The sequence below is a fragment of the Streptomyces sp. CB01249 genome (genome assembly GCF_001905735.1).
Taxonomy (GTDB): Bacteria; Actinomycetota; Actinomycetes; order Streptomycetales; family Streptomycetaceae; genus Streptomyces.
The window spans coordinates 275,755-332,142 of the sequence record NZ_LISW01000002.1 but is presented as its reverse complement, the minus strand read 5'-3'; the positions used below and the strand labels follow the sequence as shown (position 1 = coordinate 332,142).

Annotated in this window: 54 protein-coding genes (2 of these 54 cut by a window edge); 21 read left to right on the top strand and 33 right to left on the bottom strand. The window is 73.9% G+C overall.

Translation table 11 applies throughout. The annotated features are described in order from the left end of the window. Positions 1 to 225: the final stretch of a hypothetical protein gene (locus AMK18_RS09915; protein WP_073862541.1), read on the top strand. The gene continues 372 nt to the left of window position 1, outside the view; 225 of the gene's 597 nt are visible here — the last part of the coding sequence; its start codon lies off the left edge, out of view; its stop codon occupies positions 223 to 225. A 99-nt stretch (positions 226 to 324) separates the two neighbouring features. On the opposite strand, the gene AMK18_RS09910 is transcribed toward AMK18_RS09915, so the two are convergent. Continuing rightward, positions 325 to 2,709, bottom strand: a complete 2,385-nt coding sequence (locus AMK18_RS09910; protein WP_073862540.1) for an outer membrane protein assembly factor BamB family protein — start codon at positions 2,707 to 2,709, stop codon at positions 325 to 327. A gap of 174 nt (positions 2,710 to 2,883) precedes the next feature. After that, complete coding sequence (locus AMK18_RS09905) at positions 2,884 to 3,684, bottom strand: VOC family protein (RefSeq protein ID WP_073862539.1); 801 nt, start codon at positions 3,682 to 3,684, stop codon at positions 2,884 to 2,886. A 240-nt stretch (positions 3,685 to 3,924) separates the two neighbouring features. On the opposite strand from AMK18_RS09905, the gene AMK18_RS09900 reads away from it, so the two are divergent. Continuing rightward, positions 3,925 to 4,572 carry a TetR family transcriptional regulator gene (locus AMK18_RS09900; protein ID WP_026171292.1) on the top strand — a complete coding sequence of 216 codons (648 nt, stop codon included), beginning with the start codon at positions 3,925 to 3,927 and terminating at the stop codon, positions 4,570 to 4,572. Between the two features lie 94 nt (positions 4,573 to 4,666). On the opposite strand, the gene AMK18_RS09895 is transcribed toward AMK18_RS09900, so the two are convergent. Genes AMK18_RS09895 through AMK18_RS09880 form a run of 4 tightly spaced genes read right to left on the bottom strand, consistent with a single transcriptional unit; the run spans position 4,667 to position 6,820 of the window. Beyond that, complete coding sequence (locus AMK18_RS09895; RefSeq protein WP_073863215.1) at positions 4,667 to 5,071, bottom strand: type II toxin-antitoxin system VapC family toxin; 405 nt, start codon at positions 5,069 to 5,071, stop codon at positions 4,667 to 4,669. Continuing rightward, a complete protein-coding gene (locus AMK18_RS09890) occupies positions 5,064 to 5,342 on the bottom strand; it encodes a type II toxin-antitoxin system Phd/YefM family antitoxin (protein WP_073862538.1) in 279 nt (92 codons plus the stop codon). The genes AMK18_RS09895 and AMK18_RS09890 overlap by 8 nt, the downstream gene beginning before the upstream one ends. 57 nt (positions 5,343 to 5,399) lie before the next feature. Next, positions 5,400 to 5,579, bottom strand: coding sequence for a ferredoxin (locus AMK18_RS09885; protein WP_073862537.1), 180 nt, complete (start codon positions 5,577 to 5,579; stop codon positions 5,400 to 5,402). A 14-nt stretch (positions 5,580 to 5,593) separates the two neighbouring features. After that, entirely contained in the window at positions 5,594 to 6,820 is a 1,227-nt protein-coding gene (locus AMK18_RS09880; protein WP_018101371.1) for a cytochrome P450, read from the bottom strand. Positions 6,821 to 6,993: 173 nt separating this feature from the next. On the opposite strand from AMK18_RS09880, the gene htpX reads away from it, so the two are divergent. From htpX to AMK18_RS09850, 6 genes are all read left to right on the top strand, one after another. Further along, positions 6,994 to 7,905 (top strand): zinc metalloprotease HtpX, encoded by a 912-nt coding sequence (gene htpX, locus AMK18_RS09875; RefSeq protein ID WP_018101372.1) that lies wholly within the window; start codon positions 6,994 to 6,996, stop codon positions 7,903 to 7,905. 43 nt (positions 7,906 to 7,948) lie between these two features. Beyond that, entirely contained in the window at positions 7,949 to 8,533 is a 585-nt protein-coding gene (pspAB, locus tag AMK18_RS09870) for a PspA-associated protein PspAB (RefSeq protein ID WP_073862536.1), read from the top strand. A gap of 108 nt (positions 8,534 to 8,641) precedes the next feature. Then, positions 8,642 to 9,079 carry a hypothetical protein gene (locus AMK18_RS09865; protein ID WP_073862535.1) on the top strand — a complete coding sequence of 146 codons (438 nt, stop codon included), beginning with the start codon at positions 8,642 to 8,644 and terminating at the stop codon, positions 9,077 to 9,079. Positions 9,080 to 9,138: 59 nt separating this feature from the next. After that, positions 9,139 to 9,492, top strand: a complete 354-nt coding sequence (locus tag AMK18_RS09860; RefSeq protein ID WP_241836526.1) for a hypothetical protein — start codon at positions 9,139 to 9,141, stop codon at positions 9,490 to 9,492. Further along, positions 9,476 to 11,896, top strand: coding sequence for a tetratricopeptide repeat protein (locus tag AMK18_RS09855; protein WP_241836525.1), 2,421 nt, complete (start codon positions 9,476 to 9,478; stop codon positions 11,894 to 11,896). The genes AMK18_RS09860 and AMK18_RS09855 overlap by 17 nt, the downstream gene beginning before the upstream one ends. Before the next feature lie 10 nt (positions 11,897 to 11,906). Continuing rightward, positions 11,907 to 12,317: a GNAT family N-acetyltransferase gene (locus AMK18_RS09850; RefSeq protein WP_073862533.1), complete on the top strand. Its 411-nt coding sequence runs from the start codon at positions 11,907 to 11,909 to the stop codon at positions 12,315 to 12,317. An 11-nt stretch (positions 12,318 to 12,328) separates the two neighbouring features. Here AMK18_RS09850 and AMK18_RS09845 read toward each other — a convergent pair whose 3' ends face one another. After that, positions 12,329 to 13,192 (bottom strand): hypothetical protein, encoded by an 864-nt coding sequence (locus AMK18_RS09845; protein ID WP_018101380.1) that lies wholly within the window; start codon positions 13,190 to 13,192, stop codon positions 12,329 to 12,331. Between the two features lie 62 nt (positions 13,193 to 13,254). Between AMK18_RS09845 and glsA the strand changes: the two genes are divergently transcribed. Together glsA and AMK18_RS09835 are read left to right on the top strand one after the other, a co-directional pair. After that, positions 13,255 to 14,283, top strand: coding sequence for a glutaminase A (glsA, locus tag AMK18_RS09840; protein WP_073862532.1), 1,029 nt, complete (start codon positions 13,255 to 13,257; stop codon positions 14,281 to 14,283). 85 nt (positions 14,284 to 14,368) lie between these two features. Next, positions 14,369 to 15,631, top strand: coding sequence for an ankyrin repeat domain-containing protein (locus AMK18_RS09835; RefSeq protein ID WP_241836524.1), 1,263 nt, complete (start codon positions 14,369 to 14,371; stop codon positions 15,629 to 15,631). Here AMK18_RS09835 and AMK18_RS09830 read toward each other — a convergent pair. The 14 genes from AMK18_RS09830 to AMK18_RS09765 all read right to left on the bottom strand — a co-directional run bounded on the left by AMK18_RS09830 (position 15,618) and on the right by AMK18_RS09765 (position 30,471). After that, positions 15,618 to 16,712 carry a zinc ribbon domain-containing protein gene (locus AMK18_RS09830; protein ID WP_073862531.1) on the bottom strand — a complete coding sequence of 365 codons (1,095 nt, stop codon included), beginning with the start codon at positions 16,710 to 16,712 and terminating at the stop codon, positions 15,618 to 15,620. The genes AMK18_RS09835 and AMK18_RS09830 overlap by 14 nt on opposite strands. Next, positions 16,709 to 17,251: a phage tail protein I gene (locus AMK18_RS09825; RefSeq protein WP_073862530.1), complete on the bottom strand. Its 543-nt coding sequence runs from the start codon at positions 17,249 to 17,251 to the stop codon at positions 16,709 to 16,711. Before AMK18_RS09825 ends, AMK18_RS09830 begins: the two co-directional genes overlap by 4 nt. Next, the gene (locus AMK18_RS09820; RefSeq protein ID WP_073862529.1) at positions 17,248 to 19,203 is read right to left on the bottom strand and encodes a putative baseplate assembly protein; all 1,956 of its coding nucleotides are present in this window, start codon (positions 19,201 to 19,203) and stop codon (positions 17,248 to 17,250) included. Before AMK18_RS09820 ends, AMK18_RS09825 begins: the two co-directional genes overlap by 4 nt. Then, positions 19,203 to 19,610, bottom strand: a complete 408-nt coding sequence (locus AMK18_RS09815) for a GPW/gp25 family protein (protein ID WP_018101386.1) — start codon at positions 19,608 to 19,610, stop codon at positions 19,203 to 19,205. The genes AMK18_RS09820 and AMK18_RS09815 overlap by 1 nt, the downstream gene beginning before the upstream one ends. Further along, positions 19,607 to 19,924 (bottom strand): PAAR domain-containing protein, encoded by a 318-nt coding sequence (locus tag AMK18_RS09810; RefSeq protein WP_018101387.1) that lies wholly within the window; start codon positions 19,922 to 19,924, stop codon positions 19,607 to 19,609. The genes AMK18_RS09815 and AMK18_RS09810 overlap by 4 nt, the downstream gene beginning before the upstream one ends. Before the next feature lie 27 nt (positions 19,925 to 19,951). After that, the gene (locus AMK18_RS09805) at positions 19,952 to 21,721 is read right to left on the bottom strand and encodes a VgrG-related protein (RefSeq protein ID WP_073862528.1); all 1,770 of its coding nucleotides are present in this window, start codon (positions 21,719 to 21,721) and stop codon (positions 19,952 to 19,954) included. After that, positions 21,718 to 22,407 carry a CIS tube protein gene (locus tag AMK18_RS09800; RefSeq protein ID WP_073862527.1) on the bottom strand — a complete coding sequence of 230 codons (690 nt, stop codon included), beginning with the start codon at positions 22,405 to 22,407 and terminating at the stop codon, positions 21,718 to 21,720. The genes AMK18_RS09805 and AMK18_RS09800 overlap by 4 nt, the downstream gene beginning before the upstream one ends. Before the next feature lie 85 nt (positions 22,408 to 22,492). Further along, positions 22,493 to 22,918, bottom strand: a complete 426-nt coding sequence (locus AMK18_RS09795; protein ID WP_018101390.1) for a phage tail protein — start codon at positions 22,916 to 22,918, stop codon at positions 22,493 to 22,495. 15 nt (positions 22,919 to 22,933) lie between these two features. After that, a complete protein-coding gene (locus tag AMK18_RS34625; protein WP_143202261.1) occupies positions 22,934 to 25,981 on the bottom strand; it encodes a hypothetical protein in 3,048 nt (1,015 codons plus the stop codon). A gap of 40 nt (positions 25,982 to 26,021) precedes the next feature. Next, positions 26,022 to 26,180, bottom strand: a complete 159-nt coding sequence (locus AMK18_RS34865; protein WP_018101391.1) for a DUF6760 family protein — start codon at positions 26,178 to 26,180, stop codon at positions 26,022 to 26,024. Further along, positions 26,177 to 26,665, bottom strand: coding sequence for a hypothetical protein (locus tag AMK18_RS09780; protein ID WP_073862524.1), 489 nt, complete (start codon positions 26,663 to 26,665; stop codon positions 26,177 to 26,179). Before AMK18_RS09780 ends, AMK18_RS34865 begins: the two co-directional genes overlap by 4 nt. After that, positions 26,662 to 27,102 carry a phage tail protein gene (locus AMK18_RS09775; protein ID WP_018101393.1) on the bottom strand — a complete coding sequence of 147 codons (441 nt, stop codon included), beginning with the start codon at positions 27,100 to 27,102 and terminating at the stop codon, positions 26,662 to 26,664. The genes AMK18_RS09780 and AMK18_RS09775 overlap by 4 nt, the downstream gene beginning before the upstream one ends. Positions 27,103 to 27,168: 66 nt before the next feature. Continuing rightward, positions 27,169 to 28,695 carry a phage tail sheath family protein gene (locus AMK18_RS09770; RefSeq protein WP_073862523.1) on the bottom strand — a complete coding sequence of 509 codons (1,527 nt, stop codon included), beginning with the start codon at positions 28,693 to 28,695 and terminating at the stop codon, positions 27,169 to 27,171. Between the two features lie 468 nt (positions 28,696 to 29,163). After that, complete coding sequence (locus tag AMK18_RS09765; protein ID WP_018101395.1) at positions 29,164 to 30,471, bottom strand: COG1470 family protein; 1,308 nt, start codon at positions 30,469 to 30,471, stop codon at positions 29,164 to 29,166. A 224-nt stretch (positions 30,472 to 30,695) separates the two neighbouring features. On the opposite strand from AMK18_RS09765, the gene AMK18_RS09760 reads away from it, so the two are divergent. The 6 genes from AMK18_RS09760 (at position 30,696) to AMK18_RS09735 (ending at position 39,680) form a co-directional block, all read left to right on the top strand. Further along, complete coding sequence (locus tag AMK18_RS09760; protein WP_073862522.1) at positions 30,696 to 31,415, top strand: helix-turn-helix transcriptional regulator; 720 nt, start codon at positions 30,696 to 30,698, stop codon at positions 31,413 to 31,415. Positions 31,416 to 31,577: 162 nt separating this feature from the next. After that, entirely contained in the window at positions 31,578 to 32,966 is a 1,389-nt protein-coding gene (locus AMK18_RS35175; protein ID WP_079199256.1) for an eCIS core domain-containing protein, read from the top strand. Positions 32,967 to 33,151: 185 nt separating this feature from the next. Next, positions 33,152 to 36,274, top strand: coding sequence for a DUF11 domain-containing protein (locus AMK18_RS09750; RefSeq protein WP_079199255.1), 3,123 nt, complete (start codon positions 33,152 to 33,154; stop codon positions 36,272 to 36,274). After that, complete coding sequence (locus AMK18_RS09745; RefSeq protein ID WP_073862520.1) at positions 36,271 to 36,978, top strand: DUF4255 domain-containing protein; 708 nt, start codon at positions 36,271 to 36,273, stop codon at positions 36,976 to 36,978. Before AMK18_RS09750 ends, AMK18_RS09745 begins: the two co-directional genes overlap by 4 nt. Then, complete coding sequence (locus tag AMK18_RS09740) at positions 36,975 to 39,071, top strand: ATP-binding protein (RefSeq protein ID WP_073862519.1); 2,097 nt, start codon at positions 36,975 to 36,977, stop codon at positions 39,069 to 39,071. Before AMK18_RS09745 ends, AMK18_RS09740 begins: the two co-directional genes overlap by 4 nt. Before the next feature lie 30 nt (positions 39,072 to 39,101). Further along, entirely contained in the window at positions 39,102 to 39,680 is a 579-nt protein-coding gene (locus AMK18_RS09735; protein ID WP_073862518.1) for a DUF1707 SHOCT-like domain-containing protein, read from the top strand. Positions 39,681 to 39,698: 18 nt separating this feature from the next. On the opposite strand, the gene AMK18_RS09730 is transcribed toward AMK18_RS09735, so the two are convergent. Then, complete coding sequence (locus AMK18_RS09730) at positions 39,699 to 40,091, bottom strand: DUF6193 family natural product biosynthesis protein (RefSeq protein WP_241836523.1); 393 nt, start codon at positions 40,089 to 40,091, stop codon at positions 39,699 to 39,701. A gap of 31 nt (positions 40,092 to 40,122) precedes the next feature. Beyond that, a complete protein-coding gene (locus AMK18_RS09725) occupies positions 40,123 to 40,905 on the bottom strand; it encodes a thioesterase family protein (RefSeq protein WP_073862516.1) in 783 nt (260 codons plus the stop codon). Positions 40,906 to 41,080: 175 nt separating this feature from the next. Between AMK18_RS09725 and AMK18_RS09720 the strand changes: the two genes are divergently transcribed. Beyond that, positions 41,081 to 42,271 (top strand): flavin-containing monooxygenase, encoded by a 1,191-nt coding sequence (locus AMK18_RS09720; protein ID WP_073862515.1) that lies wholly within the window; start codon positions 41,081 to 41,083, stop codon positions 42,269 to 42,271. Positions 42,272 to 42,274: 3 nt separating this feature from the next. Here AMK18_RS09720 and AMK18_RS09715 read toward each other — a convergent pair whose 3' ends face one another. From AMK18_RS09715 to AMK18_RS09705, 3 genes are all read right to left on the bottom strand, one after another. Continuing rightward, positions 42,275 to 43,156: a hypothetical protein gene (locus AMK18_RS09715; protein WP_241836522.1), complete on the bottom strand. Its 882-nt coding sequence runs from the start codon at positions 43,154 to 43,156 to the stop codon at positions 42,275 to 42,277. A gap of 27 nt (positions 43,157 to 43,183) precedes the next feature. After that, complete coding sequence (locus tag AMK18_RS09710) at positions 43,184 to 44,503, bottom strand: MFS transporter (protein ID WP_073862513.1); 1,320 nt, start codon at positions 44,501 to 44,503, stop codon at positions 43,184 to 43,186. Between the two features lie 271 nt (positions 44,504 to 44,774). Beyond that, positions 44,775 to 46,055 carry an MFS transporter gene (locus AMK18_RS09705; protein ID WP_073862512.1) on the bottom strand — a complete coding sequence of 427 codons (1,281 nt, stop codon included), beginning with the start codon at positions 46,053 to 46,055 and terminating at the stop codon, positions 44,775 to 44,777. Between the two features lie 103 nt (positions 46,056 to 46,158). Between AMK18_RS09705 and AMK18_RS09700 the strand changes: the two genes are divergently transcribed. Then, positions 46,159 to 47,151 (top strand): GlxA family transcriptional regulator, encoded by a 993-nt coding sequence (locus tag AMK18_RS09700; protein WP_073862511.1) that lies wholly within the window; start codon positions 46,159 to 46,161, stop codon positions 47,149 to 47,151. On the opposite strand, the gene AMK18_RS09695 is transcribed toward AMK18_RS09700, so the two are convergent. The 3 genes from AMK18_RS09695 to AMK18_RS09685 form a co-directional block, all read right to left on the bottom strand. Further along, positions 47,148 to 47,618: an ATP-binding protein gene (locus AMK18_RS09695; protein ID WP_026171298.1), complete on the bottom strand. Its 471-nt coding sequence runs from the start codon at positions 47,616 to 47,618 to the stop codon at positions 47,148 to 47,150. The two genes, AMK18_RS09700 and AMK18_RS09695, sit on opposite strands and share 4 nt — an antisense overlap. Positions 47,619 to 48,002: 384 nt before the next feature. Further along, positions 48,003 to 48,524: an EF-hand domain-containing protein gene (locus tag AMK18_RS09690; RefSeq protein ID WP_018101409.1), complete on the bottom strand. Its 522-nt coding sequence runs from the start codon at positions 48,522 to 48,524 to the stop codon at positions 48,003 to 48,005. Positions 48,525 to 48,617: 93 nt separating this feature from the next. Then, complete coding sequence (locus AMK18_RS09685; protein WP_018101410.1) at positions 48,618 to 48,992, bottom strand: STAS domain-containing protein; 375 nt, start codon at positions 48,990 to 48,992, stop codon at positions 48,618 to 48,620. A 400-nt stretch (positions 48,993 to 49,392) separates the two neighbouring features. On the opposite strand from AMK18_RS09685, the gene AMK18_RS09675 reads away from it, so the two are divergent. After that, the gene (locus AMK18_RS09675; protein WP_073862510.1) at positions 49,393 to 49,965 is read left to right on the top strand and encodes an RNA polymerase sigma factor; all 573 of its coding nucleotides are present in this window, start codon (positions 49,393 to 49,395) and stop codon (positions 49,963 to 49,965) included. Further along, on the top strand, positions 49,962 to 51,254 hold the full coding sequence (locus tag AMK18_RS09670) for a zf-HC2 domain-containing protein (protein ID WP_073862509.1): 1,293 nt from the start codon (positions 49,962 to 49,964) through the stop codon (positions 51,252 to 51,254). Before AMK18_RS09675 ends, AMK18_RS09670 begins: the two co-directional genes overlap by 4 nt. A gap of 21 nt (positions 51,255 to 51,275) precedes the next feature. On the opposite strand, the gene purU is transcribed toward AMK18_RS09670, so the two are convergent. Both purU and AMK18_RS09660 read right to left on the bottom strand, forming a co-directional pair. Further along, entirely contained in the window at positions 51,276 to 52,145 is an 870-nt protein-coding gene (gene purU / locus AMK18_RS09665; protein ID WP_018101413.1) for a formyltetrahydrofolate deformylase, read from the bottom strand. Between the two features lie 28 nt (positions 52,146 to 52,173). Further along, positions 52,174 to 52,620: an SCO4402 family protein gene (locus AMK18_RS09660; RefSeq protein ID WP_018101414.1), complete on the bottom strand. Its 447-nt coding sequence runs from the start codon at positions 52,618 to 52,620 to the stop codon at positions 52,174 to 52,176. A gap of 174 nt (positions 52,621 to 52,794) precedes the next feature. Here AMK18_RS09660 and AMK18_RS09655 point away from each other — a divergent pair, with 174 nt between their 5' ends. After that, positions 52,795 to 54,075: an ABC transporter substrate-binding protein gene (locus tag AMK18_RS09655; protein WP_073862508.1), complete on the top strand. Its 1,281-nt coding sequence runs from the start codon at positions 52,795 to 52,797 to the stop codon at positions 54,073 to 54,075. 37 nt (positions 54,076 to 54,112) lie between these two features. On the opposite strand, the gene AMK18_RS09650 is transcribed toward AMK18_RS09655, so the two are convergent. Together AMK18_RS09650 and AMK18_RS09645 are read right to left on the bottom strand one after the other, a co-directional pair. Further along, positions 54,113 to 55,486: a hypothetical protein gene (locus tag AMK18_RS09650; protein WP_073862507.1), complete on the bottom strand. Its 1,374-nt coding sequence runs from the start codon at positions 55,484 to 55,486 to the stop codon at positions 54,113 to 54,115. A 224-nt stretch (positions 55,487 to 55,710) separates the two neighbouring features. Then, on the bottom strand, positions 55,711 to 56,388 hold the 3' portion of the coding sequence (locus tag AMK18_RS09645) for a transcriptional regulator (protein WP_073862506.1). The gene runs 705 nt beyond the window's last position; 678 of the gene's 1,383 nt are visible here — the last part of the coding sequence; the start codon falls outside the window, past its right edge; its stop codon occupies positions 55,711 to 55,713.

Genomic DNA, 56,388 nt, shown 5'->3' with positions numbered 1-56,388 from the left:
GGTGGGGCGCTGATGCTTCTGGGCTCCGCCACGATGTCGGGCCGCCACCGCCCTCCGCGGTACGCCGCACCGGACTCGTCCGCCCCCGACACGTGGCCCCCGACCCGGGAGCCGGGCCCCTCGGTCCAGACGAGCCCCTGGCCGGAGCCGGAGGGGGACAACCCTTACGTGGGCCCTGACAACCCAGGCCCACACCGCAGACCTCCCAGCCCGCCCAGCGGCTGACCCAACCCGCCTGGCGGACCTCCCAGCCCGTCCGGCGATTGAGGACGGAACCGTTGCCCTGGTGGGCGGTGCGCGGACGGGGTCTCCGGGGCGGCAGCCCTACGCTCGCGCGCGGGCGCCAGTCCCCGTGCCCTTCAGGGCGTCCAGCGCGTACACGCAGCGGTCCTTGCTGCACGCGTACACCACGCCGTTCCGGACCACGGGCGAGCCCGTGATCTCTCCGCCGGTGGCGAGCTTCCAGCGGAGCTGGCCGCCCGCCGCGTCGAGGGTGTACAGGACGTGGTCCGCCGAGCCGAAGTGGACGCGGCCGTCCGCGACGACCGGGGCGCCCACCACCTCGCCGCCCGCCGCGAACCGCCACTTCGGGGTGCCGGTGACCGCGTCGAGGGTGTAGAGCGCGCTGCCGCTGCCCACATGGACGTTGCCGGCGACGACGAGCACCGGTTCCGCCGACTGCCTGGCCTCCGTGGCGATGCGCCAGCGGTCCTTGCCGGTCGCGGCATCCAGGGCGTACACCGTACCGAGGTAGTCCGCGAGGTAGACCCCGCCTCCGGTGACGGCCGGGCCGGGGGCGAAGGCGGGCGGGGACAGGAAGACCGCCGGGCACTCGAAGTGCCAGCGGACGTGCCCGGCCGCGATGTCCACCGCGAGGACCCGCGTCCCGGCGGCGACGTACACGTAACCGTCCGGCGCGGGGGTCACCCGGACCGGCACACCGCCGCAGGAGGCCGCGTCGCCGATGGGGTACGACCAGCGCTCGACGCCGGTCCGGGCGTCGAGGGCCTTGAGGCGCGCGTCCTGCCAGACGTACACCGTGCCGTCGTGGATGACCGGCCCGCCCTCCGGCGTCTCGAAGTCCGTCTGCGCGCCGCTCAGGTCCCACAGCTTCTCGCCGGTCGCCGCCTCCCACGCCTGGACGCCGCCGCCCCGGGTGGCCGTGACGACCGTGCCCCGGTCGGCCTTGAGCGCGTACACCCAGGCGTCGGCGCCCACCCGCCACCGCTCGGCGCCGCTGGTGGCGTCCAGGGCGTAGAGGGAGGGGCCGTCCGAGGCGTGGATGCGGCCGCCGTCGACGGCCATCGCCCAGGCGACGTCCCGGGTCTTGAACTGGCGCCGCCCGTTGCCGGTGTCCAGCGCGTGGACCTCGAAGGACGTGACGTACAGCAGGTCGCCGACGACGACCGGCGTGCCCCACACGTCGTTGGACATCCGGAACCGCCAGGGCCGCCACCGGGCGGGCCCGGACTGCGCGGAATCGGGGGCCTGCGCCGGAGGGGGCACGGGGACGGGCGGGGGCGTGCCGTTGACCCCGCCGGGCGGGCGGACCCAGCCGGTCGCGGGGCCCGCGTCGGCGCCGGAGGCCGAGGCGCGGACGTCCTGCACCCGGGGCCCGGGCCCGATCGGCACCTGGACGCCGGTCAGCCGCACCGGGCCCCCGGCGTCGGGCACCGGCGGGGCGGTCGGGCGGGCGGGGGCGCCGCTGTGCCAGGGGCCGTCCCAGTCCGTGCCGGGCGGCGGGTGCGGCGCGGTCTCGGCGGGCTGCGGCGGCGCGACGGGCGGCGCGGGCGGGGCGGCCGGCGCCCGGCCACCGCCCCGGCGCCGCTCGATCAGCGCGGTCGCAGCGGCCGGCAGCCACGCGGAAGCCGTACCGCCGTCGTCGTCACCGCCGCCGGAGGCGAAGAGGTGCGGGGCGAGCTGGGCCTGAAGGTCGGCCGGGGTGGGCCGCAGGGCCGGGTCCGTCTGCATGCACGAGTCGATCAGCGGCCGCAGATCGTCCGGCAGGCCCGACAGGTCGGGGCTCTCGCGCAGCAGCATGAACACCGTCTCGACCGGGTTGGCCCCCCGGTACGGGGCGTGCCCGGTCGCGGCGAAGACCAGCGTGGAGCCCAGCGAGAAGATGTCACTGGCCCCCGTCACGCTCCGCGAGTCCCGGGCCTGCTCCGGTGACATGTACGCGGGCGTGCCGACGGCCACGTTGGTCATGGTGAGCCGGGTGTTGGAGACCCCGGACGCGATGCCGAAGTCGATGACCCGGGGGCCGTCCTCCACGACGAGCACGTTCGACGGCTTCATGTCGCGGTGGACGAGCTGCGCCCCGTGGATGGACTGGAGGGCCTCCGCGATGCCCGCCGCGAGCCAGCGCACCGCCTGGGTCGGCATGGGCCCGCACTCGTTGACGATCTCTTCGAGCGAGGGGGCGGGTACGTACGCGGTGGCGAGCCACGGCACGGCGGCGCGCGGGTCGGCGTCCACGACGGCGGCCGTGTAGAAGCCGCTGACGGCCCGCGCGGCCTCCACCTCGCGCGTGAAGCGCACCCGGAACAGCTGGTCCTCGGCCAGTTCCGTACGGACGGTCTTGATCGCCACCCGGCGGCCCGACGCGGACCGGGCCAGATAGACCAGCCCCATGCCGCCGGCCCCGAGCCGTCCCAGCACCTCGAAGGGGCCGATCCGCCTCGGGTCGTGCTGCGTCAGCTGCTCCACTACTTGCCACCTCCCCGTACGGGCCTCTGTTCCCTGAGGCCCGCGAAAATCCCGCCGTGTGCAGCGTCTCATCCGTGGACGCGGCCCGGCGGTGCGCACCCCGATTGTTCCTGGCCGGGGCCCCGGTTGCGAACCCGGGGGCGGATCGGGGTGTCCTGTGCCACTCCGCCCGTATCAGGACACAGGCTCCTGAAGTACGGCGAACTCGGCTCCCTGGTCATCCTGGAGGACCGCCATCCTGCCGTACGGGATGTCCAGCGGGGGTTCGGTGACCCGGCCGCCGAGCCGCTGGACGGTACGGGCGGTGTCGTCGCAGTCTGCGACGTTGAAGTAGCTCAGGAAGTGGCTGGGCAGCTCGGCCGGGAACGCGGCCGTGATGACGCTCCGCCCGCCGACCGCCGTCTCGGGCCCCGGTTCGGTGCCGGGCGGGGACCACGTGCGGAAGTCCACGCGGTGCTCGTCGGTGTCGGGGACATCCAGGGGCGAGTCGTCCACGTCCGCGCAGCGGAAGCCGAAGACCTCCTCGTAGAAGGGGTCGACGCGCTCCTTGGACCGGGTGTGGACCTCGGTCCAGCAGAAGGAGCCGGGCTCGTTCTGCTTCTGGAAGCCCTCGCGGTCGCCGGCCTGCCAGAGGCCGAAGACCGCGCCGCCCGGGTCGGCGGCCTGGGCGAGCACGCCGTGGCGCCCGGCCGGGACGGGTTCGGTGATCACCTGGCCGCCGGCCGCGCGGACGCGGGTGACCGAGGCCTCGATGTCGTCGGTGGCGAAGTAGACGCCCCAGGCGGTCGGCATGCGGCCGTCCTTCTTCGCGGCCAGCGCGGCGACGAGCTTTCCGTCGCTCAGGGCGTCGGTGCGGCGGTCGCCGTCCGGGCGGAAGGTCCAGCCGAACAGCTCGCCGTAGAAGCGCTTGCCCGCTTCCAGGTCGGGGAGCTGCACATCCACCCAGCACGGTGCGGACTGCGCGAACGCGGCCATGGGCCCGGATCCTTCCGTCGTGGGGGTGACGCCCGTCACAGTCACGGTAGCTTTACGGTGCGTGCGGCGCGCCCCGGAAGCCCTGCGGCCGAACACGGGTTCGAAAGTTATCCACCGAAGTTATCCACAGGCTGTTAATAACATTCATCGCACTGTGGGCAACGAGGGGCCCGAGCGGGCCCCGTTCCCCATTTGCTTCGGCCGAATCGCGCTCCGATCACCCGTCGGTAAGCTGACGGCATGACAGGACAAGTACGCACCGTCGACGGCCGCGTGGCCGGTCGACGCGGTCAGGCGACGCGGCAGAAGCTGCTCGACTGCCTCAGCGAGATGCTCAGCTCCTCGCCGTACCGGGACGTCAAAGTCATCGACGTCGCCCGGAAGGCGGGGACTTCACCAGCGACCTTCTACCAGTACTTCCCCGACGTCGAGGGCGCCGTCCTCGAACTCGCCGAGGACGTCGCCAGGGAGGGCGCCGGACTGACCGAACTGGTCGCCGGACGCTCCTGGGTCGGCAAGGCGGGCTGGCAGACCTCCGAACAACTCGTGGAGGGCTTCCTCGACTTCTGGCGGCGCAACGACGCGATCCTGCGCGTGATCGACCTCGGCGCGGCGGAGGGCGACAAGCGGTTCAACAAGATCCGCATGAAGGTCCTGAACTCCGTGACCGGCTCCCTGACGGAGTCCGTGAAGGAGCTCCAGTCGAAGGGCAAGGTCGACAAGGACATCAGCGCCGCCGCGATGGCGGGCTCCCTGGTCGTCATGCTGGCCGGCGTCGCCTCGCACCAGAAGGGCTTCACGGCCTGGGGCGTCAAGCAGGCCGAACTCAAGCCGAATCTGGCGCAGTTGGTGCACCTCGGCATCACGGGCAAGAAGCCGGCGAAGTAACGAACCCCCGCTGGGGCGACCCCGGCGCCCCCAGGTCCTGTCTCACCGACGGCGGACCACACCTGTGGTCCGCCGTCGGCGTATCCGGACGGGGTCACACGGGGACGACCGTCAGCACCCCTTCGAGCCCCTTGAAATCGCCCGCGTTACGCGTGAACAACGGCAGCTCACCGACCGAGGCAATCGCGGCGATCATCAGGTCCAAGCGTCGGGGCCGGGGGTCGCGGCCTACGGCAAGAGTCAGGGAGACCAGGCTCCCGTAGCGCGCGGCCGCCTCCCCGTTGAACGGAAGCGGCTCGAAATCGGCCACAGCGGCCCCGAGCTTCTCCATTCGCGCAGCCCGCCCGGCGGCGTCCTTGGCCATCGCCACGCCCTGCTGCAGCTCGGCCATGGTCACAGCGGTGAGCAGAGGGAAGGCGGGAAGGTCCTCCGCCCGCAGCAGGTCGAGGTCGATGTACGTGCAGGTGTCGAGTACACCCACCCGGTGACGCTCAGCCACGGGCCCGCTCCCAGGGGTCGTCGTCCCCGGCACGGTCCTCGTCGCCGAAGAACTCGTCCGCTTCCTGCCGCATGAGGGCGCTGTCCACGCGTGGCAGACGCCTGTGTCTCGCCACCAGTTCTTCGGCACTCAGGCGCCGCTTCCGCGCGAGCGGGCGGAGCTCCGCAACCTCTATGCCGTTGCGGGTGATGTGGAAGACCTCACCCGCCTCCACCGCGTCCATGACGTCGGCGGAGCTGTTCCGGAACTCCCGCTGCGAAATCGTCCTCATACAACCAGCGTAGCGCGCCGCGCTACGCCGTGCTACGGCGTAGCGCGGCGAAACCCTTCATCGCGCCCTGATCGCCCCCACCGGGCACGCCCGGACCGCCTCCGCCACCATCGGGCCCGGCGCCGCCTCCGGCAGGAGTTCGCTGAGGCCGTCCTCGTCCTGGGTGAAGACCTTCGGGGCGGCCAGGGCGCACTGGCCCGCGCCGATGCACACGTCCTTGTCGATGTCGATCCGCATGGGGCTCTCCTCCGTCACCAGGTCACCGGCAGTTCCAGCAGGCCCTGCACCGTGTCGCCCGGTTTGAACGGGACCTCCTCCGGGTCCACCGCGAGCCGGAGACCCGGCAGGCGGCGGAAGAGCGCGGGCAGGGCGATCTCCAGTTCGGCGCGGGCCAGGTTCTGGCCCAGGCACTGGTGGATGCCGAAGCCGAAGGCGACATGGCCCCGCGCGCCTCGCCCGAGGTCCAGCTCGTCCGGCGTCTCGAAGACCGACGCGTCCCGGTTGATCACCGCGGTGGACAGCAGCACGCCGTCCCCCGCCCGCAGCGTCTCCCCGCCGATCTCGATGTCCTCCACCGCCATCCGGGACAGCCCGTCCGCGATGGAGAGGAACCTCAGCAGCTCCTCCACGGCGGCCGGCACCGCCTCCGCCCCGCCGCCGGTGAACCGGGCCAGCTGGTCCGGGTGCCGGAGCAGCGTGAACGTGCCGAGCGAGATCATGTTCGCGGTCGTCTCGTGTCCGGCCACGAGCAGGATCTGCGCCAGGCGCACCAGCTCGTCCCGCTCCACCTGCCCGGTCTCCAGCCGCTCGGCGATCAGCTCGTCCAGCAGCCCGTCGCCCGGATCGCGCCGCTTCCGCTCGATCAGCTCGCCGAAGTACGCGTCCAGGTCGTCCCGGGCCGCGACCACGTCCTCCGGCCCGGGCCCCCGGAGCAGCTTGCGCGAGCGGTCCTCGAAGAACTCGTGGTCCGCGTACGGCACCCCGAGCAGCGCGCAGATGACCATGGACGGCACCGGCAGCGCGAACGCCTCCACCAGCTCGGCCGGCGGCCCCTGCGCCACCATCGCGTCGAGCAGCCGGTCCACGGTCTCCTGGATGCGCGGCCGCAGCGCCGCCGCCCGCCGGACCGTGAAGCTCGGGATCAGCATCCGGCGCTGCACGTTGTGCTCCGGGTCGTCCACGCCGATCAGCTCGACGCGGCGCTGCCTGGACGCGGTGAGCCGCGGCGCGAAGAGCGGGAAGTCCGGGTGCGTGCGGTCGGACGACAGGCGGGGGTCGGCCAGCAGCGCCCGCGCCTCCGCGTGCCCGGTCACCAGCCAGACCGTACGGCCGTCGAAGAGGCGGACCCGGGACACCGAGCGCTGCCCGCGGCTCTCGCTCGGGTAGCCGGTGGGCGGGTGGTAGGGACAGGTGCGGTCCTGCGGGAAGGCGGTGGTCTGGGTGGCCCGGGGCTGGGGCTCGGACTGGGTCTCTGTCATGACGGACCTCGCAACGAGGGGGGTGTGGTCGTCCTGCCGATCACCCTCACTAGATGCCTCAGGCATCTACTTGGCCTAGGTGATGTTCGGCCATACCCGCCGAACGGAGCAGCGGCGTCCACTTTCGGCCGCCGAGGAGCACCATGGAGAGAGGCGAGGAGTGGAGGTCCGCCATGGCCGGAACCCGTAGCCGGTACGCCACCGACCGTGGTCTGACCACGCGCATGGTGACCACGATGTTCCTGATCGGACTGCTGTACGTGGTGCTGGTCGGCGTGCTCCTGGCGGTGCTGCGCGGGGCCTGGCCGATCATCCTCGTCCTCACCGGGGGCATGTTCGTCGCCCAGTTCTGGTTCAGCGACCGGATCGCCGCGTTCAGCATGGGCGCCCGGGAGGTCTCCCCCGCCGAGGCGCCGGAACTGCACGGGGCGATCGACCGGATATGCGCCCTTGCCGATATGCCGAAACCGCGTGTGGCGATCGCGGAGAGCGATGTGCCGAACGCGTTCGCGACCGGGCGCAGCCAGAAGTCGTCGCTCGTCTGCGCGACGACGGGGCTGCTGCGGAGACTGGAGCCGGAGGAGCTGGAGGGCGTCCTCGCGCACGAGATGTCGCACGTCGCGCACCGGGACGTGGCCGTGATGACCATCGCCTCGTTCCTGGGCGTCCTGGCCGGGATCATCACCCGGGTCGCGCTGTGGGGCGGCTTCGCCCGCAACAGCCGCAGCAACGACCCGATCGGCATCCTGGTCCTGCTCATCCCGCTGGTCAGCGCGGTCGTCTACGCGCTGAGCTTCCTGCTCACCCGGGTGCTCTCCCGCTACCGGGAGCTGTCCGCCGACCGCACGGCCGCCCTGCTCACCGGCCGCCCCTCGGCCCTCGCCTCCGCCCTCACCAAGGTGAGCGGCCAGATGGCCCGGATCCCGACGGAGGACCTGCGGAAGGCGGAGCCGTACAACGCCTTCTACTTCGTCCCGGCCTTCGCCTCGAAGGAGAGCATCGGGCGGCTGCTCTCCACGCACCCGACGCTGGAACAGCGCCTCGACCAGCTGGCCCGCATCTCGGCCGACCTGTCCCGCCCGTGAAGGGGCCCGACATGAACCCGACCGCCGTCCGTAAGGAGTCCCCGTGGGCCTGCTCGACACGATCCTGGGCCGCAGCAAGCCGGTCCGCCCCGACCTCGACCAGCTCTTCGCCGTCCCGTCCGCCGCGCTGACCCTCCAGGCCGCGACGGGCTTCACGCCGACGGGCCTCGGCTCGGTGTGCTTCGCGGGCGTGGAGGGCTCCGCCTTCGCCCGCGTCCAGCAGGACGTACGCGAACTGCTCGACGCGGACACGGGGCGCGGCGGCATCCCGGTGGAGTTCAGCCGCGACCCGTACGGCTACACCTGGCTGCTGGCGCGCCAGCCGCCGGAGGACACCGCCGCGCTGGTCAACGACCTCCACGCGGTCAACACCCTGCTCCAGGACGGCGGCTTCGGCCCCCAGCTGCTGTGCTCGCTGGTCGCCTTCCGGGACGGCGAGGACCGCTCGCTGGCGCTGGTGTACCTGTACAAGCGCGGCACGTTCTATCCGTTCGCCCCGGTTCCGGGCGGCGCCGAGAAACGCGACAACCAGCTGGAACTGCAGGTCCGCGCGGCCTTGGGCGACGACCTCCGGGTGGAAGGGGACCTGTCCCGGTGGTTTCCGGTGTGGGGGGCGCCGGGAGTCTGAACTCAAGCCCGATAAAGATGAGTTGTGCATCGAACCCCCCGAAATGCGCCATGTCGGCGCTATGCTCTGCGGACTTCCGCGGTGCTGCGGGAATTTGGGGGGTCACCTGTGTTCAGCCTCACCATCGGCGCTCACGCGCACGGCACGCGCATCGAATCCCTTTACCGGCTGGTCGACGCCAGCGGGCTTGTCATCACCATTCAGGGCCCCGGGGACCCGGCCGGTACGGCGGGGGCGGTCTTCGCGGCCGCTCCGCGCCTGTCGGACGATCACGAAGTCCGGGAGAACGGCATGATCGTGAGCACCCTGGCGCAGTTCCGCGTGCTCTGGGGGGTCGTCGGACATCCCGGGGGCAGCCTGGCGATCCTGACGCCCTTCTCCCTGTACGAGACCCAGGACCGGCGCGACTGGATCAGCCATTTCATCCGTGACGTGCTCGATCCCGTCAAAGCCCTCGACGGTCGCGGCTTCCGCGTGGGCGGGGGCGGCAACGGAACGGTGAGCGATTCCGCATTCGCCAGCGCATTCGCATACGCGTACGTGTGAGCTGCCCGTCCGGGCAGCACGGATAACCGAGGGAACCACGGGGCATTCGAGGGGCGGAGATGTCACGGACCTGGAAGATCACGGTCATTGTTCTGGCGCTGGCCGGAATTGTTTCGACTCCTTTGATCTGGCTGCTCGACAGCCCCGACTCCGGGCAGCTCGTCGGCGCCTCGGTGCAGGGCGCCGTCGGGATCGCGGCCCTGGTCTGGGCGCTGTTCCAGAGCCCCGCCGGGCAGGTGGACGACGTCGCCGCGCACACCGGTGAGGCCGAGGCGGAGGACGGCGGCACCGCCCTCACCGGCGTCAAGCGCCCCAAGGGCAGGGGCAACGGCTCGGCGAAGGCACGGCGCACCGGCAAGGCGAAGGCGACCGGCGAGGGCAGCCGGGCGGTCAGCGGTGTCGACTACGAGTGAGCCGGGCCCGAACGGTCCGCGGCCCGAGGTCATCGCGGCCGACACCGGCGCGGCGACCGCCGAGGGCGGCGGAAAGGCGGTGACCGGCTACGCGGGTCCCGTGCGGACGCCCGAGGGACCGGCTTCCGGTGCGGTGAGCGTGTCCGGGACCGGTGACGCGACCGCCCCCGCCGGGGGTGTGGCCAACACGGGCTACATCCACGAGCTGAACGTCAACACGCTCACGATGGTCGTGAAGCAGGGCCCCCGGGACCCGGCCCCCTGGCCGCACCAGGTCGGCCTGGTCCCGCCACGGGCGCTGTCCTTCCAGCCCCGGGCCGAGCTGGACCGGCTGAAGGAGGCCGTCGCGGGCGGGGGCACCGCCGTGCTCACCGGCATGGGCGGGGTGGGCAAGACCCAGCTCGCCGCCGACTACGCCCACACCGCCTGGCTGAACGGCCGGCTGGACGTCGTGGTGTGGATCTCGGCGCGCAGCCGTTCCGCCGTGGTGGCGGGGTACGCGCAGGCGGGCGTCGAGCTGTGCCGGGCGGACGCCGCCGATCCGGAGCAGGCGGCGCGGGCGTTCCTGGCGTGGCTCCACCCCAAGGCGGGTGCCGACCCGTGCCGGTGGCTCGTCGTCCTGGACGACGTGTCCGACCCGGCGGATCTGCGCGGCCTGTGGCCACCGGCGAGTCCGTACGGGCAGACCCTTGCCACCACCCGGCGCCGCGAGGCGGCCCTCGTGGGGCACGGCCGCCGCCGGATCGAGGTCGGGCTGTTCACGGAGGCGGACGCGGTCGCCCACCTCACCGCGTCCTTGGCGGCCCACGACCGCCACGAGCCCGCCGACGGGCTCGCCGCGCTGGCGTCGGACCTGGGCCACCTGCCCCTCGCGCTCTCCCAGGCGACCGCGTACCTGGTCGACGCGGACCTCGACTGCGCCGCCTACCGCCGCCTGCTCGCGGACCGGGCGCGGACGCTGACCCAGGTGATGCCCGGGGCGGGCGCGCTGCCCGACGACCAGGAGGTCGCCCTGTCCGCCGCCTGGTCGCTGTCCGTCGAACGCGCGGACCTGCTCGCCCCCGTCGGGCTCGCCCGCCCCATGCTGCGGCTCGTCTCCCTGCTCGACCCCAACGGTGTGCCGGGCGATGTCCTCGCCGGTCCGCACGCCCTCACCCATCTCGCGGGGCACCGCCCCGAGGGCGTCGACCCTGTGGACGCGGTCCTCGCCCTCCGGGTCCTGCACCGGCTCAGCCTGGTCCACCACACCCCGGACACCGAGCGGCAGGCGGTGCGCGTCCACCAGCTGGTCCAGCGGGCCACCCGTGAGGCCGTCCCGCCGCACGAGTACGAGGAGTTGGCCCGTACCGCCGGGGACGCCCTGCTCGACGCCTGGCCCGAGGTGGAGCGCGACAGCGCCCGCGCCCAGATCCTGCGGGCCAACACCGACGCGCTGTTCTCGCACGCCCCCGGTCCGCTCCGGTCGCCCGGGGTGCATCCGGTGCTCTTCCGCGCCGGGCGGAGCATGGGCGAGTCCGGACAGCTCGATGCCGCGGAGGCGTACGGGCGTGAACTCCACGCCACCGCCGCCCGATTCCTGGGACCCGACCACCCGGACGCCCTCAGGGCCCGGCACTACCTCGCCTTCTGGCGGGGCGAGGCGGGGGACGCGGCCGGGGCCGCAGCCGCCTTCGCCGCGCTCCTGGAGGACGGGCTGCGCGTGCTCGGCCCCGACCACCCCGACACCCTCAACGCCCGGGCGAACGTGGCCTATCAGCGCGGCGAGGCGGGGGACGCCGCGGGGGCGGCGGACGCCTTCGCCGCACTCCTCGACGACCGGCGGCGCATCCTCGGCCCCGACCATCCGGACACCCTCGTCACGCGCGGGGACGTCGCCGGGTGGCGCGGGATGGCGGGCGACGTCGAGGGGGCACTCACCGGTTACGCGGAGCTGCTGGCGGACCGGCTGCGCGTCCTGGGCCCGGACCACCCCAACACCCTCAACACCCGGGGGAACCTGGCCTACTGGCGGGGCGAGGCGGGAGACGCCGCCGGGGCGCTGCGCGCGTACGAGGAGCTGCTGGCGGACCGGCTGCGCGTCCTCGGCCCGGACCACCCGCACACCCTCACGAGCCGGCACAACGTCGCGCGGTGGCGCGGGGAGACGGGGGACGCCGCGAGGGCCGCCACGGAGTTCGCGGCGCTGATGGAGGACCGGTTGCGGATTCTGGGCCCCGACCACCCCAACACCTTCCTCACCCGGACGAACCTGGCCCGCTGGCAGGGCGAGGCCGGCGACGCGGAGGGCGCCGTCGACGCCCTCACCAGCCTGCTCGCCGACGTACTGCGCGTCCTGGGGCCGGACCACCCCAGGACGCTCAGGGTCCGCTCCCTGCTGACGGAGTGGCAGGACCCGCGGGCCTAGGCTGCGGCCCATGGTGATCACGTACGAGTGGCGCGGCGACTTCGAGAACGGCGCCGTCGACGCGCTCCACGCGGAGGCGTTCGGGCACGCCCGGGACGACACCGACTGGCGGACGCGGCTGCACCGGCACAGCCTGGGCTGGGTCTGCGCCCGGCGGGGCGACCGGCTCGTGGGCTTCGTCAACGTCGCCTGGGACGGCGGCGTGCACGCGTTCGTCCTCGACACGATGGTGGCCCCGGACCTGCGCAACACCGGCACGGGCACGGGGCTCGTGGCGGCCGCGGTGGACGGTGCCCGCGCGGCCGGCTGCGACTGGCTCCACGTCGACTTCGAGGAGCACCTGCGCCCCTTCTACTTCGACGCGTGCGGTTTCCGCCCGACCGACGCGGGGCTCATCGCCCTGCACCCGGACACGGCGTAGGGGGTGTCCGGTCAGGGGTGCTCGAACCACTGGAGCACCCCCGTCGCGGCGAAGCACAGGGCGCCCGCAAGGGTGCCGATGTTGGAGATCGTCAGGCTCACCGGGACGTGTGCGCCCGGGGTGACCAGGTCCGCCAGGGCCGCGATCATGAAGAGGGCCGAGCCGGCCATGTTGACGGTGACGATCCACCAGCCGAGGTCGTGCGGGCGGACGCCCGTGGGGGCGTGGCACACCTCGGCGAGGGCGAGCTGGCCGGAGATCAGGAAGAGCACGCAGCCGATCACGTCCGGCGCCCACACCAGGCGGGCCGCCTGCTGGGTGCTGAGGCCCTGGAGGAACGAGTCCAGCAGGTTGAGCCCGAAGACCAGCGTGCCGGCGAAGAGCAGGAAGTTGCTGAGCCAGTCGATGCGCATCGGCTCGTAGCTCCACCACCGCCACGCCTTCGTCTCCAGGCGGTACGCGCCGGCCGGGCGGCGCGGGGCGTTCACGGACTGGAGGAGGGACGCGTAACCCCCGAGGTTGAAGAAGAGGCCGCCGCCGAAGTACGTGGCCGATACGGCTGTCGCCGCCGCACCGGTGAGCGCGAGCGCCGCCCCGGCCGCGAAGAGCAGGCCGCCGAGCGTGAACGTCACCGCGGCGACGGCGTTGAGCGTGCGCATCCGGGCGAGCGCCCGGGCGTCGGCGCGGTGGACGACCGGCGCGGTGCCGTCCGCCCGGCGCACCGTCAGCGACCCGCGTCTGCGGGCCCTGCGGGACTCCCACACGGCTTCGGCCCCGCCGCTCCCCCGCAGGGTCAGCCGGGTGGTGAACGGGCCCACGCCCTCGGACAGATTCCCGCCGTCCGGACCGGCGGCCGGTTCCTCGTCGTGACGCACCCGCGTCAGTGTAGTGTCCCAAATGTTCCGAAAGTCCGGAGCGGGCACCAGGAGGTACGGACATGGCCGGCGTCATCCACAACACCGGGGACCTCCCGGACGCCCGGACGGCGCGGGCGGCCGTCTCGACCGGGCGGCTCCCGACGGCCGAGGCCGTCCGGTCGACGCTGGACGGCGTACGGCGGCGGTTCCAGGACGACCGCGAGGGGCAGGTCCCCGACTACATCCCGGAGCTCGCCGAGGTCGACCCCGAACTCTTCGGCATCGCCGTCGCGCACGTGAGCGGCAACGTGTACTCCGTGGGCGACGCGGAGCACCCCTTCTCCATCCAGTCCGTCTCGAAGCCGTTCGTCTTCGCCCTCGTCAACGACGAGCTCGGGCGCGACACGGTGCGCGAGCGGATCGGCGTCAACAGCACGGGGCTCCCGTTCAACTCGGTCCTGGCGGTCGAGCTGAACCACGGCAGCCCGATGAACCCCATGGTCAACGCGGGGGCCCTGGCCACCAACGCGCTGGTGCCGGGCGCGTCGACCGACGAACGCTGGGAGTTCATCCGGCGCGGCCTCTCCCGCTTCGCGGGCCGCGAACTGCACCTGGACGAGCGGGTGTACGCCTCCGAGTCGGGCACCAACCAGCGCAACGAGTCGATCGCCCGCCTCCTCGACAGCTACGGCGCCCTCGCCCGGGACCCCGTCGAGACCACCGACCTCTACACCCGGCAGTGCTCCCTGACCGTCTCCGCCCGCGACCTCGCGGTCATGGGCGCCACCCTCGCCAACGGCGGCGTCTGCCCGCTCACCGGCGAGCAGGTGGTGGACGCCGTCGTCTGCCGCGACACCCTCTCCGCGCTGGCCACGGCGGGCCTGTACGAGCGCAGTGGCGACTGGCTGTACGAGGTCGGCATGCCCGGCAAGAGCGGCGTCTCCGGCGGCATCATCACCGTCACCCCCGGCAAGGGCGGGCTCGGCGTGTTCTCCCCCCGCCTGGACGAAGCGGGCAACAGCGTGCGCGGCCAGCGCGTCGCCCACTACCTGTCCGCGGCCCTCGGCATGGACCTGTTCGCGTCCACGCCCCACGGGACGGGCGACTAGCGGCCGCCCTCGTGCATTCCCGCTCCCGGTCGGCCCTTGCCGCCGATTAACCTGCCCGTCGGACGACGAGTACGGGGGGCGAGGCGTGTCGGGACACCAACTGGTCGGTGCCGTGCGGGCCGGTCGGGCGCATGCGGTGCGGGAGGCTCTGCGTGCGGGCGCGGGCCCGGAGACCGAGGGCGCCGACGGCGTACCCGTGCTGTGTCTCGCTGTCGCCGCGTTCGACGGGTACGTGGCGGAAGCGCTCCTGGAGGGCGGTGCCGATCCGCTCCGGCCGTTGCCGGACGGGAGCACGCCGCTGCTGCGGGCCGTGACCTCCGGCCACGCGGGCCTGACCGCCGCCTTGCTCGGGCACGCCGTGGACCGGCTCTCGGAGCAGGACCGGGCCGAACTCCTGGCCTGTGCCCGGCGCTGGTGCGGGACCGGCGCCGAAGCGGGGCTGCGCCTCGCGACCGGGGTGGCGGGCCCTGCGGTGCGTCGCAGGGTCGCGGACGACTTCGGCCTCACCGCGTACGACCTGGTCACGCTCGGCGGGACGAGCGTGTACGACGGTCATGCCGCCGTCCTCACGCGGCTGGAGGCGTCGTTCGGCCCGCACCCGTCGTTCGACGTCCTTCTCGCCCGTGCGCTCGCCCGCGCCGACGGCGACCACGCCGACTGGACGGAAGCGGTCGCCGTGCTCGCCGAACGGCCCGGCGTGGATGCCTGGGGCTCGGTCCTGCTCCTCCGCTCGGCGCCCGATCCCCTGCGCCGGCTGTTCGCCGCGGACCTCGTACGGGAACTGCTCGCCCTGGACGGGGAGTCCGCCGAGCGGCGGGCCGCGGACATCCTCCCGCCGTGGGCCGCGGAGGAGACGGACCCGGCGGTGCTCGCGTCGGTGCTGAGCGGGCTGACGTACGTCGACGTCGCAGGGGACGGGGAACTGGGTCCGGCCCACCGCGCGCACCCCGATCCCCGCGTACGCAGGGTGGTGCCGTCGCTGCTGCACAGGACACGGTACGCGTACACCCACCCCGAGGCGTGGGACGTGCTCGCCTCACTGGCGCGCGATCCCGACGCCCGCGTCCGTGCGGCCGTGTGTGAATGCCTCTACGAGTACGAGGGCCGGGAGCCCGCACGCGCCGACATCCTGGCCGGTTTCCTGGGCGAGGACGACCAGTTGGTCCGTATCAAGGCCGTCAGTGGCCTCGCCCTCGCCGACGACCCCCGCTGTGTGGAGGGGGCCCGGCTGATCGGTCCGGTCGACCGGGCGGAGTGGCCGGACACCTGGCTCCTGGACGCGGCGGCGCGCTATGTGGAGCGGCACCACCGCCGAGCCGGGTGGCCGCCGCCCCCTACGTCCGCTTGAAGTACTCGATCTCGCCCAGGGCGATCGGGTGGCCGTTGGTCTGGCCCGCGGCCTCGCGGATGGTGAAGCGGACCTTGACGACGTCGCTGATGCCCATGCGCAAGGTCTGTTCGCCCGGCTTGTCGGCCAGGGTCATCGTCTTCTCGTGGGTCTTGCCGTCCTTCGTCGTGATGGTCAGGTCCGCGCGGGTCGGCCTGGCTCCCTTCTGGAAGGTCTCCGCCTTCGTGGAGACGCCCGTGTGGACCGTGACGCCGACCAGCCGGAACGGGTCCTCGAACTCCGCCGTCAGCGCGTCCCCCTTCTTCGGGGCGCCCCAGTACGTGTTCGTCACCCCGTCCACCGCCGCCTTGGCCGGGTGCCCCGGGGCGGAGGCGTTCGCGGAGACGTGGTGCGGGCTGACCTCGCCCGTGCCGCCGAGCTTGTCGCGTACGTCCTCCACGACGTAACGGCCCGCCGGGATCAGCAGGAAGCCCGCGACCAGGAGGCCCGCGATCACGAGGGCGATGAGGAGGCCCCGCAGCAGCCTCCCCGAGCCCGCCCTCACCCGGCGGTTGAACGGCCACCGGGTCCGCCACCAGGGCAGCGGGGCCGCCTGGTCACGGGGCTTCAGGGGCTCGGCGCAGTTCCGGCAGAACGTACGGCCCGGGCGGTTGTTCGTCCCGCACGAGGGGCACGGCTCGCCCTCCGGTTCCTCGTCCGCCGACGCGGTCCTGACGGTGGGCCGGGCTACGACGGGTACGCCGGGCAGGACTGCGCCGATGGGTTCTTCGGCCGGTTCCGGTTCCGGTTCCGGCTCCGGCTCTCGTGGGGCCGGACGCGTCGGTCGTACGGGGGCGGGCGCGGGGGCCGGTTCGGGCTCGGGGGCCGGGGCCGGTTCGGGGGCCGGTTGCGGGTTCGGCGCGGGGGCCGGTCGGGGTTCCGGCTCGGGGGGCGGGGACGGCGCATCCGGTGCCGCAGGCGGCTCCGGGGCCGGCTCCCCGGGCCGGGCCCGCGTCGACCAGCCCAGATACGTACCGCAGCTTCCGCAGAAGTCCTCGTCCTCCGCGTTCGCGGCGCCGCAGGACGGGCAGGGGCGGGTCATGTGGGGCTCCCGGTGATGTCGACCCGGCAGGTCAGGTGGGCCGGGCAGGAGGCGCGGGCCACGGTGAGGACCCGGGCCTCGTCCAGGGGGTGGTCCGTGCGGATGCGGATCAGGAGCTCGCCCGTCCCGGGCGGGGGCAGGGCGGAGTCCGGCTCCGACGACCACGTCACGCCGCCGCCGTCCCGGATGTCCGCCTCCACGCCGAAGCACAGCCGCAGGAGGTCCGCCAGGCCCTGGCGGGTGCCCCGGCGGCGGTGGAGTTCGACGGCGCGGGCGACCGCGGCGCGGCGGCGGTCCTCCGGCCAGGCCGGGTCGATGCCCGCGCCGACCCAGGAGGACAGCCAGGGGAGGAAGTCCGCGGGGGCCAGCGCCGGATCGAAGTAGGCCGGGAGGTTGTCGAGCGTGGACAGGACCGGGGCGAGGACCGTGTCCAGGCCCGCCGTGAAGCGCTGGGCCAGGTCGTCGTCCGCGTACAGGGCGGGCAGCAGCGCGCCGATCGGGTAGCGGCTGGGGAGGCCGGGGACGGCGGCCCGCGTCATGCGCGCTGCCCGGTGGCGGTGACGGCGATCTGGTGCTGGTGGGAGAAGACGAGCGCGTTGGGCGCCACGTCGATGCGGTCCACCGCGCCGCCGCGCCTCCCGGTCAGCGGATCGGCCGGGAACAGGCGGACCTCCTCGACGAGGCGGACGCCGGGCACGTTCTGGAGGGCGGCGAACACCTCCCCGTACTGCACGGGCCTGCCGAACGGCCACCCCGTGCCGTCCGCGCCGCCCCGCAGCGGGTCGATGAGGCGGAAGAGCGCGTCGAGCGCGGCGGTCCGGACGCGGTCCGTCTCGCCCTCGTCCGCGACCAGGCTTGCGACGACGGTGACACCCTGGTACGCGGGGGGTTCGACCACCAGGCGGGTGCCGACGAGCCTCCGTTCGTCCAGGCGCCCGGCCACCGTCGCGAGCACCGAGTCCGGCGGGATCAGCTGCTCGAAGCGGAGCCGGCCGCCCTCGTCGGGGACCGCGTCCGGCACGACCAGGACGCGGACCGCGCCGCCCTCGCCGGGGGCGGCGGGCAGGCAGCGGACGCGGCGCAGCGAGGGCGCGGCCTCGCGGGCGATGGCCTCGTGGTCCTCGGCGGTGACGGCCCGCTCCTGGACGCGCAGGATCTGCGGCGCGCGCAGCTTCGCGTTCTCGACGGTCTCGCCGTCCACGCCGCCGCGCGCCGCCTCCCGGTTGTCGACCCCGGCGACGTACGGGACGGAGCTGCGCAGGACGCGGATCGCGCCGCGCGCCACGTTCCCGGCGGCGCCTCCGCCCGTGCGGTAGCGGGGAAGGCGAATGTGGGCGCCCTTCTCCGGCACCGCCCCGTACGCCCGTATGGTGCCGTCCGCCTCGCGCACCTCGGGCGGGAAGGCGAACCGGCCCCCCACGGCGTCGATCCGCACGTGCCGGTCGCCCGGACCGGACGCGCCGAAGTGCTCGACCGGGGTCCAGGTCTGCCAGCCGTCCGCCGAGGACACCTCCACGAGCGGCGGTTCCCCGTCGAGCAGGACGGGCGTCCGGGGCGCCGCGAACGTCTGGCCCGCGACCCCCTCGGAGGTGCCGAGCGGCACGTCGTACACGGTCTCCGCGTGCTCGACCCCGGCCGTGCCGCCGACGGTGAAGACCTCGGCCTCGCGGATCGTCGGGGACTCGGAGTAGAAGGGCTGGCCGGGGGCGGCCTCGGTGACCCGGCAGCGCAGCCAGCCCGCGCGGATGCCCGCGGTGACGGACGCGGTGTGCCCGGCGGGCACGAACACCGTGATCTCACCGGGCTTGTTGAGCCCGCCGGTGGAGTCGACGCCGGTCGCGCACGGCACCCAGCGGGCGCCGTCCCACGCCTCCCAGACCAGCGGCGGCTGCCGGGGGTCGACGCCGACGCCCTCGACCCGGCTGTCCAGGCGGACGGCGACGATGCAGCGCGGCACGGCGGTGGGCAGCCCGAACAGGAGGGCGTCGCCGGGCTGGGGCCGGGCCTGGAAGCAGGGGATGTCCCGGCCCTCGGCGAGCGGCGCGGTGCGGTCGGTCTGCTCGCCGGACGCCGGGACCGTCACCAGGCGGACAAGGGAGCTCGGCACGATCGCCAGGTCCTCATCGGTCGAGAAGACGACCGCCTCCTCCGTCTCGCCGCGCGCGGTCGCCACCTCCGTACCGGCCGGGAGACGCACCGTGTCCGGCTGCGGCGCGGACAGCCAGAAGTCGACGTCGGCGCGGGCGGCCGTCGGCGGGAAGAGCTGCACGCCGAGCAGGTCCAGGAAGGCGAAGTAGTTGCGGTCGGGCACCCGGTTCAGCCGGTAGAGCAGCTGGTCGACCATGTACGCGAACGTCTCGATCAGCGTGACCCCGGGGTCCGACACGTTGTGGTCGGTCCACTCGGGCGAGCGCTGCTGGACGTACCGCTTGGCCTCGTCCACGAGCTGCTGGAAGCGGCGGTCGTCCAGATTGGGCGGGGTCAGGGACATCAGCGGGCTCCCGCCTCGGGGATCGTATAGAAGGGGAAGACGAGGTTGCGCAGGTCGTTGGTGGACCGGACGGTGTAGTGCACGTCGATGTAGAGCGTGCCTTCCTCGACGGTGTCGTACGCGACGACCACGTCCCGGACCTCGATGCGCGGCTCCCAGCGCTCCAGGGAGGTCCGCACCTCATGGGCGATCCGCCCCGCCGTCGCGCCGTCGCCGGGGGCGAAGACGTACTCGTGGATGCCGCAGCCGAATTCGGGCCGCATGGGGCGTTCGCCGGGCGCGGTGCCGAGGATCAGGCCGATGGCCTCCTCGATCTCCTGCTCCCGCTCGACCATGCCGATGCCGCCCGTGGCGCCGACGCGCAGCGGGAAGCCCCAGCCGCGCCCGATGAAGCCGTGCTCGCTCATATCGGGCCCCCGATCAGGACGTTGGGCGCGCCCATGAGGATCTTCGCGCCGCAGGTCGTGGTGTCGCCCATGCGGGCGGCGGGCAGCCCGCCGATCAGGACCGCGCCGCCGACGGCCGCCGCCGGGTTCGGCATGATGACGTTCCCCGGGCCGAGCAGGGCGTGCGGGGGCACGACGCACACGTGCAGGCTTCCGGTGACGGCGGCGGGCTTGCCGCCGATCCACACGGTGGCGACGGCGGCCGCTCCCGGGGGCGGGGTGCCGATGACGCCCCCGTGGACGGTGGGGTCGCCCGTACGGGCTGCCTGGGGCATGGCTGGTGATCTCCTCGGTGGAACGCGTCAGTTGATGCGGACGAGTGCGGCCTTCAGGACGGCGAGCAGGCCGCCGTCGACGGTCACGCCGGTCTTGCCGTTGATGGTCACCGACGCGCCCTTCACCTGGACGTTCCCGGTGCCCGCGTCGAGCGTGATCCCGGTGCGGCCGAGCGACAGGGAGCTGAGGACCCGGCGGGTACCGCGCGCGTACACCTTGAGCGCGATCTCGCCGCGCCGCTCGTCCAGCACGACCTCCAACTGCTCGTCGCCGGTGGCCAGCCGGACGCCGGACGGGCCGCGCGGGGTGTCGAGCAGTTCGACGCGGTTGCCCGAACGGGACACCAGCGAGCGGCGGTTGAGCTTGCCGCTGGTCGGGTCCACGAGGGGGACGTCGTGCGGGGACGGCTTGTCGCGACCGTTGTAGAGCCCGCCGAGCACGTACGGGGCGTCGATCAGGCCCTGTTCGAAGCCGACCAGCACCTCGTCGTTGACCTCGGGGCTGAAGACCCCGCCGCCGCCCTGGCCGCCCCACTGCACCGTACGGACCCAGTCCGTGACATAAAGGTCGTCCAGCCAGGGGAACTTGAGCTTCACCGAGCCGCTTTCCCTGCCCCGGCCCTCGCGGATGTCGGTGACGATACCGATCGCGAGGCCCGGCATCCGGGGCCCGGGCACGGGCGCGCCCGGCCCGCCGGTGAGGCCGGTCAGCGAGCGGTCCGGGTCGGTGCTGACCAGGACGGTCGTGCGGTAGCCGCTCTGCGGGTCCAGGGTGTGGTGGGCGGCGGTCGCGGTGTAGCGCCCGGCGAAGTCGGGGCCGACGTTGCCGAGGGCGACCGGTTCGCCCGCGCGGAGCTTCGGATTGCCCTCCGCGACCGCCTCGATCTCGCCGAAGCCGGACGCGACCCGTCCGGCGACGGCACCGGCGACCGCGCGGGCCTCGGCCTGGGTGCGGTACGGGGTGTCGGCGACGGTCATCCGGGCGTTCTTCCCGAACAGGGCGGCGGGCGTGGACGGGTTGGCGCCCGGGGTCACCGTCTCGGAGCGGATCGACTGCTCGCGGGCCAGGACCCGGACCTTGTTCTGCACGTCCCAGCCGCGCACCTCCACGCTGTCCGCCCCGTCCGATGCGGACAGCACGGCCCGCAGCGCCAGCAGGTTGCGGCCGTACTCCAGGACCATCGGGTGCTTGGACGCGGAGGTGGACGGGGACGGCGCCGAGGAGGCGGGCTTCGGCTTCACGAACTGGAGCACGCCCTTCTCGTCCACCCGGACGTGCGCCCCGCACTCCCCCGCGAGGTACTGGAGGAAGTCCCAGTCCGAGATGTTCGGCTGGGTCAGCTGCTTGTACATCACCGGGGCCGCCTCGACCTTCCCGCACCGCAGCCCGGCGTCGGCGGCGACCTTGCGGACGATGTCGGCGGCCTTCATGTTCCGGTACGCGACGACCTTGCGGCCCCGCCGCAGCCGGTGGGCCTTGGAGAACGCGCGGACCACGGTGAACGATCCGGTGGTGTCGCTGTCCAGCTCCAGCGCGGTCACCTCGCCCGTGAACAGCCGCTCGCGCGCCCGTTCCTGGACGGTGACCACGGAGATCTTCAGCTCGGTGCCGATCGTGATCCCGGTGGCGGTGAGCAGCGTGTGGTACGGGTCGCGGTAGGTCAGGACCGCACTGTCGGGCAGCCCGATGTTCTCGTCCACCGCGCAGCTCACCAGCTGGGCGGCCCACGCCTGGGGCAGCTCGGCGGGCGCCTCCACGATGGGGTCGGCGGCGAAGGAGCGGGCGGGGCCGGTCATCGGGCTGCCTCCGGTACGCCGTCCTCGGCCGCGCCGTCCTCCAGCGCGGGCACCAGGAGTTCGCTGCCCGGGGGCAGGTGCATGGGGTCGTCGATGCCGTTCGCCTCCGCGATCGTGCGCCAGGCGGTGGCGTCGCCGTACTCCCGCCAGGCGAGCAGCGGCAGGCTGTCCCCGGCGACGACCGTGTGCGTACGCCGGGCCTCCCGCGAGCCGGACGTGGGGTTCTGCCCGGCCGGGTCGACGCTCGCCTCCTCGATGGACAGCGAGCAGGTGGCGCGCAGCGGCTTCCCGTCCACGTCGAAGAGCGTGTACGAGACGGAGAGGCTGGACAGGACGCCGTCGAACGACGTCGTCCGCGAGGTCCCCCAGTCGAAGCGCACCCACGGGCTCGACGGCTTCTTCCGGCCCAGGCTGCTCGGCGTCGGCACGCAGGCCGTCATCAGCTGTTCGACCGCCTTCTCCACGGAGTTGTCGTGCGTGGCGGTGGCGTCGAGGAAGACGTCGAGCGACAGGGCGCGCGGCCCGCTGCCCACGAATTCGGGCAGCGCGGACTCGCCCGCCGTGCGGGACGGGGTGCGGCGCCACTCGGTGGACTTGCGCAGCGAGAGCGTCGCCGGGTTGAACTGGAGCGTCAGCCGGGCGAGGGTCCCGCCGGGCTTGGCGCCGACGTCGGACGGCGGCTCCATGATGGTCAGCTGTGCGCGGGCACGGCTCGTGCGGGCTGCGGCTGGCACGGTTTCCCTCCTTCCGGGGCGTGGTGGTGGCGGCGCATCAGGAGGGCACCAGCCCTTCGTGCGCGATCTCCAGCGTCTCGACGGCGGCCTGTGAGCTGGCCGGGTCGAAGGACGGCCCCTGCCAGCGGACCGGGACGATCCCCTGCACCTGCCAGCTGACGATCCGGCTGAGGTCGGGGCGCAGGGCGACGATCTCGCCGTCCTTGCGTTCGACGCGTTGCGTCGTCTCGTTCAGCCAGCGCGCGATCTTGAGGGTGTCGGCGGTGACGGGCCGCGTCAGCGTGATGTTGGTCCACGTGATCCGTCCCGGCAGCTGCCAGGTGTACCCGTTGTTGCCGCCCTCGGCGTACTGCTCGATCTCCACCTCGGCGCCGAGCCCCGAGCAGGTGTGGAACGCGCCGAGGTCGCTGCCGCCGATGGTGAGCTTGAAGAACACGCTCGTCGCGAAGATGTTGTCCGTCATCTGCTGCTTTCTCTCTCAGCGCCGGCCGTCGTACGGGCGTCCGGAACGTTCGCGGCCCCGCCGCAGGTCCGCCCGGAGGAGCCGGGCGACGGGGTCGATGAGCCGTCGGGCGAGGTCTTCGACGTCGAGGTCGGCGGCGGCGGGCTCGGCGGGCCGCTCGGGCCCGGGGGCCTGGGCGGGCTGCCGCTGGACGACGGTGACTGGCACGCCCGCGAGGCCGTGCTGGGCGACGGCGCGCTGAACCGCCTGCGCGTCGGCCCGCGGGGCCGTCGGCCGTACGGCGCGGGGCTGCGGTACGGAGGGCGCGCCCCGCTCCGGCTCGGGCCCCGGAGCGGGCGCACCGGGCTCCGCCGCGACCGGCATCGCGAGGCGCTGTACGGGGGCGGCGGGGCCGCCGGACGGATGCGGGCGCACGACGGGGCCCCGGGGCGCGGGCCGCGGTTCGAAGCCGGCCGGTACGGGGGGCTCCTGCGGCGCGGCGGACCGGGCCGCCGGGAGCGGCGCGTGCGGGCGGGGCGCGGCGACGGGGTCGGCGGCGACGCGCTGGACGACGGGGGTGGCTGGGGCGCCGGAGGTGGCCGGGGCGCCGGGGGTGGCCGGGGCGCCGGGTGCGGTCGCCGCGCGCGGGGTGTCGCGGCGCCAAGTGGCCGGTACGACGGGCCGGGTCGCGGCGGCTTCGCGCGCGGTGAAGCCGTCGGCGGCCCCGGTGCGCACGGCGATGCTCCGATCCGCGAGGAGCGCGCGGGCGCGCTGGACGGGGGCGGGCCAGGAGGCGGGGCGGACGCGGACGGGCCCCGCCGGGGTGCGCTGGACGGAGGGCGGCGCGGTGGGCGTCTCCGGGGTGCGCTGCACGACCGGGGGCGCGGTGGGGGCGGTGCGCAGGGGCATCGCGGGGTGCGGGGTGGCCGCCGCTTGCGCCGGGCGCGCGGTGCCTGCGGTCGGCGGGAGGGCGGACAGGGGCGCGCCGAGACCGCCCCGGGTGCGGGCGTGGGAGCCGGGGGCGCTGGGCGGGGTGCGCGGTGCCGGGTGCGCGGGGCCCGCCTCGCGGGCGGACGGGGCGAAGGGGGCCGCTCCTGCGGGAAGTTCGCGCAGGGGCTTGCCCAGGGTGGGGCGGACCGGGGTGGCGGAGGCGTCCGCCTGGCGCTGGACGACCGGGAGGGCGGGGCGGTCCGCCGGACCGGCGGGCGCATCCGATTGCCGCTGGACCACCGGCAGGGCGGTCCCGCCCGGCGCCACCACAGGCGGCTGCGCATCCGCGGTGGGGCGGTCCGCCGGACCTGTGGCCGCGTCCACCTGCCGCTGGACCACCGGGAGGCCGGGCCCGGACGGCTGTCCGCCCAGCGTGGGGCGTACGGAAGGGTCGGCCGTCGGCGCAGGCGCATCCGCCTGGCGCTGCACCACGGGGAGCGCGGGCCCGGCCGGGGCGTCCGGCGCGGAGTGCTCCGGCGCGGCGGAGGCGTCCAGCTGGCGCTGAACAGCAGGAAGGACCGCCCCGCCCGGTGCCGACACGGGCGGCCGCGTGTCCAGGGTGGGACGTACGGAGGAGCTGTCCGCCGGACCGGCAGGCGCGTCCAACTGCCGCTGGACCACCGGAAGATCGGGCCCGGCCGCAGCGTCCGGCGCGGGGTGCTCCGGCCTGGCGGAGGCGTCCGCCTGGCGCTGGACAGGACCGCCAAGCGTCGGACGTACTGAGGGACCACCCGCCGGACCGGCAGGCCCGCCCGACTGTCGCTGAACCGCGGGGAGCGTGGGCCCGGCCGGGGCGTCCGCCTGGCGCTGGACCACCGGCAGGGCAGGCCCGGCCGGATCACCCGCCCCGGGCTCCCCCGCGCCGACGGCGGCATCCGTCTGCCGCTGGACCACGGGCAGCGCGGGTCCGGCCTGGGCGTCCGGCGCGGACCGCTCCGGGACGGCGGCGGACGCGTCCGCCTGCCGCTGAGCGGGACCGCCAAGCGTCGGACGTACGGAAGAACCGCCCTCCGGACCGGGAGGCGCGTCCAACTGCCGCTGAACGACAGGCAGATCGGGAGCGGCGGGAGCTGGCTGCTCCGGGGCGGCGGCCGACGTATCCGTCTGCCGCTGAACCACCGGCGGACCAGGCCGCGCGGACCGTTCCGGGGCAGCGGCGGAGACATCCGCCTCCCGCCGGAAAGGCCCACCCGGGCCCGACCCGGACGGCTGCCCGCCCGGCGTCGGGCGCGCGGAAGAACCACCACCGGACGCGTCCACCTGCTGCTGGACCACGGGCAGGACCGGCCCGTCCGGAGCAGCTGCGGACGGGTCCGCCTGGCGCTGAACCACCGGCAGGTCGGGCCCGGAAGGCTGCGAGTCCGCAGCGGCGGGCGGGGCCGAGGGGGCTCCCATGGAGGGCAGTTCGGGCGAGGGCCCGCCCAGGGCAGGCCGTACCGCAGGTCCGGCCGGGACCCCCGGAGCGCCCGTCCGGCGCTGGACCACCGGCGCGGGCACCCCGGACGACGGGACGGCGGACACCGTGCGCGGGGTGTCCTTCGCCGGGCGGCGCGCGACGATCAGCGGGGGCGCGGTGCGCCGGGCGCGTACCGGGGCGGGGTTCTCCACCGGCGGCACGGCGGGGCCGGAGGCGCGGGACGCCGAGCCGGAGACGGCCCGGACGACCCGCCGGGGCCCGGGAGGGGCCTGCGTACCGGGGCCGGGGGGCGTGGGCCCCGGGTCCGTACCCGTATCGCCGCCCTCGGGCGCCGGAGTCGCGGCGGCGCGCAGCACCAACGGCGCCCCGGAGGGCGCGGTACGCGGGGTGCCCGGTGTCCGGGCCACGCCGTGCACGAGCCCCACCGGGGCGGAGGGGAGCACCGCGTGGCCGAGGCCGCCGTCGCTGTAGGCCACGTTCTGCCAGGACGCGAGGCGGGAGCGGAAGCGGAGGCCGTCGCTGACGCCGATCGAGGACCGCGCGACGGTCACCGTCGGGGGCGCGACCCGGCGCCACCCGCCGTCCCAGTCCGCCCCGGGACGCGGAGAGTCGGGCCCGGGAGCCGGGGCGTCCCCGGACCCGGGCTCCGGAGCCCGGTCCGCGTCGGGGGCGCCCACCCCCGCACGCTTCCGGAACCAGCCCCTCAACTCCACGCCCTCACCCGCTCTCGTTCACGCGGGTGTTGATCCGCGCTATCTCCCTCACCCATTCCTGCCGCTCACCATGGGTGAGGTCGAGGATCTCCTCGCGCTGCCAGTGGAAGTGGTAGGCGATGTACGCGATCTCCTCCCGCAGCCGGGAAGGCGCGTACGTCACGATTCCCCCAGGCGCTCACCCGACAGGTCCACCTCGAACGAGCCCTGGCACAGCGGGCAGGTGACCGCCGCGTGGGTGTGGCCCTCGCTGTTGATGCGGCGGTAGAAGTCCTGGAGGAACGCCACGTCGGTCGCGTACATCCGCTCGACCACCCCGGCGTGCACATCGGTGATCGTGCCGAGGCGGGTGATGACCTGGCTGAGGAGCACCACGCTCAGGTACGCGGGGTTCTCCTTGACCCGGAGGTCGATCTGCGGACGCAGCTCGTCGCGGGCGGTGGCGAGCCGCATGGTGCCGGTCCGGTGGGTCCGGCCCTCGTCGTCCAGATAGCCGCGCGGCAGCTCGAAGTCGAACTCGTCGGGACGGCGCGCGGCGGCCGGGGCGGGTGCGGGGGCCGGGGCGGCCTCGGCCGGCGCCGGCGCGGCGGCGGCGAGGCTGTCCAGGACCTCTTCGAGGCCGCCGCCGGAAACGGTCCTGCGCCTCATTCGACCACGATCTCCTCGAAGGTGATGGTCACCGTCTCGGTCGCCGCGCTGGACTCGCCGGCCTTCAGCGAGGGGCCCTCCCAGCGGCTGGCCCAGCCCTGCATCAGCTGGATGCGGCGGACGGTGTCACCCTTCGAGTCCTTGATCTCGATGGTGAGGTTCTGCCGCGCGGTGTCGACGGCGCCGTTGTTCAGCGTCTCCTTGATCCACTTGGTGAACTCGCTGCTCTTGTCGAGTCCCCGGGTGATCGTCACCTCGCCGGCCTGCCGCGCGCCGGGCTGCTTGCGGATGATCTGCTTGCCGGTGGAGGTCACCTGCCGGACCTCCACCACCTCCTCCTCGACGGTCAGGCCGCTGATCTCCTGGATGGACTCCACGAGATAGCCGCCGAGCTGCACGCCGAAGACGTGGGTGGAAAGAGCGTCGCCCTCTGCCATGACTGTCTGTCACCTGTTCCGTTCGCTGTCGTCGTCTGCTGAGTTACTGCGGGGAGAGGGCTGCGGTCACTCGTCCACGAGGCTCGTGCTGTCCGAGAACTGGGAGAGGCGGAAGACGACGAACTCCGCCGGCTTCACGGGCGCGACGCCGATCTCGCAGACGACCTGACCGAGGTCGATGGACTCCTGCGGGTTGTTGTCCCGGTCGCACTTGACGTAGAACGCCTCCTCCGCCGTACGGCCGAAGAGCGCGCCCCGGCGCCACTCCTCGGAGAGGAACGCGGTGACGTTGCGGCGGATGCTCGACCAGAGGCGGTCGTCGTTGGGCTCGAAGACGACCCACTGGGTGCCCAGGAGGATGGACTCCTCCAGGTAGTTGAAGAGCCGGCGGACGTTGAGGTAGCGCCAGGCCGGGTCGGAGGAGAGGGTGCGGGCGCCCCAGATCCGGATGCCCCGGCCGGGGAACGCGCGCACGCAGTTGACGCCGATCGGGTTGAGGAGGTCCTGCTCGCCCCGGCTCAGCCGGAGTTCGAGGTCGAGCGCGCCCCGGATGACCTCGTTGGCGGGCGCCTTGTGCACTCCGCGTTCGCCGTCGCTGCGGGCCCAGACACCGGCGACGTGGCCGCTCGGCGGCATCAGGGTCTGGCGGCCGGTGGCCGGGTCGAGGACCTTGAGCCAGGGGTAGTACACGGTCGCGTAGCGCGAGTCGTACCCGGCGTCGTCGTTGCGCCAGGTGCGGACGCGCTGGGCGTTCATGCCGGGCGGGGTGTCCAGGACGGCGACCCGGTCGCCCATCTGCTCGCAGTGCGCGATGAGGGCGAGCTGTACGGCGCGGACGCCCTCGTCGTCGATCTCGCCGCGCTGGTGGGCGCTCATCAGGTCGGGGACGGCGACCATGGTGATCTCGTCGATCGCCTCAAGGGCCGCGATGCCCGTACGCGCCGACGCGTCGCCCACGTACTCGGTGGGGCCGGTCCGGCCGGTGGTGGACGCGTCCGGGGTGGCGGGCGCGAGGGTGAGGCTCTGCTTCTCGGGGCGGGACTGCGCCGTGCCGGGCTGCTCGGTGACCTCGATGAGCTTCGACTGGCGGGCCTGGGTGACCAGGTAGCCCTTGACGTTCTTGCGTACGGAGGTGTCGAAGGTCTCCACGACCTTGCCGCCCTGACGGACCAGCAGGCGGAAGCGGTCCTCCGGCGGGTTCTCGCCCTCGGCGTCGGCGACCTCGATGGAGATCCCGTCGCCGGCGCCCGGCCGGGCCGAGACCAGGAAGCCGCCGACGGCCACGGAGGGGGCCGTCGCGGGAGCGTCGCCCTGCGGCGCGTCCTCGGCGGGGCCGCCGATGCGCACGATGTACGCGGCGCCGCCGCCGTTGCTGAAGAACCCGTGGACGGCGAGCGTCAGATACGTGTCCGGGGTGAAGGTGCCGAACGACGAAACGTACTGGTCCCAGCTGGTCACCAGCGTCGGCCGGTGGAAGGGACCGGTCTCCGCGAAGCCGACGAAGGCGGCGACCGCGGTGCCGACACCCTCGATGGGCCGTGCTCCGGACTGCACCTCCTCCACGTATACACCTGGGGTGAGGTACGACGGCATGCTCGCTCCTTCGGCTGGTCAGACGTTCGCCCGCCCAGTCTTGCCCGCACGCACGCACGGGCAGTAGGCCCCAAAGTCCTGGCCCGGGGGCAGGGCCACTGCCTTTCCGGGCCCGCCCGGCCCCACCTCACGCCGCCGATTAATTTCAGCCAGAAACTACCCGGGGCCCCAACGGATTCGGCTGGATTTCCACGGTCGCCCGGGGCAACCCGAGGCGGCCCGATCCACTCCGCCCGGCATGATCACGTGTGGTCCAGTCCATTCGGGACTTCCGGAAATGCCCGGGAATCACCCGGGAATGACCCCGATTCATCTGCTGCCCGCACTCCGCGCATTTACGCGTCCAGTCGATCCGGGCGTGTCAGGGTGTGTGGAGGGACACATACGGATGAACGCCGGGTGGCGCATCCACGCAGGTGGGAAACCCGTCTGTTCACACGTCCGGAATGAATGGAAGGGGACCCGGCGCTATCGTTCGTCAGGTGAGACATCGGTCAGCTCGCCGCTGACATTGAGCACTTGGTGACATCCGGAAGCCTGCTTACCGGTCGCCGGAGTCCCAGGCTTTGAGCAGGTCACAGAAACGGTGACCGCTGCCTTCTCCTGAATCTGAATGGGGGTGACCCAGTGATAGTCCTGGTTCCTGAACGTCTCCAGGGCAATGGTGGTGATCTTCCGCTGCCCGAAGGAGATGGTCAGCAGCCCCTCGTCGCCCTGGAAATTCGCGACGACGATGTCCGTGACCCCGAAAGTCTTGCCTTCCGGAACCACATAGGTACCGGTCTTCCGGCCCCCGGGAGCGGTCTGCACGTCGATGGTCTCGGACATCTGCTGCGGGTTCCCGCCGCCGCCCGAGCCGCCGCTGCCACCGCCACCGGTCGAACCGGAGCCGCCCGTCGCACCGCCGGACCCGTCGGCGCCGCCCGAGGCCTCCCCCTTGCCCTGGGGGTCCTGCTGCCCGCCGCCCGACGCCGAACCGCCCTGCCGGGGCTGCCGGTTCTCCTCCTGAGCGGCCTTGGCGCCCGCCTCCTTGGCGGTGGAGCGGACGGCCGGGCGCACCAGCGCGAACCAGGCGAGCAGCAGCGCGAGGATCGCCGCGAGCAGGATCAGCAACCACTTCGGGAACACCGGGATCTGGGCGAACTCGCCCGGAAGGGGTTCCGGCCGTCCTTCCCGGGGGCTTTCGGCCCCGGCGTCCTCCGGCTCCCCGGCCACCACCTCGAACGGCCAGGCGGCCGGCGCGCCGAACCAGATCAGCTTCCGCGCCCGGACCTTGAGGCCCGCCTCGGCGGACTCGCCCGGCTCCAGCTTCCGGCGCTCCGGGGTGAACGCGAGGCGCAGTTCCTCGCCCTGCTGCCGGCCCGCGAGCGCGACCTCCGTGGGAGCGTTCCCCAGGTTCTGCACGACGGTACGGAAACGGGCCCCCAGCCAGCCCCGGCGGCGCCCCGGTTCCAGGCGGGCGCGCAGTTCGTGGAACGGCTCGACCACCACCGTCATCTCGGGGACGGTCACCGACTCGGGGTGCTCGGCGGGCAACACCCGTATCCCCAGCGGCTTCTCACCGGCGCGGACCTCGTGGGACCGGGGCGGCGCGAAGCGCACGGTGACGGTCTCGGAGGTGCCGGGGTAGAGGGAGACCCGGGCCGGTTCCACCGTGGTCCACGCCGCACAGTCGCCGACCACGTCGAGGGTGTACGCCTCGACGATGTCCCCGTCGTTGCGCACGGTGAGCGTGGTCGTCGCTTCGGCGCCGGGCGTCACCGACACCGTGGGCATTGCGAGTTCGGCAGATGTGGTCACCCTGCGACGTTAGGCCGCGCCGTGCCCCCGGCAGCAGGGGCGCGAGGGCAATCTGCGGGCAGGGGCGGTGCCCCGGGGGCACACCCGCGGCGGGTGCCCGCACCGCATCCCCGGGCCCGGTCGCCCTGCCCGCGCGTGACGTACGCGTACGGCACCGGACGGAGCGGAATTCGGCGGAAGCGGCCCAGAAGGACGAGCACATGACCACGATCACGACAGACATGACGACGACGGGGGCGGCACACCGCGCCCTCTCCCCGCCCGAGCAGCCCGCGCCGGGCATACCCGCCCCGGCGTCCGGCCGGGTCTCGGTGGCGGTGTACGCGGAGGACCTGATCCTCCGGACCGGGGTGGTGCAACAGCTGCGCCTGCGACCGGAGATCGAGCTGGTCCCGGAGGCGGAGGCGGACCGGGCCCAGGTCTCCCTGGTGGTGGTGGACATGGTGAACGAGCCCGCCGTCCAGCTCCTGCACCGCCTTCAGCGCAACACGGCGACGCGGACCGGCCTGGTCGTCGGCTACTTCGAGGCGGGCGCCCTCCAGACGCTCATCGAGTACGGGGTGGCCGCCGTGCTGCGGCGCGGGGAGGCCGACCAGGACCGGCTGGTCCATCTGGTGACGGCCATCGCGAAGGGCGAGGGGGTCCTTCCCGGGGACCTCCTCGGCAAGCTCATCGACCACGTCAGCAGCCTGCACCGCTCGGTCCTGGACCCGAGGGGCCTCTCGCTGTCCACGCTCACGACGCGGGAGGCGGAGATGATCCGGCTGGTGTCGGAGGGCTACGGCACGGCGGAGATCGCGCAGAAGACCTCGTACTCCGAGCGCACCGTCAAGAACGTGCTGCACGAGGTCGCGACCCGCCTCAACCTGCGCAACCGGGCGCACGCGGTGGGGTACGCGATGCGGCACGGGCTGATCTGACGCGCCGTCCGGTACCGGGAGGGCAACCGCTGTTGCCCCCTCGGTGCCCCGGTGCGGCCGCCCGGCCGGGGGCCTCGTCCCGGGGTCTGCCCCGGCGCCCCTTGCCCCGGACCGGGGCCGCCCGGTCTGGTGGTGGTGAACCGTTCGTGGAAAGGCAGACCGTTGTCCCAGCGTGAGCACCGTACCGACCGGACCGCCGAGACCCGGTCCGCCCCGTCGCGCGGCCCGGCGCCCGCCGAACGGGCCGAACTCCTGGAGGTCCAGCGCACCCTGGGCAACGCGGCCGCCCTGCACCTGCTGCGGAGGGCCGGGGAGGCGCGGGAGGAGGCCGCCGTGCAGCGCTCGGCCGTCCATGACGTGCTGAACGGCAGCGGCAGGCCGCTGGAGGCGTCGCTGCGCGCGGAGATGGAGTCCCGGCTCGGCGCGGACTTCTCGGACGTACGCGTCCACGACGACGCGGCGGCCCGCGCGTCCGCCGCCGGGGTCGGCGCCCGCGCCTACACCAGCGGCCACCACGTCGTCATCGGCGAGGGCGGCGGCGACAAGCACACGCTGGCCCATGAGCTGACCCACGTCATCCAGCAGCGGCAGGGGCCCGTGTCCGGCAGCGACAACGGCTCCGGGCTGCGGGTCTCCGACCCCTCCGACCGCTTCGAGCGGGCGGCCGAGGCCAACGCGCACCGGGTGATGCGGGGCGCGGCCCCGGCCGCGCACGAGGGCCACGCGCACGAGCACGCCCACACGGCGGGGGACGGCGTCGTCCAGCGGGCGCCGGAGCAGACCATGGGCCGGAACATCGCCGCGGGCCTCGGCCAGTACGGGGCGCAGCTCGGTGAACTGGCCGCCAGGATCGGCACGACGAGCGAGAACGTGATCAACGCCCTGCTCGATCCCGCGTACGACCCGATGGGTGCGCACGACATCGCACCCGAGATCCTGGACAGCAACCTCAAGGACCCGATCGAGTACGCGGCGTGCTTCCCCACCGCACACGATCTCTTCCCGGTGCTGACCGACCCCGCCGTGAACCCGCCCCGGCAGGGGCCCAACCCGGAGCGGGCCGCCGACATCCAGGAGTTCCAGGCGGCGGTGCACACCCTGACGGACTCGATCCGGGAGGCGTGGTCGGAGGGCCTGCAGTCGGTGTTCCGCATCGAGTACGCGGGGCACGGCTTCACCCTGGTGATCCGGATCGCCGAGGACGGGCAGCCGCACATCGAGCTCATCGAGAGCCTGGCCCACGCGGCCGGGATCACCACGTCGCTGAGCAACGCGCCGGGTATGACGGTGGAGCACGTCCTCGACGCCCTGACCGCGATGTCCTCCGGTGACGTGGCCGAGCGGGTGCGGGGCGCGGGCCTGCTCGGCTGGAACGCCCACGCGCTGTACCTCGGCGATCCCCAGCCGACCGAGCAGGAGCGCTTCCCGCAGACCCGGATGAAGTGGTGGCGGCAGCCGCTGTCCCCGCAGGCCGGGGACAACTGGCACACCCAGTTCAAGCTGCGCTTCAACTTCGTCGCCGGGACCTACGGCACGACGCAGCTGACCTGACGGGACCGCGGCAGCCCCAAAGGGCACCCGGACTTCCCCGCCCCGGGGTACTCCGGGCCCTGTCCGGGCGCCCGTTCGGGCCGCATGCTCGTGGTGGAGAGCCATCGACCCAGACTGTGAGGTGGACCGTGGGCGGTCCTGCTGGCCCTAGGGGTGCCCGGCTGCGTCGGCTCGGCGGTGCCGTGGTGCTGCTGACGCCGTTGCTGGTGGCGGGGTCCGTGTCCGCCCCGCAGGGCGCCCAGCCGGCCGCCGCCGCGTCGAAGGCGGTGACCGACACCGGACGGATCGCCTTCGCCGGTACGGGGCACCGCAGCCTCGGCCGGGTCACGGCGCAGACGGCCACCGAGGACCTGTTCGGAAGCACCGGCCCGGTCCACTACGACCAGGACGCCTACGGGCGGGGCGACGCGCTCGTCTTCACCAGCCTCCGGGACGAGATCCGCCCCCAGGTGTACGTGCGCGGCGCGGACGGCACCGTACGGCGGCTGACCGCCGGGATGGACGCCGCGCATCCCGAGCTCTCCCGCGACGGGAAGACCGTGGTCTTCGACGCGCCCGGCAACGGCGGCCGCAGGGACCTGTGGTCGGTGCCCGCCGACGGCTCCGCGAAGCCCCGGCAGCTGACGGACACCCCGGCGAACGAGACGTCCCCGACGCTCTCCCCGGACGGCACCCGCATCGCGTACGCGAGCGACGGCGGCCCCGAGCCCGGCACCCAGATCTACGCACGCGACCTGGACGGCGGTCCGGTGACCTGCCTCAGCGACAGCGCGGAGGGCGACGCGGACGAGCCCGAGTGGAACCCGGTCGACGACGCCGTGCACCGGTCCCGCGTCTCGTACACGCTGCACGTCGAGCCCGCCTCCGACACGGACACCGGGCACCGGCTGCGGGTCACCGACGGGCCCGGGACCGCCCGGCCCGTGCTGACCGCTCTCGGCAACGACTGGGGCTCCCGTTCCTCGGCCTGGCTGCCCGACGGCGAGGGCCTGCTCTTCCTCAGCCCCAACACGGACTGCGGCTGCTCGGTCTACGACCACGTCTACCGGATCCCGTCGCTCGGCGACCCGGCCCCGCAGATGGTGCTCGACGAGGACCGCGAGGTCGGCCCTCCGGCGGTGCTCGGCTCCCCCGACTCCTGGTCCGTGATCGTCACCCGCAGGACCACGAAGGACGCCGCCCTCGTCACGCTCCAGGACATGCGGCAGGACGGCTCCGACCCGCGCGACCTCCGGATCGACGTCCTGCGCGAGGACCCCGCGGCCAAGACCAACACCAGCGACGACCCCGCCGACGACCCGCTGTTCCACCCGGGCGAGGGCTACGACCCGTGGACGGAGCGGCAGACGTACACGCCCGACGGGCGCCGTATCGCCGTGACCCGGTTCGAGACCATCGACGGGCAGCGGGTCCAACGGATCTGGCTCGCCGACACCGACGGGACGCACCCGTCGGCCATGAAGCTGGACGGGCGCGGCCCCCGGGACCGCGACACCGACCCCTCGTTCTCGCCCGACGGCACGCGGCTCGCCTTCACCCGGTCCACGCCCGGCACGGACGGCTCCTGGAGCAGCCGGGTACTCGTCGCGGACGTCGCCTCCGGGCGCATCACCGGTGAGGTCGTGCCGCCCGAGGGCGAGGTCACCGGCGCCGACGCGCAGCCCGCCTGGTCCTCGGACGGCACCCTGCTGGCGTTCACCCGGGCGGAGGTCATCCGGGGCCTCGGCGGCATCAAGCACGTCTGGACCGCGCCGGTGAAGGCGCTGGAGCAGCAGCAGGACCTCAGCCGCGCCGGCGGCTGCCCCGGCGAGTGCAAGGTCATCGACGACAGCCCCGCGTTCTCGCCCGACGGCAGGTCCGTGGCCTTCAACCGCAAGGACCGCGCGGACCAGATCAACCAGCGCGCCAGCGTCGTCGTCGTCGCGCCGGACGGGAAGGACTGCCGGGTCGTCCTGCCGACCGGCCGGAGCAATGACCCCACCGCGTGCGCCGCGCAGATCCCGGACGTCGAGACGACCGGCCCGTACCAGCCGCGTGACGTGGCCTGGTCGCCGGACGCCTCCCGGCTGGTCCTCAGCCACCGCCGGGACCGGGCGCCCAGCTCCCCGGAGCAGCTCTCCGAACTCGACCTGGCCACCGGCACCCTGACCCCGCTCACCGCGGAGCTGCCCGGCCGCCAGAAGGAGCCCGCGTTCCAGCAGAAGGTGGACCTGGCCGTCACCGCGCCGCCCACCGCACCCACCGTCGAGACCGGCTCCTCGGTGACCGTCACGGTCACCGTCACCAACAACGGCCCGGCCTCCTCCCCCGGCACCACGCTGGTCGCCGACCTCCCGCCGGGCGTCCGGCTGGACGGCATGACCACGCCCGCGGGCCCGTGTGCCGAGGACTCCCCGGTCTGCGACCTCGGGGTGCTGGCGCCCGGCGACGAGGTGCCGGTCACCGTGCGGCTCATCGGCGTCACCAACGGCCCCTGGCAGCTGGGCTGGTCGGTCAACGGGGCGGTCGTGGACCCGAACCCCACGGACAACGCCACCGGCACGTCCATCCGGGTGCGCACCCTGCCCGACCTGCCCAGTCCGCCGCCCTCCGGACCGGCGACCCCGCCCAAGCTGCCGCCCCCGGCCGCACAGCCGCCCGCGCAGCCGCCGGCGCCCGCGACCGAGGCCGGTCCCGGCGTCGTCGTCCGCGCGCAGCCCAGCCCGGGCTATGTCGGCGGCCGGGTCGTGGTCACGTACACCGTCCGCAACGGCGAGAACGCCCTCGCCACCGGTCTCCGGCTGCGGCTCGGGCTGCCCTCCGGCATCCCCGTGGCCACCCTCCCGGCGGGCTGCACCGGCGAGGTGTGCGCGCTGCCCGACCTGGCGCCGGGTGCCTCCTCGGTCCTGCGGGTCGTGCTGGCCCCGAAGCACGCCGTCAGGACCCGGATCACCGCCACGCTGACGACCACCGGCACCGACGCGGACCGGGGCGACAACGTCTCGCGCATTCCGCTGCGCATCCTCCAGCCCCGGATCATCTCGGTGCCGGAGGTCGGCAAGCCCGGGTTCGTCACCTCGGTGCGCGGCAAGGACTTCCCGCCCGGGGTGCCCGTGAAGCTGGCCTGGAAGCCCGGGATCACGGCGGCCGCCGCGCCCACCCTGCCGGGCCGGGACGGCACGTTCATCGCCCAGCTCCTGATCCTGGTCAAGGACCGGACCGGGCCGCGCACCATCACCGCGTCAGGACCCGGCTTCTCGCCGGTGAAGACGGACTTCCTCGTGGTGACGGGCAACCTGGTCCCGCCGGACGAGATGGGGCGCCGGTGATCCACGAGGTGGACGAGGCGCTGCGGCTGCTGCTGGTGGACGCGGGCCTCGAGGACAGCGGCGTGGACCTGGTCTTCGACGCCCCGACGAAGGACTGGTCCGCCCGCCGCAACGCGCCCACGGTCAGCGTCTTCCTGTACGGCATCCGCGAGGACGCGACGCGCCGCCGCAGCGGCACGTCGGAGGAGTACGACGCGGAGGGCCTGGTCACCGGCCGCCGCGAGCCCCCGCGCTGGTTCGAGCTGACGTACCTGGTGACGGCGTGGACCAATCGCCCGCAGGACGAACACCGCCTGCTCTCCGAGGTGTTGCGCTGCCTGATCCGCACCCGCGCGCTGCCCGCGCGGATGCTCACGGGCAGCCTCGCCGACCTCGCCCTCACGGTCGAGATGGAGGCCGCGTCGGCGGGCTCGGGCGACCGCCCGTCCACGGTGGACGTCTGGTCCGCGCTGGGCGGCGAGCTGAAGGCCGCGATCGACGTACGCGTCTGGGCCCCGCTCTCCGGCGAGGTGGAGCCCGCCGGGCCGCCGGTCACGGAGGGCCTGCTCGTCCGCACGGCCGCCGCCGTGAACGGCGAGGCGACCGACCCGGGCCGCCGCCTGCGGTACGAGGGCCCCACGGCCGCGGCAGGCGAGGGCTTCGCGGCGGAACGGGAACGCCAACTGCCGCCGGGGCGGCGGAAGCGCGGGGGCGGAATCCGTTGACCGTCACGCAACAGCTCCCCGGGACCGCCCTCGCCGAGCTCTGGGAACGGCTCGGGCACGTCGAGCGGCGGGTGCGGGTCGCCGTCGCCCTGCGGCACGAAGCGGACCCCGCGCCGGACGACCCGCTGCGGGGCCAGTACCTCACGCCTTCCGGCGTCGAGCGGGTCCTGGACTCGCGGGACGCGTTCCTCCCCGTACCGGACCTCGGGTCCGATCCGCCCGCCGAGCGCGGGCGGATCGCGGAACTGGCCGCCCGGTTCGGGCTGACCGGGCCCGACGTGGACCTGCTGCTCGTCGCCATGGCGCCGGACGTCGACGCACGGTTCGAGCGGCTGTACGGGTATCTCAACGACGACCTGACCCGGCGCCGCGCCACGATCGGCCTGGCCCTCGAACTGTGCGGGCTGCCCGGCGCGGGCCCCGGCCGGTTCCGGTTCGCCCCGTCCGCGCCCCTCGTCGCGGCCGGGCTCGTGGAGGTGCTGGAGCCCGAACGCCCCCTGCTGTCCCGGGTGCTGCGCGTCCCGGACCGGATCACCGCGCACCTCCTCGGCGACGACGGGGTGGACGCGCGGCTGCACGGGCTGGTCCGGGTGGCGGGCCCGGACGGGGAGCCGGACGACGACCCGGTGGTCCGGCGCGTCACGGCGGCGGCCGGGACCGGGAGCGGGTTCACGCATCTGCTGGACCGCGGCGGTGACCCGGCCCGTCTCGCCGTCGGCGCGCTCGCCGCGGCCGGGCTGCGCCCGCTCGTCGTGGACCCGGCGGCCCTGGCGGCGGCGCCCGAACCGGCGCACGCCGCCCGGATGCTGGCCACCGAGGCACGGCTGAGCGGCGGCGGGCTGGTCCTCGGCCCGCTGGAGACGCTGGCGCCGGAACAGCCCAAGGGCGCCGCGCTCCTCGGGGCGATGTGCGCGGCGGTCGGCGGCGGCTCGCCGTTGCTCGTGTACGGGCGGAAGCACTGGGACCCGTTGTGGGCCGGGGAGAGCCCGGTGACGGTCGCGGTCCCGCCGCCGGACCCGGCGGACGCGGTACGGCGGTGGCGCGGCGCGCTCACCGGGGCCGGTGCCGCCGCCGGGCTCGCCGCCGGGACGGAGGAGGCCGACGCGCGCCTCGCGGACGCCACCCGGGCGTACCGGCTGGACTCCGGGCAGATCCGCCGGGCCGCCGATGTGGCCGCCCGGCTGGCCGCGCAGGAGGGCCGCCCGGTGGCCGCCGCCGATCTGCGGACCGCCGTCCGGGCGCAGAACGGCGCGGGGCTCGCCCGGCTGGCCCGCCGCATCGAGCCCACGGTCGGCTGGGACGACCTGGTGCTGCCCCCGGCGACCCGCCGCCAGCTCTCCGACCTGGCCCTGCGCGCCCGCCACCGCGACCAGGTCCTCGGGCGGTGGCGGATGCGGCCGGGCGGCGGCCGGGGGCGCGGCATCGTCGCGCTGTTCGCCGGGGAGTCCGGGACGGGCAAGACCATGTCGGCCGAGGTCGTCGCGGCGGACCTGGGCATGGAGCTGTACGTGGTCGACCTGTCGTCCGTGGTCGACAAGTACGTCGGGGAGACCGAGAAGAACCTGGAACGGATCTTCGTGGAGGCGTCCGAGGTCAACGCGGTGCTGCTGTTCGACGAGGCGGACGCCGTCTTCGGGAAGCGCTCGCAGGTCAAGGACGCGCAGGACCGGCACGCGAACGTCGAGTCGGCGTACCTGCTCCAGCGCGTCGAGTCCTTCGACGGCATCGCCGTCCTCACGACCAATCTGCGGGCCAACCTGGACGAGGCGTTCACCCGCCGCCTCGACGTGGTCGCCGACTTCCCCGTACCGGACGCGCAGCAACGCCTGGCCCTCTGGGAACGCTGCCTCGGTACGGAGATCCCCCGCGCCCCGGACCTCGACCTGCCGACGTGCGCGGACCGCTTTGAGCTGACCGGCGGCTCGATCCGCGCGTGCGCGGTGACCGCCGCGTACCAGGCGGCGGAATCGGGCCGCCCGCTGGACACCGAGCAACTGGTCGGCGCGGTCCTCGCGGAGTACCGGAAGCTCGGACGCCTGGTCCTGGAGAGCGAGTTCGGCCCGTGGCTGGAGCGCACGAGGCGACGCGGCTAGGGCTTTGTCCCTCTCCGTATCATCAGGTGCATGACTGCCGAGCCCGCCCGTTCCGCCGCCCGCATGCGCGCATCCGACGCCGACCGCGAGGCGGTGGTGGAGCAGCTGCGGGAGGCCGCGGCAGAGGGCCGGATCGACATGGACGAGCTGGACGAACGGCTCAACCTCGCGCTCACCGCCAAGACGTACGGCGAACTCGCTCCCATTACCGATGACTTGGGCGGACCGGCCGTGCGGGAGACGGGCGAGCCGCTGACGGTGCGGGGCGGCATGCACAAGGTGCAGCGGACCGGCGGCTGGAAGGTCCCCGCGCGCATCGTCGTGTCCGGCGGCCTCGGCGGCGCCCTCCTCGACTTCAGCGAAGCCGAGTGCCGGGTGTCCGTGGTCGAGCTGGAAGTGGACGCGCAGATGGGCGGGGTCCGGATCGTGGTGCCGGACGGCTGGGGCGTGGACACGGACGCGCTGGACCTGGCGCTCGGGGGCCTGAAGTCGAAGCTCACAGCCGAACGGGAGCCGGGAGCGCCGCTGCTGAGGATCACCGGCTCCTGCGGCGTGGGCGGCGTCCGCATCCGCCGCCCCGGCCTGCGCGAACGCCGCAGGAAGCGCTGACGTTCCCCGGTCCGCCGTTCAACCGTCGCGCCGCCCCAACACCGCCTGGTGGGCCGCGAGTTCCTTCGGAGTGCCGAGGAAGGCCGGGCCGCAGCCGGCCGGAAGACGCTCCAGCACCATGGCGATGGCTTGCGCGACCGTCTCCGCAGGCCCCACGACCTCCGTACGGAGAGGCCCCGACACCCAGTAGCGGCCCCCGGCACCGGGCTGGATGTAGGGGATGTCCCACGTCCACCGCCCCTCGGTGCACCGGCTGAAGTGCAGCTCGCCCATGCCCGTCCAGGGGAACAGCTGCCGCAGGCGCGGTTCGGCATACGCGGCTTCCAGCAGCTCCGGGCGCACCCGCCCGTCGGCGCGGACCGCCTGCCAGCCTGCTTCGACGGCGTCACCGCTCGATGGTCCTCGTGTCATGGGGACATCATGACCGCCGGATACGCCGCCCTCAGAGCGGGCGGACCGTGAGGATCTGCTCCGCCCGGCCGACGGGGCCGTGGACGTCGTGCAGGACCGTGCTGGTGAGGCCCTGGCCGGTGGGGCCGAAGACGACCGTGGTGTCCAGGCCGGTCCAGCTGCCCTCGGGCTGGCGGTGCAGATGGATCGTCAGGTCCACGTTGGGGAACATCCACTCCGTCGGCTGCTCGCGTACGGCGATGCCGTTGGCGGTGTCCACGAGCGCCACGTACGAGGCGAGCGGCCCGGCACTCTCGCCCGCGACCAGGTCGAGCGGGGTGGAGATCCAGGCGGTGGTGCGGCCGGGCAGCGGCGGGGCGAGCGGGCGGACGTCGAGCGAGGCGATGTAGCCGCCGGGCCAGAGGTCGGCCATCGGCCAGGGGGCGAGCGCCTCGGGCGGGGTGAGCCGGTCGTCCTCGCCGTCGGCGACCTCGGTGGTGTCGACGGGGGCGAGCGACCAGGCCCTGGCCCGTACGACCGGGCGGCCCGCGATGAGGGCGACGGCCTCCACCAGCTCGATGGTGCGGCCGGGGCGGACGGTCTCGACGCGGATCTCGCACTCGTCCAGGGCGAGCCGCCCGAGGATGTCGAAGCTGATCCGGGACAGCAGCAGCCGCTCGCCGGGCCGCTCCGCGAGGTGCCGCTCGACGGCGTGGACCAGGAGCCCGCCGAACGGGCTGAAGTGCACCTCGTCCGTGCTCCACGCGCCGCTCGCGTGGGCGGTCGGCTTGTAGCGGTGGGCGTCGATGCGCTCGTAGTAGCTGCCGGTGTTCAACGGATCGCTTCCCTCACGGCCGTACGGATCGGGCACCCCCCAGCGTGCCACCGGGGGCGTTCCGGCCCGCGCGCGGGTACCGCGCCCCGCACCCGCGTTCGAGCGTGATCAATTCGCAATCGATTCCGGTCTTGACCGAGACCCATCAAGCAGTCACGCGATTACGCTCCGAAGCATGTCCGACAGCGCACCTACCGCCGGTAGCACCTCCCCGGCCCCCACCGACCTCACCGAGGACCGCCCCGTCTACGTCATCGGCGGCGGCCCGGGCGGACTGGCCGCCGCGGCCGCCCTGCGCGCGCGGGGCGTCCGGGCGGTCGTGCTGGAGAAGTCCGGGGCCGTCGGCGCGTCCTGGCGGGGCCACTACGACCGGCTGCACCTGCACACCACCCGGCGCTGGTCCGCGCTGCCGGGGCTCCCGATGCCGAGGAAGTTCGGCCGCTGGGTGGCCCGCGACAACGTCGTCCGGTACCTGGAGAAGTACGCCGAGCACCACGAGCTGGAAGTGATCACCGGCGTCGAGGTCTCCCGGATCGACCGCGCGGCGGACGGCACCGGCTGGCGGCTGAGCGCGAGCGGCGGCCGCGAGCTGACCGGCCGCGCCGTCGTCGTCGCCACCGGCTTCAACCACACCCCGCGCCTGCCGGACTGGCCGGGCCGCGAGACGTTCACCGGGGAGCTGCTGCACGCCTCGGACTACCGCTCCCCCGCCCCGTACGCGGGCAAGGACGTCCTGGTCGTCGGCGTCGGCAACACGGGCGCGGAGATCGCCGTGGACCTCGTGGAGGGCGGCGCCTCGCGCGTGCGGCTCGCGGTGCGCACCGTCCCGCACATCGTGCGCCGCTCCACGGCGGGCTGGCCCGCGCAGGCGACCGGCATCGTGGTCCGCAGGCTCCCCGTCGCCCTGGTGGACCGGGCGGGCCGCCTGATGGCCCGGGCCGCCGTCCCCGACCTCTCCGAACACGGGCTGCCCCGCCCCGACACGGGCCTGTACTCCCGCGTCAAGGAGGGCGCGATCCCGGTCCAGGACGTCGGCCTGATCGACGCGGTGAAGCGCGGCCGGGTCCAACCGGTGGCGGCCGTCGAGTCGTTCGACAAGGACGCGGTGGTCCTCGCGGACGGCACCCGGGCCACCCCGGAGGTCGTGATCGCGGCCACCGGCTACCGCCGCGCCCTGGAACCCCTGCTCGGCCACCTCGACGTCCTGGACGACCGCGGCCGCCCGGTGACCCACGGCCCCCGCACCCCGAAACAGGCCCCCGGCCTGTACTTCACCGGCTTCACGAATCCCATCAGCGGCATGCTCCGCGAACTGGCCCGGGACGCGAAGAGGATCGCGAAGCGGATTGCCCGCAAGGGGCGTTGAGGGTCAGCGGGTGAGGGTGTACCAGTGCGGGTCGTCCGCCTCGCCGTAGTCCCGGTTCAGCTTCGGGTGCCCGGGCGTACCGCTGATCCGCCAGTCGGGCGAGCAGTCCTCGAACTCGGTCAGCACGAGCTGGTCCCAGGCGGTGGGACCGTCGGGTGCGTACGACCAGGTGCCCGTTCCGGTGCAGTGGAACTTGAGGTCGTCGGCACGGGCCGTACCGTCGGGTGACAGCCGCAGGGTGCCGCCGTGCCCGTCACTCCAAGTGCCCACGAGCCCGGCGGCATTCACCTTCGGTGGGCTGTACTCGGTGACCAGCCCGGTCCCGAACGCCGCAGCGCCCACGCCGACTACGGCCACCGCGGCAAGCCCGCCGTAGCCGAGCACGCGCAGCAACCGCCGCCCGTGCAGCGCGGCGTCCCGTGCGATGAGCGCTGCCCCGGCGAGCAGCACTGCGCCGGTCAGCCATGCCCAGGCCAGCGCACCGGCTCCCAGGTGCTTCGAGATCCCGACGACGGCCGTGGCCGCGCTCACGGGCACCAGGGCCACGACCGGCACCCACCACCAGGCGTCGCGCCCGGTCACCCGCGCGCTCGCCCAGCGGGCCGCCGACGCCGTGGGCAGAGCCAGCCAAAGGCTCGCCACCAGGGCGGACGGGACGCCGAAGCAGGTGAGGAACGGCAGGAAGAGCGCGGCTCCCCCGGGTCCGTCCCCCTGGGCGGGCGCCTCGGAGGCGAGCCCCACGAACCCGTACACCTCGACGGCGAGCACCGCCCCCACGTACAGCGCACCCGCGCCCGCCGCGACCGCCCGCCCCGACCACACCGGCGGGGGCCCGTCAGGCGCCTCCACTCGTTCCCGTACAAGCTCCGCAGTGTTCTTCGACATGAGCCCCCTCCCACGTGCATTCTGGCCCTAGGCCAAGCGCGCCGTACGCACCGGCTCCCGCCTCCTCCGGATCACCAGCACCATCAGCGTCGCCACCGCGCACAGCGCCCCCGCCGCGTACCAGACCACGTCATACGTACCGAAGTAGTCCCGCGCCACCCCGCCCAGGAAGGCGACCAGCGCCGCGCCCACCTGGTGCGACGCCAGGACCCAGCCGAAGACGATCGCGCTGTCGTCGCCGTACTGCTCGCGGCACAGGGCCAGGGTCGGCGGGACCGTGGCGACCCAGTCCAGGCCGTAGAAGACGATGAAGAAGACCATCGGCGGCTCCACCGTGGCCTGCATCAGCAGCGGCAGGAAGAGCAGTGAGATCCCACGCAGCCCGTAGTACACCGCCAGCAGGCGGCGCGCGTCGAAGCGGTCCGTGAGCCAGCCGGAGAAGATCGTGCCGATGATGTCGAAGATCCCGATGACCGCGAGGAGCGAGGCGGCGGCGGTGATCGGCATGTGGTGGTCGTGGGCCGAGGGAATGAAGTGCGTCCGGATCAGGCCGTTGGTGGAGGCGCCGCAGATCGCGAAGGATCCGGCCAGCAGCCAGAACGGGCCCGTGCGGGCCGCGTCGAACAGCACCCGGACGGCCCGGCCCGCCGCCCCGCGCGCGGGCGCCGGCTTCTCGGTGTACTCCCCGCCGTACGGGGCGAGCCCCACGTCCGCCGGGTGGTCCCGCATCAGGAGCCACACGAACGGGACGACGACCAGGGCCGCCAGCGCCACGGTCACCGACGCCGGGCGCCAGCCGTGCCGGTCCACGATCCACGCGCAGAGGGGCAGGAAGACCAGCTGCCCGGAGGCCCCGGCGGCGGTGAGGACACCGGTCACCAAGCCGCGCCGGGCGGTGAACCAGCGGTTGGTGACCGTCGCGGAGAACGCGAGCGCCATCGAACCCGTGCCGAGGCCCACGAGGACGCCCCAGTAGAGCATCAGCTGCCAGGCGGCCGTCATCCACACGCTCGCCAGCGCCCCGGCCGCGATCGCGCTCAGCGCCACGGCCACCACCCGGCGGATGCCGAACCGGTCCATCATCGCGGCGGCGAACGGCGCGGTGATCCCGTACAGCGCCATGTCGATGGAGACCGCGAACCCGATCTCCCCGCGCGACCAGCCGAAATCGTCCTGGAGCGGGTCGAAGAGCAGCCCGGGCAGGGCGTTGATGGCGGCGCCGCCGATGATCGTCACGAAGGTGACGGCGGCGACGATCCAGGCGCGGTGGATACGCCACCGGCCGGGCTTCCCCGGGGCGTTGGGCGCGGGGGCGACGGGAGCGACGCTCTCGGTTGTCGGATTCACCCGCCCAGCATCCGGGCGCGGCCCCCTCCCCCACGAGTGGCCCGAGGGCCACGGTTCGCAAGAATCGGGCCACCCTCCCGACGCCCTCCGGATACGCGCACGACCTGGCGCTCACCGCACCGGAGCCTTGGCCCCTACCCGCCCCTTCCCGACCCGGGGCTCCGCCCCGGACCCCGCGCCTCAAACGCCGGCGAGGCTGAAGGTGGCGGCGACGAAATCAAGCCCCTCCGGCGATTGAGGAGCGGGGGCCCGGGGGCGGAGCCCCCGGACCTCAGCCGATCCGTTCCAGGCGGCGGATCGGGCGGGCCGCGAGCAGCACGGCCACCGCCAGGACGTTGACGACCGCACCGGCGAACAGCACCTCCGGCGCGCCCAGTTCATCCGCGAGCGGCCCCGCCAGGGCGCGGCCCGCCGCCACCATGAGCAGCGACCCGGCGACGTCATACGCGTGCAGCCGGTTCAGGGACTCGGGCGGTACGTGGGTCTGGACCGTGGTGGACCACATCACCAGCCAGAACGCGGAGGCCGCGCCCGCCACGAACTGGCCCGCGCCCAGGGCCGGTACGGAGAGCCCGAGGCCCAGCACGACGAGGTTCGCGCAGACGCCGGTGAGCGCGACGGCGCCCGCCGCGAGGGGGCGGCGCGGGCGCAGGCGCAGGGCGAGCAGGCCGCCGACGACGCTGCCCGCGCCGTTCACCGCCATCATCGCGCCGTACGTCCCCGAGCCGTGCGCCTCGGTGACCCGGACGGCAGTGAGCGGGAGCATCGGGCCGAGCACGGCGAAGCCGTACACCGTCCAGACGGCGATCACGCCCCAGAGCCAGCTGCGCGCGGTGAACTCCCGCCAGCCGTCCACCAGCTCGGCGAGGAACGAGCCGCGCGGCGCCTCGTCCGAGGGGGCCGGGGCGAGCCGCAGCAGGAAGAGGCACGCCCCGGAGACCAGGAAGGTCGAGGCGTTGGCCGCGTACACCGCGCCCGCGCTCGCCAGGCCGACGAGGACGCCCGCGAAGGCGGGGCCCGCCATGGTCATCAACGCCTCGGACACGCGCAGCGTGGCGTTGGCGCGCTGCACGTCCGGGGCGACGCGCGGCACCGTGGACGCGACGCCCGGCTGAAAGAGGGCCGCGCCGACACCGGCGACCGAGCTCAGCGCGTACACCGCCCAGAGCGGCGGGTTGCCGGCCGCGAAGGACACGGCGAGCACGGAGGCGCCGACGAGCCGGAGCGCGTCGGCGATGATCATCATGCGGCGCGGCGTGAACCGGTCCGCGAGGACCCCGCCGAAGAGGACGAACACGGCGAGCGGGCCCATCCAGCAGGCCAGCGCGTAACCGACCGAGGAGGCGGGGCGCCCGGCGCCGAGGAGCCCCGCCGTGAGGGCGACGGGGATCATGCCGTCACCGAAGAGGGCGGCGGTGCGGGCGACGAAGAACAGCCTGAAGTTACGGTTCCAGAGCTGCCTGCCGGACTCCTCGAACAGGGGCGGCAGGGGCGGGAGAGGGGACGGGCCGCCGAGGGCGGCGGCCTGGGGGTCCGTGGCGGGAATGCACACGGAGTCTGCTGACTTTTCCTTCACACCGATGACATGTATCAGCTTATGGTCTATACCAGCTAGGGGCTTTTCGCAGGCCCCGGCCGGCCGAAGGGAGTCCGCTGTGCCGCACCGGGTCGTCGTTCTCGCCCTCGACGGGCTGCTCCCCTTCGAACTGGGCATCCCCCAGAGGATTTTCGGGCTCGCCCGCCCCGTGGAGCAGCAGGACCGGGCGCGGAAGCTGTACGACGTCGTGACGTGCTCGGTCCGGCCGCCGGGGCCGGTCCACACCGACGCGGACTTCTCGATCATGGTCGGGCACGGGCCCGAGGCGCTCGCCACGGCCGACACGGTCGTCATTCCGGCCAGTTACGAGCTGGGGCCCGTCCACAGCGAGGGGCGGCTGTCCGACGAACTGGCCGCCGCGTTCGCGTACATCCGGCCGGGCACCCGGATGGTGTCCATCTGCACCGGCAGCTACGTCCTGGCCGCCGCCGGCTATCTGGACGGGCGCCCCGCCACCACGCACTGGGCCTCCGCCGACCACTTCCAGCGGCTCTTCCCCCGCGTCCGCGTCGACCCGGACGTCCTGTTCATCGACGACGGGGACGTGCTGACGTCCGCCGGGGTGGCCGCCGGGATCGACCTCTGCCTGCACATGGTGCGGCGCGACCACGGGACCGCCGTCGCCAACGACGTCGCCCGGCGCACGGTCGTGCCGCCGCACCGGGACGGGGGCCAGGCGCAGTACATCCAGCGGCCCGTGCCGGACACCCAGTTCGCCACGACGACGACCGCGCGGGCCTGGGCGCTGGCCCGGCTGGAGCAGCCGATCCTGCTGCGGGACATGGCCCAGCAGGAGTCGATGAGCGTACGGACGTTCACCCGGCGGTTCCGCGAGGAGGTCGGCGTCAGCCCCGTGCAGTGGCTCACCCAGCAGCGCGTGGAGCTGGCGCGCCGGCTCCTGGAGTCCTCGGACCTGTCCATCGACCAGGTCGCCCGGGACTCCGGCTTCGGCACCTCCACGTCGCTGCGGCAGCACCTCCAGGCGGCGCTGGGCGTCTCACCGACGGTGTACCGCCGCACGTTCCGCTCGACGGCGGGGAACCGGGCCTAGACCGCGTGGCTCGGCTCGGCGCCGTGGGCGCCCGGCTGGAGCCGGCCCTGGATCAGCGGGACGCTACGGTCCACCTCGCACCAGATCCGCTTGCCCGCGCCCTCCGGCTGCCAGCCCCAGCGGTCGGCGAGGCCGTCGACCAGCTCCAGGCCCCGGCCGCCGGTGTCCTCGCCCCGCGCGTGCCGCTGCTGCGGCGGGCGGCAGCTGGCGTCGGCCACCTCGACGCGCACGGTCCCGGCGCCGCCCGGGGCGCCCGTCGGGCCGAAGAGCATGCGCAGCACGGCCGGACAGCCGGTGTGCACGACCGCGTTGGTCACCAGCTCCGAGATGAGCAGGATGAGGGTCTCGGCCAGCGGCTCGTCATCCCTCACACCGGAACCGGCGAGCCGTGAGCGCGCCCATCTGCGGGCCCGTCCGACCTCCGCGGGGTCGGGCCCGACCTCCAACTGAACCTGAAGCACCTGCACCGCTCACACCATCCGAACCGGCGGACACATCGCCTCGCGCCTCCAAAGGGTCACGGAACGTGATTCCCTTGCACGACAGCATGGTTGACGTACAGTCACCGCAACAAGCGCTTCGGGCATATTCCAGCGCGAAGGAGTACCCGTAGTGCATACTGTGCGACGCGCATTGCGGGGAGTCGAACAGCACCTCACCCGGACCCGACGCGCCTCGGAGGCCACGTCCGGACCGACAGGTTCCAGAACCACTCGCATCCCACGGAGGGTACCCGAGCCGGGCGCCGACTCCACGCGGTGACGAATCACGCAAAGGACACAAGCCGGTATCGGTGACCGGTCGTAGCGCTGCGTCACGCCCGGGGGCTCGGTGCCCCCGGGCGTCGCCGCCTAGTCCGGCTCGATGACCGTCACGTACGTCGCGAGCGCGGCCACCGCGTCCTCCTCGACGACCCCGCCGTCCCGGTCCGTGTCCAGGCTCTGCGCGGCGAACGCCGCCGCGTCCGGGCCGGCGCCGAGGACCCTCAGGGCCCGCTCCACGGCCGGCACCGGTGCCCGGTTCCCGCCGGACGGCCCGGCCGCCACCGCGAGCGCCGCACGCAGGAACGGGCGGGCGATCTCCGCGAACCGCTCCGGGTTGTCGCGCAGCCGCTTCACCGCGCCGCCCACGAACTCCTCACGGGTGACGCGCTGGTCCCCGTCCACGTCGGCGATGCCCGCCATGCCCTGCCAGAACGCCTCGGCGCCGCTGTAGAGCGCCTGGCCCTTGTCGCAGCGGGCCGTCGTACCGAACTCGGTGAGCAGACGGGCCGCGGCGGCGTTGAAATCCGCGCGATCGATGTATCCGTTGCCGTCCTGGTCGAAGGCGGCGAAGCGGAAGGCGATCTTGCGCTCATACTCTGCGCTGTCCATGCGGGGAGCGTACGACGCCTTCCGGCGTCACGTGTCACTTACCGGGCTCAGCCCTGTGACAGCTCCGCACGCACCGGTGCGGCGACGGCCGTTTCAGGCCGTCAGCGGCTCGGCCTCCTCGTCCACGGCCGCGTCCCAGTCCGGGAAGACATCGAACAAGCGGCGCACGCCGAGGGCGGCGAGCACGCGGTTGACATGGGAGCCCTCCTCCGCGCCCCGGGCGGGCAGGATCAGCCGCAGCCGGCCGCCGCAGGACCGCATCAGGCGGCGCAGGGCGATGAGCACCCCGACTCCGCTGGAATCGCAGAACTGGACCCCGGACAGGTCGAGGACCACGTCATGGCGGCCCACGGCCACCACCTCGTGGACGGACTGGCGGACGGTGGCCGAAGTCAGCAGGTCCAGTTCGCCGCCGATGTGCAGCACGGTCCATCCGCCCCGCTCGGTCTCAGAGACTTTCAGGGTCACGCGACTGGGCCTCTCGTTCCGGGGATTCCGGGGCAGCCCGGTGATCCGGAAGTTTGCGTTCCTCCCTGGCGGCTGCCCTCGTACGTCCCTCGCGAAACACCCGTCTCGCAAAGAGGGCGTGTTCCGGGGGTGCCTTGCCGATCAGGGCCGGATCAGGCCGCGGCGTCTGGTGCGGTGCATCGCAAGGCGCCGGAATGCCCTCATCGCGGAGCGATTAGGGTGTTTCGGCAACGCGGCGAGGTGCCGTGCCAGGCGTCGCGGACCCGGCCATGATCGGCAAGGCACCCCCGGGGACGTACTTGTCGTAAAGGGGCGTGCTTCTCCGGGGGTGGGGACTACATTCGGACAGGACGAGTGGGACAGGGACGCACAGGTCCGACGGCGGAGGGCTGGAGGTCAGATGGCCGAAAACGCACCACCCCGCTGGGACCGCAGGATGCAGCAGCGGCTGTCGCGCGGCGAGGCCGCCGCCCTCGGCGAGATGTACGACCGGTTCGCCGCCCTCGTCCACAGCCAGGCCAACCGGATGCTGGACGACGAGGACGCCGCCGACGCGGTCACCCGCGAGGTCTTCGGCTACGTCTGGGAGAACCCGGACATGTACGACCCGAAGCAGGGCTCCATGCGGGCCTGGCTGGCCTTCCTCACGCACCGCGAGTCCGTGCGGCGGCTGCGCGGCGAGGCGGCGGACGGCGAGGACCCCGATGACCCCGACGCCCTGGACGAGCGGGTCCGCCGGGCCACCGCCGCCGCCCGGGCCGACTACATCGTCGCCTCGATGCCCGCACCGCTGCGGGCCGCCCTGGAGCTGGCGTACGTACAGCGCCGCGACTACCGGCAGACCGCGGCGGATCTCGGCGTCACGGCGGACGAGGCGCGACGGCGGCTGCGGCTGGGGCTCCAGCTGCTGTCCACCGCCCGGACCCGCCCGGTGGACGGCGCCCCGCCGCCCGGATACGGGAGGGCGCTGTGAGCGGCGGCGCGGGCGGCGACCGGGACGAGGAGGGCCGCGACGAGGTGCGCGGCGCCCGGCGCATACCGGGGCCCAGGCCCGCCGCGGACGACTTCGGCGACCTGGGGCGCGCGACGCCGCCCGAGCAGGCGCCCCCACGACCGGAGCCGGAACCCGAAGCGGAACGCGTACCGCGCCCCGTGACGCCCGCCAGGGTCCTCCCGCACCGCGTGCTTCAGGCCCTCCTGGGGGCCTGGGCGCTCGCCGCGTGCTCCGCCGAGGAGACCGAGGCCGTCGAGGCGCACCTGACCGAGTGCGCGCCCTGTGCCGACGAGGCGCTGCGGCTGCGGGACGCGGTCGGGCTGCTGCACACGGACCGGAGCCTGGATCTCGATCCGCTGCTGCGGTCCCGGGTGCTGGAGAGCTGCCTGAGCCGGCGCCCCGCGAAGGTCCCGGTGCCGGACTGGGCCGCCCCGTACGACGCCGAGACGGCGCGGCTCGACGCGCTGCTGCGGGACATCGACGCCGCCGAGTGGCACGCCCCGGTGCGGCTGAAGTGGTTCGAGGACGAGCGGCAGGTGGGGCGCCGGACCACGGTCGCCGGGGTGATCGGGCACCTGATGAGCGTGGACGGCCTGGTGGGCGCCGCCCTCGGCCTCGACGACCCGCTGCCCGGCACCCCGCCCACACCGACCGAGCGCACCGAGGCGTACTGGTCGTCCGCCCGGCGCCCGCTCACCCGCGCGGTCCGTGAGCCGTGGCGCGAGCAGAGCCACACGCTGATCAGGACCGTGTCGTTCGCGCGGCGCGGGGCCTCGGAGCTGTCCGTGCCGTACGGGGCGTTCGCGCTGCCGTTGCAGGACGCGATGCTCGACCGGGCCTTCGAGTGCTGGGTGCACGCGCGGGACATCGCGAAGGCGGTGGACTACCCGTACGAGCCGCCGTCCGCCGGGCATCTGCACCGGATGATCGACCTCGCGGCCCGGATGCTGCCGGGGGCGCTGGCCCTGCGGCGCCGGGCGGGGCTCGCGGGCCCGGCCGGGCGGCTGGTGTCGGCGGGGTCCCCGGGGCGCTCGCTGCACCTGGAGATCGAGGGCTCGGGCGGCGGCGACTGGTACATCGCGCTGGACTCCCCCGCCGCCCTCGGGTCCGCCGAGCACGTGGTGGCGCAGGTCGCGCTGGAGGGCGTGGAGTTCTGCCGCCTGGTGGCGGGGCACGTACCGCCCGTGGAGGCGGCGGCCGGGCAGCGCGGGGACCGCGAGGCGATCAGCGACGTGCTGTCCGCGGCCGCCTCGCTGAGCCGTCTCTAGGGCCTGTCCGAGAAGCCCCGCTCAGTCGAAGACGACCGTGCGGCGGCCGTTGAGCAGGATGCGGCGTTCCGCGTGCCACTTCACCGCGCGGGCCAGCGCCTGGCACTCCACGTCCCGGCCGATGGCGACCAGCTGGTCCGGGGTCACGTTGTGGCCGACCCGCTCGACCTCCTGCTCGATGATCGGGCCCTCGTCCAGGTCGGCGGTGACGTAGTGGGCGGTGGCGCCGATGAGCTTCACGCCGCGCGCGTGGGCCTGGTGGTAGGGCTTGGCGCCCTTGAAGCTCGGCAGGAAGGAGTGGTGGATGTTGATGATCCGGCCGCTGAGCTGCTTGCACAGGTCGTCCGAGAGGACCTGCATGTAGCGGGCCAGGACGACCAGCTCGACGTTCTCCTCGCGGACCAGGTCCAGCAGCTCCGCCTCGGCCTGCGCCTTGTTGTCGCGGGTCACCGGGATGTGCCGGAAGGGCACGTCGTACGAGGCGACGAGCTCGGCGAAGTCCGGGTGGTTGGAGACGACGGCGGCGATCTCGACCGGCAGGGCGCCGATCCGGGACCGGAAGAGCAGGTCGTTGAGGCAGTGGCCGAACTTGCTGACCATGAGCACGATCCGCATGCGCTCCGAGGCGCGGTGGATCTGCCACTCCATGGCGAACGAGTCGCCGATCGCGGCGAAGCTCGCCCGCAGCTTGTCCACGGTGACCGGGGTGCCCGCCGAGAAGTGGACGCGCATGAAGAACAGACCGGTGTCGTGGTCCCCGAACTGCTGGCTGTCCTCGATGTTGCAGCCGGTCATGAAGAGGTAGCTCGACACGGCGTGCACGATGCCCTGTTTGTCGGGGCAGGACAGCGTGAGGACGTACTGGTCGGGGGCAGGCTGCGGCGCGGTCATCCCCGTAGCGTGCCACAACCTCGCGGCGTCAGGCGGACCTGGTCAGAATGCGGAGCACGTCCAGGGAACGCGGCGGGGTGTCGGGGTCCTCGCCGTCGTTGGCGGAGAGCAGCACATGCGCCTCGCGGGCGGCGGCGACGGCCTCCGGCCAGCCGGGGTGCTCCAGGTAGACGGAGACGTGGGCGTCCGCTCCGACCTGGTGCAGGATGCGCAGCACCCGGAGTACGGCGGCGTCCACGAGGGCCGCCTCGGCGGCGTCCCGGAAGATCGTGCCGACGTACTTCTCGGCGGACCAGTTGTCGAGCCAGGTGTCCTCGACCAGGCGGTACACGGCGTCGGTGACGTCGCCGTATCCCTCCCGGCCGGCCAGCCAGCAGTCGCGGTGGAAGACGGGGTCGGAGAGCATGTGCAGCGCCGAGCGCACGTTGCTGCGCCAGCGCCACCACGGAAGGTCGTTGAGCGGCATGCCGCCCATGGTGGAGGAGCGACGGCCACGACGGGAAGAGTTCTCGGAACCTTGCTGCACGGTTGTCGATCGTACGTTCCCTTTTCGGTGACCTTGACCGGCCCCTGGCGTTCATGGTGACGTCACCGGCCGTTGACGGGAGCACACCACGGCGTTACCCGGGGCGGGGAAAGGTCTCGGTCCATGACCGGACGGCGACGCCCCCTCCCTTCCCGCCCCTTCGGACTGCTCACCGGTGCGGTGACGGCCGGGGCCCTGCTGCTGTCCGGCTGCGGCGCGCTCCCTGGGGGATCGGGGGACTCCAGGGAGCCCGTCACCGTCGTGACCTGGGCGCCGAGCGGCGCCTCGGCGCCGGACGCCGCGAACATGGCCGGGATGACGGCCATGGCGCAGGCGTACGGGCGCTGGATCAACGCGCACGGCGGGATCGACGGGCACGAGCTGCGCGTCCTCACTTGTGACGAACAGGACGCCTGGACCGGGGCCGGGGACTGCGCCCGCAAGGCCGTCGCGGAGAAGGCGGTCGCGGTCGTCGGCTCGTACAGCACGCACGGGCGGGCGTTCATGGCCCCGCTGGAGGTCGCCGGGATTCCGTACATCGGCGGTTACGGGGCCTCCGAGGAGGAGTTCCGCAGCTATGCGTCCTACCCGGTGACCGGCGGCCAGTCCGCGCTGCTCGCCGGGACCGCCGAGCAGCTGGCGCACGACTGCGCCCGGGTCTCGCTGGTGCGCCCGGACACGCTGTCCGGCGACAGCCAGGCCTGGCTGCTGCGCACCGGCCTCAAGGGCGCCGGGCGGCCCGCGCCGCTCGACATACCGGCCGCCGAGGGCGCCACCTCGTACGACGCGGAAGCGGAACGCGCACTGTCCGGCGCGGGCGCCACCGGCGGCTGCGTGACGTCCGTGCTGGGCGACCGCACGGAGACCTTCTTCGACTCGTTCCGGCGGCTGGAACCGGAGGGCGCCGCGGTGCGCGTGGCCTCCGTGCTCGGCAGTGTGGGGCAGCCGCTCATCGACCGGACCGGCGGCCGGGACAGCCCGTTCGAGGGGGCGTACGTCACCGGCTGGTACCCGCCCCCGGGCGATGCCAGGTGGAACACGATGCGGAAGGTGATCCGCGAGTACGCCTTCGGCGACAACCGGATCGACCCGGACGACACGGGCGTGCAGACCACGTGGGTCGCGTACACCGCGCTGAAGTCGGTCATCGAGTCGATGCACGAGTCCGGGATCACCGCGGCGAAGCTCACCCACGCCCTCGGCCAGGGTGCGCGCGCCGACACCGGGGGTCTCACGCCCGCGCTGCGCTGGCGCTACGAGGACATGATCGGCTCGCAGTCGTACCCGCGCGTCGTCAACAGCAAGGTGACGTTCCAGGTGGTGCGGGACGGGCGGCTGGTCGCCGCGCGGAAGGACTTCGTGGACGTCACGGAGACCATGGCCGAGGCCAGCGCCACCCGCTGAACCGGCGCGGGGGCACCGGTTCGGCGGACGCGGGGGATCAGAGCGCGGTCGCCTCGCGCTTCGTCAGTCCGTACTTCTCGGCGATCTTGTTCCACAGCGCGGCCGCCTGCCGCTTCGCGGTGCTCGCCTCGCCGCTCTTCACGGTCGCCTGCTGGGTGTGCGAGGTGGTCTTCGCGTGGCCGTGCTTGCAGACCTTCTTGCTCTTGGCCTGCGCCGCCCAGGCCGCGTAGTGGTCGTCGGCGGACGCGGACGCCTGCCACGCCTTGGTGAGCTCGGAGGTGAGCCGCTCGTGGTCCGGCAGCTTGTCGACGGAGAGCGCCTGGAGCCGGGTGACCAGGTCGCGGCGCTGCTTGGCGGCGCCCTTGAGGTCGGCGACGGCCTTGTCCAGGTCGGTGCAGGACTTGGTCTTCTCGACCGCCCCGATCACCGCGGCGCGGCTGTTGTTGCTGTCCGCGAGGAGCTTGTCCAGCTCCTCGGCCTGCGGCTTCGCCGGGTCGGCGGCGGGCTGCTCCTTGTCCTTGGACGGATCACCCGCCGCCGGTGAACTCGCGGACGCCACCGGCTGCTTGGCGTCCTTGTCGTCATCGTCGCCGCCGCTCATCAGCGCACCGGCGCCGAGACCGATCACCGCGCAGCCGACGACGACGGCCGCGATCAGCGGCACCGCGCCGGACTTCTTGCGCCGCCCGCCGTCGCCCTCGTCCAGCCCGGACCCGTCCTGGGGGCCGGTGTACGGGGGCGGCTGCTGGAAGCCCTGCTGCGGCGGCGGGCCCGCCTGGTACGGGGGCTGCTGCGGGCTCTGCTGGTACGGCGGCTGCTGCTGGGCCGGGTCGAACCGGGGCATCTGCTGCGTCGCGCCCTCGGGGGCGTCGCTGCGGAAGAGGTTGTCGAACTCGGCGGGCGGCTGCCGCTCGCCGGGCGTCCCGGGCCGGATGCCGTACGGGGCGCCGCCGGGCACCGGGGGTATGTACTGCGTCGCCTCGGCGTCCCCGCCGCCCTGGGGGGCGTGGCCCAGGAACTGCGTGGACTCCGCGGGGTTCTCCGGCGGCAGCCCGCCGGGGACCGGTGCGATGTACTGCGTGGCGTCGGCGTCCCCGCCCGGGGCGCCCGCCTCGGGCGGCAGCGGCTGCGCGTACGGCTGGGGCTGCTGGTGCTGCGCGGGCGGCAGGGGCGCGGCGCCCCGGCCGTACGCGTCCTGCCCGTACCCGCCCTGCTGCTGTCCGCCGTGCTGTTGTCCGTACGGGCCCGGCTGCTGCGGGTACGACTGCTGCGGCTGCTGCTGCCCGTACGCGTCCTGCCCGCCGCCCTGCTGCGGGCCCCACGCCTGTCCCCACGGCTGGCCACCGGCCGGGGCCGCCTGGTCCGCCGCTCTCCCCGGCGTCCAGGGCTCTCCGCCGTCCGAGGGCAGCACGACACCCTCGTGCGCGGGTCGTACAGCAGGGTGCTGCTGCTCGTCGCCCTGTCCGCTCTGTGTCACCGGGACTCCTACGTGCGTGTCAACTATGGAATCGTCGGCTCACGCTATCGGGTGGCGACCGCGGTGTGCCAAGTGCCCGCGGTCCGCAGCACGCCCGTGACACAGGGTGTAACACCGGGGCCCCTCAAGACGCAGTTAAGGGTTCACCCCGCCCCCGCTCACGCCGCCTGGAGTTCGAGCCGCGCCCCGAACTCCCGTACCGCGGGCTCGTCCCCGTACGGCAGGAGGCGCTGCTGAAGGTCCTCCAGATACTCCGCGCCCCGGGTCGAGCGCACCGTGCCGAGGAGCTCCATCGCCCGGGTCCCCGTGTGGCACGCCTGCTCGACCTCCCGCAGCTGCACCTGGGCCGTGGCCAGCAGCGCGAGGCCGATGCCCCGGCGCCGGGCACGGGACTCCGGGTGGCCGTCCAGGGACTCCTTCGCGCGGCGCGCGGCGGCATCCGCCTGCCCCAGGTCCCGGTGGCAGTGCGCGAGTTCGTCCGCGAGGTAGGCGTGGTCGAAGTGGGCGATCCAGTCCGGGTCGTCCCCGCTGTCCGGCTCGGCGCGCTCCAGGGCGGCCTCGGCCCGGCCCGCGATCTCCAGGCAGGTGCGCGCGTCCCCGAGCAGCGCGTGGCCGCGCGCCTCCGCCGCGTAGAACATCGCCTCCGCGCGCGGGGTGACCCGGCCGCGCGCGCCCTCCTGCGCGGCCCGCGCCAGCTGGGCGATCTCGCGCGGATTGCCGAGCTGGGCGGCGAGATGGCTCATCGAGGCGGCCAGCACATAGCCGCCGTAGGCGCGGTCGCCCGCCGCCTGGGCGAGGCGCAGGGCCTGAATGTAGTAGCGCTGGGCCAGGCCCGG

Coding starts and splice junctions, on each gene's coding strand:
- AMK18_RS09830 (WP_073862531.1), bottom strand. CDS start 16,712: ATGACCCGCCCCTGCCCGTCCTGCGGCGCCGCGAACGCGGAGGACGAG.
- AMK18_RS09800 (WP_073862527.1), bottom strand. CDS start 22,407: ATGGAGCCGCCGTCCGACGTCGGCGCCAAGCCCGGCGGGACCCTCGCC.
- AMK18_RS09660 (WP_018101414.1), bottom strand. CDS start 52,620: ATGGGCGGCATGCCGCTCAACGACCTTCCGTGGTGGCGCTGGCGCAGC.
- AMK18_RS09815 (WP_018101386.1), bottom strand. CDS start 19,610: ATGAGCGAGCACGGCTTCATCGGGCGCGGCTGGGGCTTCCCGCTGCGC.
- AMK18_RS09720 (WP_073862515.1), top strand. CDS start 41,081: ATGTCCGACAGCGCACCTACCGCCGGTAGCACCTCCCCGGCCCCCACC.
- AMK18_RS09780 (WP_073862524.1), bottom strand. CDS start 26,665: ATGAGGCGCAGGACCGTTTCCGGCGGCGGCCTCGAAGAGGTCCTGGAC.
- AMK18_RS09795 (WP_018101390.1), bottom strand. CDS start 22,918: ATGACGGACAACATCTTCGCGACGAGCGTGTTCTTCAAGCTCACCATC.
- AMK18_RS09775 (WP_018101393.1), bottom strand. CDS start 27,102: ATGGCAGAGGGCGACGCTCTTTCCACCCACGTCTTCGGCGTGCAGCTC.
- AMK18_RS09825 (WP_073862530.1), bottom strand. CDS start 17,251: ATGACGCGGGCCGCCGTCCCCGGCCTCCCCAGCCGCTACCCGATCGGC.
- AMK18_RS09760 (WP_073862522.1), top strand. CDS start 30,696: ATGACCACGATCACGACAGACATGACGACGACGGGGGCGGCACACCGC.
- AMK18_RS09880 (WP_018101371.1), bottom strand. CDS start 6,820: ATGACAGAGACCCAGTCCGAGCCCCAGCCCCGGGCCACCCAGACCACC.
- purU (WP_018101413.1), bottom strand. CDS start 52,145: ATGACCGCGCCGCAGCCTGCCCCCGACCAGTACGTCCTCACGCTGTCC.
- htpX (WP_018101372.1), top strand. CDS start 6,994: ATGGCCGGAACCCGTAGCCGGTACGCCACCGACCGTGGTCTGACCACG.
- AMK18_RS09805 (WP_073862528.1), bottom strand. CDS start 21,721: ATGACCGGCCCCGCCCGCTCCTTCGCCGCCGACCCCATCGTGGAGGCG.
- AMK18_RS09900 (WP_026171292.1), top strand. CDS start 3,925: ATGACAGGACAAGTACGCACCGTCGACGGCCGCGTGGCCGGTCGACGC.
- AMK18_RS09735 (WP_073862518.1), top strand. CDS start 39,102: ATGACTGCCGAGCCCGCCCGTTCCGCCGCCCGCATGCGCGCATCCGAC.
- AMK18_RS09810 (WP_018101387.1), bottom strand. CDS start 19,924: ATGCCCCAGGCAGCCCGTACGGGCGACCCCACCGTCCACGGGGGCGTC.
- AMK18_RS09770 (WP_073862523.1), bottom strand. CDS start 28,695: ATGCCGTCGTACCTCACCCCAGGTGTATACGTGGAGGAGGTGCAGTCC.
- AMK18_RS09765 (WP_018101395.1), bottom strand. CDS start 30,471: ATGCCCACGGTGTCGGTGACGCCCGGCGCCGAAGCGACGACCACGCTC.
- AMK18_RS09730 (WP_241836523.1), bottom strand. CDS start 40,091: ATGACACGAGGACCATCGAGCGGTGACGCCGTCGAAGCAGGCTGGCAG.
- AMK18_RS09655 (WP_073862508.1), top strand. CDS start 52,795: ATGACCGGACGGCGACGCCCCCTCCCTTCCCGCCCCTTCGGACTGCTC.
- glsA (WP_073862532.1), top strand. CDS start 13,255: ATGGCCGGCGTCATCCACAACACCGGGGACCTCCCGGACGCCCGGACG.
- AMK18_RS09690 (WP_018101409.1), bottom strand. CDS start 48,524: ATGGACAGCGCAGAGTATGAGCGCAAGATCGCCTTCCGCTTCGCCGCC.
- AMK18_RS09905 (WP_073862539.1), bottom strand. CDS start 3,684: ATGGCCGCGTTCGCGCAGTCCGCACCGTGCTGGGTGGATGTGCAGCTC.
- AMK18_RS09850 (WP_073862533.1), top strand. CDS start 11,907: ATGGTGATCACGTACGAGTGGCGCGGCGACTTCGAGAACGGCGCCGTC.
- AMK18_RS09890 (WP_073862538.1), bottom strand. CDS start 5,342: ATGAGGACGATTTCGCAGCGGGAGTTCCGGAACAGCTCCGCCGACGTC.
- AMK18_RS09820 (WP_073862529.1), bottom strand. CDS start 19,203: ATGTCCCTGACCCCGCCCAATCTGGACGACCGCCGCTTCCAGCAGCTC.
- AMK18_RS09675 (WP_073862510.1), top strand. CDS start 49,393: ATGGCCGAAAACGCACCACCCCGCTGGGACCGCAGGATGCAGCAGCGG.
- AMK18_RS09715 (WP_241836522.1), bottom strand. CDS start 43,156: ATGTCGAAGAACACTGCGGAGCTTGTACGGGAACGAGTGGAGGCGCCT.
- AMK18_RS09885 (WP_073862537.1), bottom strand. CDS start 5,579: ATGCGGATCGACATCGACAAGGACGTGTGCATCGGCGCGGGCCAGTGC.
- AMK18_RS09860 (WP_241836526.1), top strand. CDS start 9,139: ATGTCACGGACCTGGAAGATCACGGTCATTGTTCTGGCGCTGGCCGGA.